This is a genomic window from Streptomyces sp. NPDC056222, assembly GCF_042264065.1.
In the GTDB taxonomy this organism is placed as follows: Bacteria; Actinomycetota; Actinomycetes; order Streptomycetales; family Streptomycetaceae; genus Streptomyces.
Genome location: NZ_JBHJTL010000015.1, coordinates 1 through 55,492 on the forward strand (window position 1 = coordinate 1; position 55,492 = coordinate 55,492).

51 protein-coding genes and 1 pseudogene (1 of these 52 cut by a window edge) are annotated in these 55,492 nt (G+C 71.4%); 32 read left to right on the top strand and 20 right to left on the bottom strand.

All coding sequences use genetic code 11. The features are described 5' to 3' along the window. Nucleotides 1-40: 40 nt before the first annotated feature. Complete coding sequence (locus ACFC0D_RS10085; protein ID WP_376433120.1) at nucleotides 41-1,027, bottom strand: glycosyltransferase; 987 nt, start codon at nucleotides 1,025-1,027, stop codon at nucleotides 41-43. A gap of 113 nt (nucleotides 1,028-1,140) precedes the next feature. Between ACFC0D_RS10085 and ACFC0D_RS10090 the strand changes: the two genes are divergently transcribed. The 3 genes from ACFC0D_RS10090 (at nucleotide 1,141) to ACFC0D_RS10100 (ending at nucleotide 3,485) form a co-directional block, all read left to right on the top strand. Beyond that, entirely contained in the window at nucleotides 1,141-1,605 is a 465-nt protein-coding gene (locus tag ACFC0D_RS10090) for a GtrA family protein (RefSeq protein WP_376433122.1), read from the top strand. 143 nt (nucleotides 1,606-1,748) lie between these two features. Next, nucleotides 1,749-3,209 carry a hypothetical protein gene (locus ACFC0D_RS10095; protein WP_376433124.1) on the top strand — a complete coding sequence of 487 codons (1,461 nt, stop codon included), beginning with the start codon at nucleotides 1,749-1,751 and terminating at the stop codon, nucleotides 3,207-3,209. Nucleotides 3,210-3,218: 9 nt separating this feature from the next. Further along, a complete protein-coding gene (locus ACFC0D_RS10100) occupies nucleotides 3,219-3,485 on the top strand; it encodes a DUF3099 domain-containing protein (RefSeq protein WP_376433126.1) in 267 nt (88 codons plus the stop codon). 40 nt (nucleotides 3,486-3,525) lie between these two features. Here ACFC0D_RS10100 and ACFC0D_RS10105 read toward each other — a convergent pair whose 3' ends face one another. Continuing rightward, entirely contained in the window at nucleotides 3,526-3,888 is a 363-nt protein-coding gene (locus ACFC0D_RS10105; RefSeq protein WP_137994334.1) for a DsrE family protein, read from the bottom strand. A 107-nt stretch (nucleotides 3,889-3,995) separates the two neighbouring features. Between ACFC0D_RS10105 and ACFC0D_RS10110 the strand changes: the two genes are divergently transcribed. The 7 genes from ACFC0D_RS10110 to ACFC0D_RS10140 all read left to right on the top strand — a co-directional run bounded on the left by ACFC0D_RS10110 (nucleotide 3,996) and on the right by ACFC0D_RS10140 (nucleotide 10,762). Then, a complete protein-coding gene (locus ACFC0D_RS10110) occupies nucleotides 3,996-4,937 on the top strand; it encodes a hypothetical protein (RefSeq protein WP_376433128.1) in 942 nt (313 codons plus the stop codon). Further along, a complete protein-coding gene (locus ACFC0D_RS10115) occupies nucleotides 4,934-5,785 on the top strand; it encodes a hypothetical protein (protein ID WP_376433130.1) in 852 nt (283 codons plus the stop codon). Before ACFC0D_RS10110 ends, ACFC0D_RS10115 begins: the two co-directional genes overlap by 4 nt. Beyond that, complete coding sequence (locus tag ACFC0D_RS10120) at nucleotides 5,782-6,876, top strand: hypothetical protein (protein WP_376433132.1); 1,095 nt, start codon at nucleotides 5,782-5,784, stop codon at nucleotides 6,874-6,876. The genes ACFC0D_RS10115 and ACFC0D_RS10120 overlap by 4 nt, the downstream gene beginning before the upstream one ends. A 222-nt stretch (nucleotides 6,877-7,098) precedes the next feature. After that, nucleotides 7,099-7,671 (top strand): FABP family protein, encoded by a 573-nt coding sequence (locus ACFC0D_RS10125; RefSeq protein ID WP_329117972.1) that lies wholly within the window; start codon nucleotides 7,099-7,101, stop codon nucleotides 7,669-7,671. A 420-nt stretch (nucleotides 7,672-8,091) separates the two neighbouring features. After that, complete coding sequence (locus ACFC0D_RS10130; RefSeq protein ID WP_376433134.1) at nucleotides 8,092-9,300, top strand: RNA-guided endonuclease InsQ/TnpB family protein; 1,209 nt, start codon at nucleotides 8,092-8,094, stop codon at nucleotides 9,298-9,300. Nucleotides 9,301-9,348: 48 nt separating this feature from the next. Continuing rightward, a complete protein-coding gene (locus ACFC0D_RS10135) occupies nucleotides 9,349-9,786 on the top strand; it encodes a Fur family transcriptional regulator (protein ID WP_376433136.1) in 438 nt (145 codons plus the stop codon). A gap of 10 nt (nucleotides 9,787-9,796) precedes the next feature. Beyond that, nucleotides 9,797-10,762, top strand: coding sequence for a YgfZ/GcvT domain-containing protein (locus tag ACFC0D_RS10140; RefSeq protein WP_376433138.1), 966 nt, complete (start codon nucleotides 9,797-9,799; stop codon nucleotides 10,760-10,762). 3 nt (nucleotides 10,763-10,765) lie between these two features. On the opposite strand, the gene dtd is transcribed toward ACFC0D_RS10140, so the two are convergent. Continuing rightward, nucleotides 10,766-11,191, bottom strand: coding sequence for a D-aminoacyl-tRNA deacylase (gene dtd, locus ACFC0D_RS10145; protein ID WP_376433140.1), 426 nt, complete (start codon nucleotides 11,189-11,191; stop codon nucleotides 10,766-10,768). A gap of 127 nt (nucleotides 11,192-11,318) precedes the next feature. Here dtd and ACFC0D_RS10150 point away from each other — a divergent pair, with 127 nt between their 5' ends. Next, complete coding sequence (locus tag ACFC0D_RS10150; protein ID WP_376433142.1) at nucleotides 11,319-11,912, top strand: ABC transporter substrate-binding protein; 594 nt, start codon at nucleotides 11,319-11,321, stop codon at nucleotides 11,910-11,912. 306 nt (nucleotides 11,913-12,218) lie between these two features. Then, the gene (locus tag ACFC0D_RS10155; protein ID WP_376433144.1) at nucleotides 12,219-13,463 is read left to right on the top strand and encodes a GNAT family N-acetyltransferase; all 1,245 of its coding nucleotides are present in this window, start codon (nucleotides 12,219-12,221) and stop codon (nucleotides 13,461-13,463) included. A 25-nt stretch (nucleotides 13,464-13,488) separates the two neighbouring features. Here ACFC0D_RS10155 and ACFC0D_RS10160 read toward each other — a convergent pair whose 3' ends face one another. Together ACFC0D_RS10160 and ACFC0D_RS10165 are read right to left on the bottom strand one after the other, a co-directional pair. Then, a complete protein-coding gene (locus tag ACFC0D_RS10160; protein WP_376433146.1) occupies nucleotides 13,489-14,244 on the bottom strand; it encodes an ABC transporter permease in 756 nt (251 codons plus the stop codon). Continuing rightward, nucleotides 14,237-15,202 (bottom strand): ATP-binding cassette domain-containing protein, encoded by a 966-nt coding sequence (locus tag ACFC0D_RS10165; RefSeq protein ID WP_376433148.1) that lies wholly within the window; start codon nucleotides 15,200-15,202, stop codon nucleotides 14,237-14,239. Before ACFC0D_RS10165 ends, ACFC0D_RS10160 begins: the two co-directional genes overlap by 8 nt. Nucleotides 15,203-15,324: 122 nt before the next feature. Here ACFC0D_RS10165 and ACFC0D_RS10170 point away from each other — a divergent pair, with 122 nt between their 5' ends. The 3 genes from ACFC0D_RS10170 to ACFC0D_RS10180 all read left to right on the top strand — a co-directional run bounded on the left by ACFC0D_RS10170 (nucleotide 15,325) and on the right by ACFC0D_RS10180 (nucleotide 18,757). Next, the gene (locus ACFC0D_RS10170) at nucleotides 15,325-16,092 is read left to right on the top strand and encodes a TetR/AcrR family transcriptional regulator (RefSeq protein WP_376433150.1); all 768 of its coding nucleotides are present in this window, start codon (nucleotides 15,325-15,327) and stop codon (nucleotides 16,090-16,092) included. Further along, nucleotides 16,089-16,703 carry a TetR/AcrR family transcriptional regulator gene (locus tag ACFC0D_RS10175; protein ID WP_376433152.1) on the top strand — a complete coding sequence of 205 codons (615 nt, stop codon included), beginning with the start codon at nucleotides 16,089-16,091 and terminating at the stop codon, nucleotides 16,701-16,703. Before ACFC0D_RS10170 ends, ACFC0D_RS10175 begins: the two co-directional genes overlap by 4 nt. A gap of 62 nt (nucleotides 16,704-16,765) precedes the next feature. Then, nucleotides 16,766-18,757: a HelD family protein gene (locus tag ACFC0D_RS10180; RefSeq protein ID WP_376433154.1), complete on the top strand. Its 1,992-nt coding sequence runs from the start codon at nucleotides 16,766-16,768 to the stop codon at nucleotides 18,755-18,757. 197 nt (nucleotides 18,758-18,954) lie between these two features. Here ACFC0D_RS10180 and ACFC0D_RS10185 read toward each other — a convergent pair whose 3' ends face one another. After that, nucleotides 18,955-19,839 carry a LysR family transcriptional regulator gene (locus ACFC0D_RS10185; protein WP_376433156.1) on the bottom strand — a complete coding sequence of 295 codons (885 nt, stop codon included), beginning with the start codon at nucleotides 19,837-19,839 and terminating at the stop codon, nucleotides 18,955-18,957. A gap of 90 nt (nucleotides 19,840-19,929) precedes the next feature. Here ACFC0D_RS10185 and ACFC0D_RS10190 point away from each other — a divergent pair. After that, nucleotides 19,930-20,697: pseudogene (locus ACFC0D_RS10190) on the top strand (DMT family transporter); the annotation flags it as partial. A 55-nt stretch (nucleotides 20,698-20,752) separates the two neighbouring features. Here the strand turns inward: ACFC0D_RS10190 and ACFC0D_RS10195 are convergent. The 4 genes from ACFC0D_RS10195 to ACFC0D_RS10210 all read right to left on the bottom strand — a co-directional run bounded on the left by ACFC0D_RS10195 (nucleotide 20,753) and on the right by ACFC0D_RS10210 (nucleotide 24,785). Next, nucleotides 20,753-22,288 (bottom strand): MFS transporter, encoded by a 1,536-nt coding sequence (locus ACFC0D_RS10195; RefSeq protein WP_376433158.1) that lies wholly within the window; start codon nucleotides 22,286-22,288, stop codon nucleotides 20,753-20,755. A 113-nt stretch (nucleotides 22,289-22,401) separates the two neighbouring features. Beyond that, nucleotides 22,402-22,887, bottom strand: coding sequence for a MarR family winged helix-turn-helix transcriptional regulator (locus tag ACFC0D_RS10200; RefSeq protein ID WP_376433160.1), 486 nt, complete (start codon nucleotides 22,885-22,887; stop codon nucleotides 22,402-22,404). 109 nt (nucleotides 22,888-22,996) lie between these two features. Next, on the bottom strand, nucleotides 22,997-23,605 hold the full coding sequence (locus ACFC0D_RS10205) for an isochorismatase family protein (protein ID WP_376433162.1): 609 nt from the start codon (nucleotides 23,603-23,605) through the stop codon (nucleotides 22,997-22,999). Nucleotides 23,606-23,792: 187 nt separating this feature from the next. Next, on the bottom strand, nucleotides 23,793-24,785 hold the full coding sequence (locus ACFC0D_RS10210) for a GlxA family transcriptional regulator (protein ID WP_376433164.1): 993 nt from the start codon (nucleotides 24,783-24,785) through the stop codon (nucleotides 23,793-23,795). Between the two features lie 406 nt (nucleotides 24,786-25,191). Here ACFC0D_RS10210 and ACFC0D_RS10215 point away from each other — a divergent pair, with 406 nt between their 5' ends. The 4 genes from ACFC0D_RS10215 to ACFC0D_RS10230 all read left to right on the top strand — a co-directional run bounded on the left by ACFC0D_RS10215 (nucleotide 25,192) and on the right by ACFC0D_RS10230 (nucleotide 27,678). Beyond that, the gene (locus ACFC0D_RS10215) at nucleotides 25,192-25,986 is read left to right on the top strand and encodes an SDR family NAD(P)-dependent oxidoreductase (protein WP_376433166.1); all 795 of its coding nucleotides are present in this window, start codon (nucleotides 25,192-25,194) and stop codon (nucleotides 25,984-25,986) included. Nucleotides 25,987-26,217: 231 nt separating this feature from the next. Then, on the top strand, nucleotides 26,218-26,640 hold the full coding sequence (locus ACFC0D_RS10220) for a helix-turn-helix domain-containing protein (protein ID WP_376433168.1): 423 nt from the start codon (nucleotides 26,218-26,220) through the stop codon (nucleotides 26,638-26,640). A 28-nt stretch (nucleotides 26,641-26,668) separates the two neighbouring features. Then, nucleotides 26,669-27,238 carry a hypothetical protein gene (locus ACFC0D_RS10225; protein ID WP_376433170.1) on the top strand — a complete coding sequence of 190 codons (570 nt, stop codon included), beginning with the start codon at nucleotides 26,669-26,671 and terminating at the stop codon, nucleotides 27,236-27,238. A gap of 95 nt (nucleotides 27,239-27,333) precedes the next feature. Further along, nucleotides 27,334-27,678, top strand: coding sequence for a DUF2516 family protein (locus tag ACFC0D_RS10230; RefSeq protein ID WP_376433172.1), 345 nt, complete (start codon nucleotides 27,334-27,336; stop codon nucleotides 27,676-27,678). Between the two features lie 190 nt (nucleotides 27,679-27,868). Here the strand turns inward: ACFC0D_RS10230 and ACFC0D_RS10235 are convergent, their stop codons facing one another. The 3 genes from ACFC0D_RS10235 to ACFC0D_RS10245 all read right to left on the bottom strand — a co-directional run bounded on the left by ACFC0D_RS10235 (nucleotide 27,869) and on the right by ACFC0D_RS10245 (nucleotide 31,736). After that, nucleotides 27,869-29,137, bottom strand: coding sequence for a PP2C family protein-serine/threonine phosphatase (locus ACFC0D_RS10235; RefSeq protein WP_376433174.1), 1,269 nt, complete (start codon nucleotides 29,135-29,137; stop codon nucleotides 27,869-27,871). Nucleotides 29,138-29,589: 452 nt separating this feature from the next. Beyond that, the gene (locus tag ACFC0D_RS10240; protein ID WP_376433176.1) at nucleotides 29,590-30,666 is read right to left on the bottom strand and encodes a C40 family peptidase; all 1,077 of its coding nucleotides are present in this window, start codon (nucleotides 30,664-30,666) and stop codon (nucleotides 29,590-29,592) included. A 350-nt stretch (nucleotides 30,667-31,016) separates the two neighbouring features. Further along, nucleotides 31,017-31,736, bottom strand: a complete 720-nt coding sequence (locus tag ACFC0D_RS10245) for a class I SAM-dependent methyltransferase (protein WP_376433320.1) — start codon at nucleotides 31,734-31,736, stop codon at nucleotides 31,017-31,019. A 380-nt stretch (nucleotides 31,737-32,116) separates the two neighbouring features. Between ACFC0D_RS10245 and mshA the strand changes: the two genes are divergently transcribed. From mshA to ACFC0D_RS10260, 3 genes are all read left to right on the top strand, one after another. Next, a complete protein-coding gene (mshA, locus tag ACFC0D_RS10250) occupies nucleotides 32,117-33,460 on the top strand; it encodes a D-inositol-3-phosphate glycosyltransferase (RefSeq protein ID WP_376433178.1) in 1,344 nt (447 codons plus the stop codon). Beyond that, nucleotides 33,453-33,947: a YbjN domain-containing protein gene (locus ACFC0D_RS10255; RefSeq protein WP_376433180.1), complete on the top strand. Its 495-nt coding sequence runs from the start codon at nucleotides 33,453-33,455 to the stop codon at nucleotides 33,945-33,947. Before mshA ends, ACFC0D_RS10255 begins: the two co-directional genes overlap by 8 nt. A gap of 132 nt (nucleotides 33,948-34,079) precedes the next feature. Continuing rightward, nucleotides 34,080-35,708: a glycosyl hydrolase family 28-related protein gene (locus ACFC0D_RS10260; protein WP_376433182.1), complete on the top strand. Its 1,629-nt coding sequence runs from the start codon at nucleotides 34,080-34,082 to the stop codon at nucleotides 35,706-35,708. Here ACFC0D_RS10260 and ACFC0D_RS10265 read toward each other — a convergent pair. After that, on the bottom strand, nucleotides 35,698-37,068 hold the full coding sequence (locus ACFC0D_RS10265; RefSeq protein ID WP_376433184.1) for an MDR family MFS transporter: 1,371 nt from the start codon (nucleotides 37,066-37,068) through the stop codon (nucleotides 35,698-35,700). The genes ACFC0D_RS10260 and ACFC0D_RS10265 overlap by 11 nt on opposite strands. 124 nt (nucleotides 37,069-37,192) lie before the next feature. On the opposite strand from ACFC0D_RS10265, the gene ACFC0D_RS10270 reads away from it, so the two are divergent. Then, nucleotides 37,193-37,954 carry a phosphoglyceromutase gene (locus tag ACFC0D_RS10270; protein WP_376433186.1) on the top strand — a complete coding sequence of 254 codons (762 nt, stop codon included), beginning with the start codon at nucleotides 37,193-37,195 and terminating at the stop codon, nucleotides 37,952-37,954. Between the two features lie 499 nt (nucleotides 37,955-38,453). Here ACFC0D_RS10270 and ACFC0D_RS10275 read toward each other — a convergent pair whose 3' ends face one another. Next, nucleotides 38,454-43,730, bottom strand: a complete 5,277-nt coding sequence (locus tag ACFC0D_RS10275) for a hypothetical protein (RefSeq protein WP_376433188.1) — start codon at nucleotides 43,728-43,730, stop codon at nucleotides 38,454-38,456. Between the two features lie 31 nt (nucleotides 43,731-43,761). Continuing rightward, nucleotides 43,762-44,061, bottom strand: a complete 300-nt coding sequence (locus ACFC0D_RS10280) for a trypco2 family protein (protein WP_376433190.1) — start codon at nucleotides 44,059-44,061, stop codon at nucleotides 43,762-43,764. A gap of 275 nt (nucleotides 44,062-44,336) precedes the next feature. Here ACFC0D_RS10280 and ACFC0D_RS10285 point away from each other — a divergent pair, with 275 nt between their 5' ends. Beyond that, entirely contained in the window at nucleotides 44,337-44,804 is a 468-nt protein-coding gene (locus tag ACFC0D_RS10285; RefSeq protein WP_376433192.1) for a GNAT family N-acetyltransferase, read from the top strand. A gap of 67 nt (nucleotides 44,805-44,871) precedes the next feature. Here the strand turns inward: ACFC0D_RS10285 and ACFC0D_RS10290 are convergent, their stop codons facing one another. Further along, complete coding sequence (locus ACFC0D_RS10290; protein ID WP_376433194.1) at nucleotides 44,872-45,021, bottom strand: hypothetical protein; 150 nt, start codon at nucleotides 45,019-45,021, stop codon at nucleotides 44,872-44,874. 665 nt (nucleotides 45,022-45,686) lie between these two features. After that, nucleotides 45,687-46,367 carry a phosphate signaling complex protein PhoU gene (phoU, locus tag ACFC0D_RS10295; RefSeq protein WP_361436928.1) on the bottom strand — a complete coding sequence of 227 codons (681 nt, stop codon included), beginning with the start codon at nucleotides 46,365-46,367 and terminating at the stop codon, nucleotides 45,687-45,689. A 264-nt stretch (nucleotides 46,368-46,631) separates the two neighbouring features. Between phoU and ACFC0D_RS10300 the strand changes: the two genes are divergently transcribed. Both ACFC0D_RS10300 and ACFC0D_RS10305 read left to right on the top strand, forming a co-directional pair. Beyond that, nucleotides 46,632-47,861: a sensor histidine kinase gene (locus ACFC0D_RS10300; protein WP_376433197.1), complete on the top strand. Its 1,230-nt coding sequence runs from the start codon at nucleotides 46,632-46,634 to the stop codon at nucleotides 47,859-47,861. Further along, complete coding sequence (locus ACFC0D_RS10305; RefSeq protein WP_017242433.1) at nucleotides 47,858-48,538, top strand: response regulator transcription factor; 681 nt, start codon at nucleotides 47,858-47,860, stop codon at nucleotides 48,536-48,538. Before ACFC0D_RS10300 ends, ACFC0D_RS10305 begins: the two co-directional genes overlap by 4 nt. Before the next feature lie 202 nt (nucleotides 48,539-48,740). Here ACFC0D_RS10305 and ACFC0D_RS10310 read toward each other — a convergent pair whose 3' ends face one another. Beyond that, nucleotides 48,741-49,382, bottom strand: a complete 642-nt coding sequence (locus ACFC0D_RS10310) for a DUF461 domain-containing protein (RefSeq protein WP_376433199.1) — start codon at nucleotides 49,380-49,382, stop codon at nucleotides 48,741-48,743. Between the two features lie 636 nt (nucleotides 49,383-50,018). On the opposite strand from ACFC0D_RS10310, the gene ACFC0D_RS10315 reads away from it, so the two are divergent. The 5 genes from ACFC0D_RS10315 (at nucleotide 50,019) to rlmB (ending at nucleotide 54,966) form a co-directional block, all read left to right on the top strand. Then, entirely contained in the window at nucleotides 50,019-50,501 is a 483-nt protein-coding gene (locus ACFC0D_RS10315) for a CarD family transcriptional regulator (RefSeq protein WP_003953493.1), read from the top strand. A gap of 405 nt (nucleotides 50,502-50,906) precedes the next feature. Then, nucleotides 50,907-51,656, top strand: a complete 750-nt coding sequence (gene ispD, locus ACFC0D_RS10320) for a 2-C-methyl-D-erythritol 4-phosphate cytidylyltransferase (RefSeq protein ID WP_376433201.1) — start codon at nucleotides 50,907-50,909, stop codon at nucleotides 51,654-51,656. Further along, nucleotides 51,646-52,140, top strand: coding sequence for a 2-C-methyl-D-erythritol 2,4-cyclodiphosphate synthase (gene ispF, locus ACFC0D_RS10325; protein WP_376433203.1), 495 nt, complete (start codon nucleotides 51,646-51,648; stop codon nucleotides 52,138-52,140). The genes ispD and ispF overlap by 11 nt, the downstream gene beginning before the upstream one ends. Nucleotides 52,141-52,529: 389 nt before the next feature. After that, a complete protein-coding gene (cysS, locus tag ACFC0D_RS10330; RefSeq protein ID WP_376433205.1) occupies nucleotides 52,530-53,930 on the top strand; it encodes a cysteine--tRNA ligase in 1,401 nt (466 codons plus the stop codon). 76 nt (nucleotides 53,931-54,006) lie between these two features. After that, nucleotides 54,007-54,966: a 23S rRNA (guanosine(2251)-2'-O)-methyltransferase RlmB gene (gene rlmB / locus ACFC0D_RS10335; protein ID WP_362366517.1), complete on the top strand. Its 960-nt coding sequence runs from the start codon at nucleotides 54,007-54,009 to the stop codon at nucleotides 54,964-54,966. A gap of 34 nt (nucleotides 54,967-55,000) precedes the next feature. Here rlmB and ACFC0D_RS10340 read toward each other — a convergent pair whose 3' ends face one another. Beyond that, nucleotides 55,001-55,492, bottom strand: the 3' portion of a protein-coding gene (locus ACFC0D_RS10340) for an NUDIX hydrolase (protein WP_376433208.1). It continues 141 nt past the right edge of the window; 492 of the gene's 633 nt are visible here — the last part of the coding sequence; the start codon falls outside the window, past its right edge; it ends in the stop codon at nucleotides 55,001-55,003.

Here is a 55,492-nt window from a genome sequence, read left to right on the forward strand (position 1 = left end):
GGGCGTACCCGGCGGGGGCTGTTCCGTACGTCACGGAGAACTACGAGCGGGCCAGCGTGTCCGCCTGCTCACGTGGCGTCTTGTCCAGGTCGAGACCCTTGGGGGAGCGGCTCGGCGCCGGGTACGCGAGGTGGGCGAGGCGGGACTGCTCCTGGCGCAGGTGCATGAACGACTCGAGGATGTAGCCCACCAGCAGCACGAGTACCGCGATGGTCATGATCGCCGCGGCGAGGATGGCCGTGGGGAAGCGCGGCACCTCGCCCGTGTTGATGTAGTCCACGATGACCGGCGTGCCGAGGCCCAGGGAGACCAGGGCGAGCAGACCGGCGAGCACGCTGTGGAAGAGCGAGGGACGCTGACGGCGGGCCAGGCCGAGGATCATCTTGAGGATGCGCCAGCCGTCCCGGTAGGTGCGCAGCTTGCTCTCGCTGCCGGCCGGGCGGTCCTTGAAGTCGACGGGCAGTTCCGCCGTGGGGAGCCGCAGGTTCAGCGCGTGGACCGTCATCTCGGTCTCGGTCTCGAACTCGTGCGACAGGGCCGGGAACGACTTGATGTAGCGGCGCGAGAAGACGCGGTAACCGCTCAGCATGTCGGTGACGTCGTTGCCGAAGAGCGTACGGACGGCGCCCGTCAGCATCTTGTTGCCGACCGCGTGACCCGGACGGTACGCACCCTCGACCGTCTCGCGACGGGCGCCGACGACGTGGTCGTAGGGGCCCTCGAAGAGCAGGTCGACCAGATCGCCGGCGCGCGACGCGTCGTAGGTGTCGTCGCCGTCGATGATGAGCAGCGCGTCCGCGTCGACGTCGGCGAAGGCGCGACGGATGACGTTGCCCTTGCCCTTGCGCTTCTCGTGCCGGACGATCGCGCCGGCCTCGAGGGCGACTTCCACCGTGCGGTCGGTCGAGGCGTTGTCGTAGACGTATATCTCGGCCTCGGGCAGCGCTGCCCGGAGATCACGGACCACCTTGCCGATGGCCGCCTCCTCGTTGTAGCAGGGGACGACGCAGGCGATCGTGGGTCTCATCTGTTGATCCTTTAGACTTGTGGAATCCCCACGAGGCGTTGGGGGGCATCCAGAGACCACGAGTGGTCATGGGTGGAGTCACGTGAGAATACCCTGCGGCTAGTCTCTTTTTCATGTCCGATCAACTGTCCCTCCGCCTCCGCCTGCGTGACGTCATCCGCGGTCTGTGGCGGGAAGTCGCCAAGTTCGGGGTCGTCGGGGCCGTCGCCTTCGTCGTGGACGCCGGCGGCTTCAACCTGCTCGTCTTCGGCCTTCCCGGGGTGGGCGACGGGCCCATGGCGTCCATGCCGGTCCTCGCATCGGTGGTCGCCACGGCCGCGGCGATGGTGGTCGGCTGGATAGGCAACCGCCACTGGACCTACCGCGACCAGCGTTCGGAGACGTCGTCGCGCGAGGTCGTCGTCTTCGTCCTCGTGAACCTCGCCGGCATCGTGATCACGGCCGCCCCGGTCTATCTGTCGCGGGCGCTGGGATTCGACTCGGCGCTGACCGACAACATCACCCGGCTCTTCGGCTGGGCCGTGGCCACACTGGTCCGGTTCGTCGTCTACCGGCGCTATGTGTTCCAGGCGGCGTAAGCCTCGAAGGGCCTGGTGGAGCCGGGTCGCGGCGCCTCTTCTGTGTTCACCCGATGGGTGTTCGGTGCGTGCGGCGTGTTGACGTTGTGCTGTTAGGCTCCGGCCTCATGACACCTGAGCGACCCGTGCGACCGATCTCACGGATGTGGTCAAATCTGTCGGATCGTCCGCTCTGGCCCTGGGGTCTCGCCGCCATCGCCGCGTTCTGCGGCTGGGGCACGGCCATGCTGTTCTCCCCCGGCTACCTGAGTCTCGACAGTGTCGACCAGCTCCAGCAGGCGCTGGGCAAGGCACCCGTGACGGACTGGCACCCGCCCGTGATGGCCCTGCTGTGGCGGGCGCTCATCGACGTGACCGGCAGCCCCGGCGCCATGGCCGCCCTCCAGTCCGCCGTCCTGTGGGCGGCGCTGTGGGTCATCGCCTGGCGGGTCTGGGCGCGCACCGGCAGTCGTGTCGGCTCCCTCGCGATCCTCGCCATCGGACTGGCCCCGCACATCATCACCTTCACCGGTGTGGTGTGGAAGGACGTCCAGATGGCGTTCGCCCTCCTCGCCGCCTGCGCGATCGCCTTCGTCGCCCGTGATCTGCCGGCCGAACGCACCGTCACGCGCTGGGTGCTGCTGGCCCTCGGTGCGATCCTCATCGCCTACGCGATCCTGGCCCGCAAGAACGCCCTGCTGGCCGGTATCCCGGTCTTCTACCTGCTCGTACGCTCCCTGTGGCCCACGCCCGGCCGGCGCAAGTGGCTGATCTCGGCCGGAGCCCTCATCGCCGCCGCCGCCGTGTCGAGCGGAGTCGTCTCGGCCGTCGCGAAGCCGCTGGAGACCCGCCAGTTCTCGCAGATCCTGCTCGACGACCTGGTGCACGTCCTGACCGTCGAGGAGGTGCGGGCGGCGGCCGGAAAGGCGGCGACGACGCCGGACTTCCAGGAGGCGATGGTCACCACGACCAAGCGGTGCACGCCCGAGAAGAACCTGTCCGACGCCTACTGGCGCTGCTACCCGCGTGACACGTCCCTGGGTCTGACCGAGCTGGGCCGGCACGCGGACGAGCTGACCGACATGTGGATCAGCGAGATCCCGGGCCATCTGCCCGAGTACGCCGAGTACCGCCTCCAGGTCTTCTCGAAGGTGCTGTTCCAGGGCCGGTACACGTACCAGGACGGAACCATCGCGAACGCGCCCGGGATCGGTGAGCCGGACGAGCGGCGCACGAAGATCCTCAAGTACTACGTCCTCGGCATGGGCAAGGACCTCCCGATGCTCTTCGCGGGCTGGTTCTGGCTGGTCGTCGCCCTCACGCTGACCTTCCGGCCGGGCCGCGGGCAGTACGCGATGCCGGTCCGTGTCCTCGGGATCAGCTCGGCGGTGTACATCGCCGGCTACCTGCCGACGGTGCCCGCCGGTGACTTCCGGTACTTCTACTGGCCCGCGCTCGCCGGCACGCTCGCCCTGCTGCTGGTCTGGCTGGGGCGGAAGGCGGCGAAGGGCTCCGGCCCGAAGGACGCCGCCGCGGCCGCGGAGGCGGCTCCCGCCCCCGTGCGCGAGCGGGACGGCGGCGGTGCGGCTCCGGCCGAGCTGTCAGGGGCCGACGTCCGGTCGTAATCTGAAGGTATGTACGCGCGGCGGCGCCACACCTACTTCTGGATGATGGGCATCTGTGTGGTGCTCTTCGTCGGGGCGTGGGCCGTCGTGCGGCTTTTCTCGATGCCGGTCGCCATCGGGATGTGCGTGGTCGCCATGATCATCCCGCCGATCGCCGCGATGGTCGCGAATCGGCGGGGTCCCGAGGACCGCTGGTGGGACGACCCGTCCGGGGACCCGCAGTCCGACGAGTGGTGGGACGAGCTCGACGGCAAGAAGCGCCACGACGACCGGTGAGCGCGTGGCGCCTGCCAGGCCGTGATTCCGGGGCCCCGACTCAGTAGACGAGCGCCTGCGTGCCGTCCGTCATGGCCTCCTGGACGAAGACCTGCGCGCCGGCGATCCGTACGCCCTCCAGGACGTCCTTCTCCGTGATCTCGCGGCGAGCCGCGCACTGCGTGCAGAGCGTGATCCGCCCGGCCGCCAGGATCGAGTCGATCAGGTCCGGCAGCGGCGCGGCGTGCGGCAGCTCGAACTCGGCCGCGCGCCCCGGGAGCGCGAACCACGACGACTCGCCCGTCAGCCAGAGCGAGACCTCGACACCGCTCGCCACGGCCACCGCGGCCACGGTGAAGGCCTGCGAGCAGCGTTCGGGGGCGTCGGCCCCGGCGGTCACCTTGATCACGAGCTTCTTCGCCATATACCGAACTGTAATGCGGACCACTGCAACCCCATGCACCAGTCGCGGGTCAGCTGGGTGCGCGGGTTACGGAATCTGCGCTTCAGGTCTCGTGGGGGGACCCCCTTTTGGAAGCCACAGAATCAACGGAAAACGCCGGAACAGCCCCGGAGCCGGCACAGACGCCGGCCCCGGTCGCGCCTCCGGCCCCGGTCGCGCCTCCGGCCCCGGCACCGACGCCGGCCCCGGTCGCGTCCCCGGCCGAGGCGCCGGTCGCGTCCCCGGCCGAGGCGCCGGTCGCGCCCCCGGCCCTGGACGCGCCGTCGGACTCGGACCCCGAGTCGCCTCGTCCTCGCCGGGTCGGCCGGACCATCGCGCTCATCGCCGTCGCCGCCGTCCTCGGCATCGTCGGCGGTACGGCGGTGGGGTACGGCATCCAGGCCGAGCGGGAGCCGACGCCGCTGCCCGCGCTCAACCAGCCGGACCTCGCCTACCCGAAGCCGCTCCCGAAGGGCCAGAGGCCGGCTCCGCTCACGGCCGCCGAGGACCGCAGCGTCAAGACGGGCGGCGATCTGCGCAAGCTGCTGCTGCCCAGGCCGGCGGGTTCGAAGAAGACGGACTTCCACGACGAGGACGGCTGGATGACGCCGGCCGAGTTCGCGTCGGGGTTCGAGGAGCCCGGCTACGCGCTGGGCTACCAGCTGGACATCAGGGTCCGGCGCATCGCGACCACGTCGTGGCGGACGGGCGAGCACAGGACCACCGAGATCCGGCTCATCCAGTACCGCTCCACCGATGTCCTCGGCGCGCAGGACTATGTCGAGGACCAGATGGGCTACATGCCCGAAGAGGAGTACGCCGAGTACGGGGGCGATCCGATCAAGGGCTCGGCCAACGGCCACTACTACGTGTTCCCGGTGGAGAAGGAGCCCGGCTACCTGGACTACTACCAGGCCCGGGCCTATCTGTACCGCGGTGACATCGCGGTCGAGATCTTCATCTTCGACACCAAGAAGATCTCGCAGAAGGAGATCGCCTCGGTGGCCGAGCGACAGTTGGGGCGCCTGTGAGCGAGGAACAGAACACCGTGATCGACCCGGACGACGTGTTCGCCGCGACCGTTCCCGCCGACGAGCCGAAGGAGCCGGGCAAGCCCGGTCGGGCGCGCAGGCTGCTGACGATCGTGCTGCCCGCCGTGCTCGTCCTCGGAGCGGTCGGTGGTGGCGTCGCGTACACGAGCGTCACCGTCCGCGACGCGGACCGCGCCGCGCCGACGGTCGTGTGGGAGCAACCGGACCTGTCGAAGGTGCCGAAGGACCCGGCGCTCGACGTCGCCCGCGGCAAGGCGTCGACGCCGCTCAGCAAGCTGCTGCTGCCGGTCCCGTCCGCGTACGAACTCGGCCCCGACATCGAGGGGTACGGCAACGACGGCGAGCTGAGCGGGAAGGAGGCCGCCGCGCTCCTGAAGGAGGACGGCAAGGGGCTCTCCGGCAAGAAGCGCCGCGACTACGAGAAGGACATCGACCGCCTGGGCGTGCAGGGGATCGCCTTCCGCTCCTACGCCTGGCCGGAGCAGGGCACCGTGGTCACCGTGCACATCACGCGGATGAAGGACAAGAAGGCGATCCGCGGGATGTACGAGCTCCGGAAGGGGCTGTCGGCCGACCTCCTGAAGTTCCCGAAGGGGCCGAAGATCGGCGGGCACAAGAACTCCGCCTGCTTCATGTATCCGCAGGAGAAGGGACTGGACAAGGAGGAGCAGGCCGAGCAGCTGGACGGGATGGTCTGCACGGCGTACGACTCCGAGGTCCTCGTCACGGTCACCGCCGCGGGTCCCAAGCCGTTCGACAAGTCCGCGGTGGCGGAGCTGGTGCGGAAGCAGCTCGACCACCTCAAGTCCCCGGGGGAGTACGTATGACCGAGCAGACGGAGACGGAGACGAAGCCGGAGACGGACGTGAAGTCCGAGCCGGACGCGTCCGCGGTCGAGCCCGAGGCGCAGGTCGAACCCGCGGCCGAGCCCGAGGCGCCCGCCGCCGCGGATACCCCGGTCGAGCCCGAGGCGTCCGTCGCCCCGGAGGCCCCCGTCGAGCCCGCGGTCGAGCCCGAGGTGTCCGTCGCCCCGGAGGCCCCGTCGGTACCGCCCGTTCCGGTCGCTGGGCCCGAGGTCCAGCCGGTCGGGCAGGTCCAGCAGGACCAGCAGGACCAGCAGGACCAGCAGGACCAGCAGGACCAGCCGGTCCCGCGTGTCCGTAAGCCCTCGCGTCGCGTTCTGTGGGCCGTCGCCCGTTGGACCGCCGCCGTGCTCGTGTGCGGTGGGCTCGGGACCGGGACCGCGTTCGCGATCGCCTCCATGGAGCGCCATGAGGTGCCGGGGCTCGAGACCGAGAACGACGGCCGCTGGGAGTACCCGAAGCTCAGCCTTCCGGCCCTCCCGGCCGACGCCCCGCGCCCCTACAGCGACGGCAACCCGGGCGAGATCCACCACGCCGACCTGCGCAAACTGCTCCTCCCGGCCCCGGTCGGCGCCACGCCCGACCCGAAGCTCAACGGCGGCTGGGCCACCGTGGACCAGTACCTGTCCCAGTACCGGCAGGACGACCGCGCCGAGCTGAAGGACGCGCTGAAGGAGTCCGCGCTGCGGCACATCGCGGCCCGAGGCTGGACCACGCCCGACGGCACGACGACCCGGGTGCACCTGCTCCGGTTCAACTCGGTCGCCTTCGCCGAGGCGTTCAAGGACGACGCCGTACGGGCCGGCTCGGTCGACGGCCCGCTGCTCGACGGGGCCGAGGGCGTCACGATGGACAGCGAGGTCGCGAGCGACGTACGGGTGTCGTACACCGCCCTCTACACCTTCGTCGAGCTGCCGCAGAACGCCGATCAGACCCGTTGGGCCTACATCCAGGCGGGCGACACCCTCGCGTTGGTCACGCAGACCCGCAAGGGGGAGACGCTGAAGGTCCCGTTCCAGCAGACCGTCACCCTCCAGAACCAGCTCCTGGGCTGATCGCGCTAGACCCACCTCACAGAGAGGGCCGGGCCCCCGCAGACTAAGCTGGGGTCCGGCCCGTTCTGCCTTCACCGCTCATTCGAGGAGCACCTGTGATCATCTTCTTCGAAGTCCTCCTGGCCCTGGTCTGTGTCGCCGTGCTCGCGTTCACCGGTCTGGCCGTGAAGAAGCTGTACCAGGGCCAGCGGTAATCACCTCTACAGATCGACAGAGCTGCTCATGATCGAGATCCCGTCCGACCTCAACCCGGACCTCGTCCCGCTCGCGTTCCTGCTCGGAACGTGGGAAGGCGCGGGCGTGGCCGACTTCCCCGGCGCCGAGAAGTGCAACTTCGGCCAGTCCGTGACGTTCAGCCACGACGGCCGTGACTTCCTCGAGTACCACTCGCACTCCTGGGTCCTGGACAACGACGGCAACCAGGTCCGCCCGCTGGAGAGCGAGAGCGGCTACTGGCGGATCGACAAGGACCGCAAGGTCGAGACCGTCATGGTCCGCGACCAGGGCATCGTGGAGATCTGGTACGGCGAGCTCGCCGACAAGAAGCCGCAGATCGACCTGGTGACGGACGCCGTGGCCCGCACCGCGGCCTCCGGCCCGTACAGTGGCGGCAAGCGGCTCTACGGCTACGTCAAGGGCGACCTGATGTGGGTGGGCGAGAAGGCCACCCCCGAGGTGCCGCTCCGCCCGTACATGTCGGCGCACCTGAAGAAGGTCGTCACGCCGGAAGAGGTCGCCGAGATGGCACGCAACCTCCCCGACATGCCGGACGACGGCATCGCGTTCTTCAAGTGAGGTACTTTCCTGGCCTCGGCCGGGAGGTGCCTGAGGTCCACACTGTCGGGCCCTGCTACCGATGATTCTGGCCAGTGCCCCCGCCTGAAGGCGGGGGCACTGGCCATCTCAAGACCTGCACCATTGTCTCGGGCTCGATTTCCTCATCGAGGACTTACGACGGGCCGGGGAGTAGTGGTGATCACTCCACGTCGGAACCGACGACGGAAATCCGCATGGATGTGCGAATTATGGCCAGTATGCGAGGGATCCTGTCATTTGGGCCGGGTGTCCGACGTGACCGTATAGCTTCGACGTTGTCGGTGATCGGGGTGTCGGCTGTTTCCTCATCGACATGGGTGAGCGGGCGGGACTTCGGGAGGGGTGTTGAAGCGTCAGCGTGGTCACAAGGCCAGACTCTCTCTCACTCCCGCCTAGGCAGTGGCGGCTGAGGAGCAGGGCCATGCGGCCCGCGCTTTGTGGAATCTTGTTCATGACTGGTGGACGATGCTTCCCCGGGAACGCCGGACCCTTGCCGCCGCTGACGAGGCGATCCGACAGGGTCGCAAGGATCTTCCCTGGCTCGGCGTCCTGCCCGCGCAGGCGGCGCAGGCCGTGCTGAAGACGTACTTCCAGGCATGGAAGAACTGCTGGAGCGGCCGCGCCCAGGCCCCGAATTTCAAGGGCCGCTTCCGCTCCCGCATGGCCATCGACATCCCGCAGGGCCGTGACCTCCGAATCGTCAGGACGAACCGGCGGTGGGGGTGCATGTGGGTGCCCAAGATCGGGCACGTTCGCTTCCGATGGACCAAGGATCTCCCGGTGGGCAAGCATGCCGATGGCGACAACCGGGTCACCGGGGCCCGGCTGGTGAAGGAGGCCGACGGCTGGCACGTCGTCTTTCGCGTCCAGAGCGAAGCACCCGAACCTGAGCCGCATGCCGGGCCGACGGTGGGCATCGACCGGGGCGTCATCCGCCCCCTCGCTCTGTCCGACGGCACGTTCCGTGACCACGGTCCCTGGCTCACCAAGGGTGAAGTCGAACGACTGCGCCGGCTGGAGAAGACCAAGCACCGCAGCCGCCGCGCCGGTAACCCCGGTGAGAAGAGGTCGCGTCGCCTCACCCGTACGTACGACCAGATCGCCAGGCTCCGCGCGACAGCCAAGCGCCGAGTGGTCGACTGGCAGCACAAGACCACCACCGACATCGCCGAGACGTTCTCGCGCGTCGGTGTGGAGGACCTGGCCATCACCAGCATGGTCAAGTCCGCCAGAGGAACTGCGGAAGCCCCCGGGCGGAATGTCCGACAGAAGGCCGCGCTGAACCGGGCGATCACCGAGGAAGCTTGGGGTAGGACCGTGACTATGCTGGAGTACAAGACCGCCGACCGTGGCGGCCTCGTGGTCAGGGTCCCGGCCGCGAACACCTCCCGACGCTGCTCCGCCTGCGGCGTCATCACCCCGGGAAACCGGGAGAACCAGGCCCGCTTCGTCTGCAAGAACCCTGACTGCGGGTTCGAGGCCAACGCGGACACCAACGCGGGGTGCAACATCGATCACGCCGCCGGGCAGGCGGTGTCAGGACGTGGAGACCTCGGGGGCACCCGGTCTGTGAAGCGTCAACCACCGACCAGGCCGCACGCGGCCTGAGAAGGATCCCGCCCCCGTTCAGGGGCGGAGGATGCCAAACTGGGGGGCGTGGTGAGCACCGACTGGAAAAGCGACCTGCGACAGCGCGGCTATCGGCTGACGCCCCAGCGCCAGCTTGTCCTGGAGGCCGTGGACACGCTGGAGCACGCGACCCCCGACGACATCCTCGGTGAGGTCCGCAGGACCGCGTCCGGTGTGAACATCTCCACCGTGTACCGGACCCTTGAGCTCCTGGAGGAGCTCGGGCTCGTCTCCCACGCCCATCTCGGGCACGGGGCGCCGACCTACCACCTCGCCGATCGCCACCACCATCTGCACCTGGTCTGCCGGGACTGTACGAACGTCATCGAGGCGGACGTCGACGTGGCGGCGGAGTTCACCGGGAAGCTGCGCGAGACCTTCGGCTTCGAGACGGACATGAAGCATTTCGCGATCTTCGGCCGGTGTCAGGACTGCGCCGAGAAGGACGCCTCCGCCGAGTCGTAGGCTTTTCCCCATGAAGAGCCCTCTGCTGTCCCTGCCCGGCGCCGTCCCCGCCGAAGGCCGTGACGAAGGCGTCGCCGCCCACTACGGCGATCTGTTCCGTGAGCAGCGCGCCCTCGCCGCGGGCGACGGCTTCGTCGATCTCTCGCACCGCGGTGTCGTCACGGTCACCGGTGACGACCGCCTGAGCTGGCTCCACCTGCTGCTCACCCAGCACGTCAGCGAGCTGCCGGCGGGCCGGGCCACCGAGGCGCTGATCCTCTCCGCCAACGGCCACATCGAGCACGCCCTCTACCTCGTCGACGACGGCGAGACAGTCTGGGCGCATGTCGAGCCCGGCACCCAGGACGAGCTCATCGCCTATCTGGAGTCGATGAAGTTCTTCTACCGCGTCGAGGTCGCCGACCGTACGGACGAGTTCGCCGTCGTCCACCTGCCGGCCGGCTTCATCGCCGAGGTGCCGGACGGCGCGGTCGTACAGGAGACCGCGCACGGCCGCGATCTGTTCCTGCCCCGCGCCGACCTGGAGTCCTTCGCGGCCTCCCACGGCCCGGCCGCCGGCATCCTCGCGTACGAGGCGTTGCGGATCGAGGCGCACCGGCCGCGGCTCGGCTTCGAGACCGACCACCGGACCATTCCGCACGAGCTGGGCTGGATCGGCAGCGCGGTGCATCTGCAGAAGGGCTGCTACCGCGGGCAGGAGACCGTCGCCCGTGTCCACAACCTGGGGAAGCCGCCGCGTCGGCTGGTCTTCCTGCACCTGGACGGCAGCGAGGTCCATCTGCCGGGCCACGGCACCCCGATCCGCCTCGCGGCGGACGGCGGCGAGGGCCGGCAGCTCGGCTTCATCACCACCTCCGCCCGCCACCACGAGCTGGGGCCGATCGCGCTGGCGATGGTGAAGCGGAACGTGCCGGTGGACGCGGAGCTGATGGCGGGCGACACGGCCGCCGCGCAGGAGACCGTCGTCGAGCCGTAGCCCCTACACCTCCACGAGCACCGTGAACGGGCCGTGATTCGTGAGCGAGACGCGCATCGCCGCTCCGAACCGGCCCGTTTCGACGTGCGCGCCCAGCGCGCGCAGCTGCGCCACCACCTCGTCGACGAGGGGCTCGGCGACGGGCCCGGGGGCAGCGGCGTTCCAGGTGGGCCGGCGGCCCTTGCGGGCGTCCCCGTAGAGGGTGAACTGAGAAATCACCAACAAGGGCGCATTCACGTCCGAACAGGATTTCTCTCCCTCCAGCATCCGGACGGACCACAGCTTTCTGGCGAGCTGGGCCGCCTTCTCCGGGGTGTCCTCATGGGTGACTCCCACCAGCACACACAGTCCTTCGCCGACGATCTCGCCGACGGTCTCCCCTGCGACGACGACGCTCGCGCCGTCGACCCTCTGTACCACTGCTCGCATACGGACCAACCTACAGACCGACGCATCTGGGGCTGAACGGGTGCAGAGCGCCTGCACACACACGTGCGGGAGTGGCACCATGCGTGTCAGGCGGTGCGGCTCCGCACCGGTCGAGGGGACGATTCACATGAGTGCACCTGGCGCCGGGCAGACGCCTTCCGGTCCCGTACAGCTGACCCGGGTCGGCGCGGCCGTACGACCACCCGTGCAGCGGAGAGCCGAGCCCGCCCTGCCGGAACGGCCGACACCCGATCTCACCGCCCTACGGCTGCCGGAGCTGCGCACCCTGCGGCGTGACGCCCAGGGGGACGAGGCCGACCTCAGTTATGTGCGGCGGATGCTGCAGGGTCGGATCGACATCCTGCGGGCCGAACTGGCCCGGCGCACGGATCCGGAGGCGCCGATCCTGGACCGGCTCTCGGAGATCCTGGCGGACGCGCCGTCGCGGCTGCGGACCTCGGCGCGGCATGTGACGCTGTCGACGCCCCGCAGCGAGGAGTACCGGCGGCTCGCGACGGAGATGCTCTCGGAGGTCGAGCTGTCGGACCTCGGCGCACGGACGGACGACGAGCTGCACACGGCGATGGGACGGCTCGCGGGGTACGAGCAGCAGGTCTCGCGGCAGCGGCAGCAGCTGCAGCGGACGGCCGACGACTGCAGCGCGGAGATCGCCCGCCGCTACCGCGAGGGCGAGGCGCAGGTGGACGACCTGCTCATCTGAGGCGGTTGCGGTCGGTCGGTGGTTGCGGTCGGTCGGTGGTTGCGGTGCGGGCGGGCCCGCCGCGAACCCCGGGTGTGTGCGGCGGTCGCCGGGAACTCCCGGGTGTGTGCGGCGGTCGCAGGGAATCCCGAGTGAGGGCGTGCGGTGGCGTCGCCGGGAACTCCGGGTGCGGGCGTCCGATGGTGATCGTCGGGAACCCTGGGCGGCGGGTGCGGTGGCGGTCGTCGGGGAACCCCAAGGCGTGCCCGCGGTGTCCGCCGGAAAACCCGGGTGCGGGTGACGGTGGGACCGGCATAGCCTCGGAGGATGACCCTTGAGGTGCGTCCTGTCGTCGAGTCCGAGTACCCCGACTGGCTCCGGGCCGTCAACACCGGATTTCTCCGGCCGCCGATGGTGACGGACGAGGAGGTCGCCGACCGGCTGCCGCACTCCGATCTCTCCCGGGTCCTCGGCGTCTTCGACGGCGGCCGTGTGGTCGCCACCTTCCGTTCGTTCACGCAGGAGTTGAGCGCCGTCGGCGGCGGCGCGCTCGTCGCCGACGCCGTCAGCGGTGTCACCGTCTCCGCGACGCATCGCCGGCAGGGGCTGCTCAGCCGGATGATGGCGGACGATCTCGCCGCCGCGAAGGAGCGGGGCGACGCCGTCGCCACACTCATCGCCGCCGAGTACCCGATCTACGGGCGGTACGGCTTCGGTCCGGCGACCTGGACGGCCGAGTGGACCGTGGACGTCCGCCGCGCCGGTCTCGACCCGCGCCGCACCGGGCGGCCCGAGGACGGTGGACGGATCGAGTTCGCCGACGGCGAGGAGATCCGCAAGATCGGCCCCGGGCTGCACCGCCGGCTCGCCGGCGTCCGGGCCGGAATGGTCGAGCGCGACAGCCGCCGCTGGGACGTCGAGACGGGTCTCGCCTTCCACAACTCCCCGTGGACCGAGCCGTTCTACGTCGTCTTCCGTGACGAGGACGGTGAGCCCCAGGGCTTCGCCGCCTACACCTGCGACGACACCTGGGGCGATGCCAAGCAGCCCCTCAACACGGCCAAGGTCAAGGACCTGATCGCCGTCACCCCGGCGGCCGAGCGGGCGCTGTGGCGCTATCTCTGCTCGATCGACTGGGTCACCACGGTCAAGTCCGGCAACCGCGCCCCCGACGACCTCCTCCCGCTGCTGCTGCCCGACCCGCGGGCCGCCCACATCACCACGCAGGCCGACATGCTCTGGGTCCGGGTGCTGGATGTGGCGAAGGTCCTGGAGGGCCGTACGTACGGAGCGTCCGGCAGTCTGGTCCTCGAGCTGCGGGACGCGGCCGGTCTGGCGGGCGGCCGCTACCGTCTGGACGCCTCCCCGGAGGGCGCCGCATGTGCGCCGTCCACCGCCTCGGCCGATCTCGCCCTCGACATCGCCGAGTTGGGCACGCTCTCGCTCGGTGACGAGTCGGTGGTACGGCTCGCCGCTCTCGGCCGGGTCGAGGAGGTCGCGCCGGGGGCGGCCGACCGCGCGGACGCCTTGTTGCGGACCTCCCGCCGGCCCTGGTGCCCGGACATCTTCTGACCGTCGGTCTCCGGCCGGGCGGTGGTCATGCCGTCCGGCGGCGGAAGAGCGCTCCGGACGCGGCGACCGCGAAGGCGAGCAGGGCGGCGCACCAACCGAGCGCGATCCACGGGGTGTTGCCGACCGGCTGGTCGAGGAGGAGTCCGCGCAGCGACTCGATGACCGGGGTCACCGGCTGGTGTTCGGCGAAGCCGTGCAGCCAGCCGGGCATGGTCTCGATCGGGACGAACGCGCTGCTCGGATAGGGCAGGAACATCATGAAGAAGGTGACTCCGCCCGCCGCCTCGGGGGTGCGGGTGAGCAGCCCGACGGCCGCGGACAGCCAGGAGATCGCCGTGATGAAGGCGACGAGCAGGCCGATCGCGGCGAGCCAGCCGAGTGGTGTGGCCGAGGGGCGGAAGCCGATGACGAAGGCGGCGCCGAGGACGAGCGCGGTGGCGATGAGGTTGCGGGCCACGCTGGCGCCGACATGGCCGGCGAGGATCGGAGTACCGCCGATGTCGAGCGAGCGGAACCGATCGATGATGCCGCCCTTCATGTCCTCGCTGACGGCCACGGCGGTGCCGGCGGAACCGAAGCCGGAGCAGAGGATGAGGACGCCGGGCACGACGTACGTCACGTACTGGGTTCCGGTGTCGATGGCTCCGCCGAAGAAGTAGACGAAGATCAGCATCAGCATGATCGGCAGCATCATCGAGGTGATGACGGCGTCGACGTTGCGGCGGCTGATGCGGATGCCCCGGCCGGTCAGGGTGCCGGTCACCGTGAGGACGTCAGACATGGGCGGGCTCCTTGTCGGTCAGGGCGAGGAAGACGTCGTCGAGGGTCGCGGTGTGGAGCGAGAAGCGGACGATGTCCGTGCGGTCCGGGTCGAGCGCGTCGAGGAGGGCCCGTACCTGGGCGGCGCTGCCGTCGGTCGGCAGGCCCAGGGTGAGGGTGTCGGGGGAGTGGTGGCTCGGGGCGGGCGCGTCGGGGGAGTGGCGGCTCGCCAGGTCCGCGAGCCGGAGGTAGGTGTCGTGGTCGCGCAGGACGAGGTCGAGGCGGTGGCCGGCGACGCGTGACTTGAGTGCGTCGGCGCTGCCCTCGGCGACGATCCGGCCGGAGTCCATGACGGCGATGCGGTCGGCGAGCCGGTCGGCCTCCTCCAGGTACTGGGTGGTGAGGAAGACGGTGGTCCCGCTGTAGGAGAGCTCCCGGACCACCTGCCAGAGCTCCTTGCGGCTGCGTGGGTCGAGGCCGGTGGTCGGTTCGTCGAGGAAGATCACCGCGGTGTCCTCGGAGTCGCGGACGAGCCCGGCCGCGAGGTCGAGGCGGCGCCGCATGCCTCCCGAGTACGTCCGGGCGAGGCGCCCGCCGGCGGCGGTGAGGCCGAAGCGCTCCAGGAGCTCGGCGGCGCGCCGGTCGGCGGCCGCGCGGGAGAGGCCCGAGAGGCGGGCCATCATGCGCAGGTTCTCGGCACCGGTCTGTGTCTCGTCGACAGCGGCGAACTGGCCGGTGAGGCTGATGGCGCGGCGGACCCGGGAGCGTCCGGTGACGATGTCGTGCCCCGCCACGCGCGCGTGCCCGGCGTCGGGTGCGGTGAGGGTGGCGAGGATGCGCACGGTGGTGGTCTTCCCGGCGCCGTTGGGGCCGAGCAGGGCGAAGACGGTGCCCTGTTCGACGTCGAGGTCGAGGGAGTCGAGGACCGTGAGGTCTCCGTAGGCCTTGCGCAGGCCGGTGGCTTCGATGGCGGATGGCATGACGGTTCCCCCTGGGATCGGTGGGGCGCAGGCCCCGATCAGTACTGCGTATGCCCTACGCGTTACTGTGTAAGGGTTACGCATTACTAGGATGGTCGTCAAGCGGATGAAGGGCGGCTGTGGTGGCGGACGACAAGGCTGAGGGCGGCGGGGGCTTCCTGCCCGCGAGCATCGAGGCCGCCTGGGGGCTGCGTGAGCGCCCCTCCAAGGGCCCCAAGCCCGGGCTCACCCTCGACCGGATCGTGACGACGGCCACCGGCATCGCCGCGGCGGAAGGGCTCGACGCGGTCTCCATGGGGCGGATCGCCAAGGAGCTCGGCGTCTCGACCATGTCCCTCTACCGGTACGTCGGCGCCAAGAGCGAGCTGTACGTCCTGATGCAGGACGTGGCCACGGGTGCCCCGCCCGCGCCCCTTCCGGCAGGCACCGGATGGCGTGAGGGGATCGAGCGCTGGTCCTGGGCGATCCGCGAGGTCTACCACCGCAACCTCTGGATGCTCCGCGTCCCGCTCTCCGGCCCGCCCGCCACGCCGAACACGGTCGCCTGGTGGGAACGGGCGATGGAGGCCCTGGAGGACACCGGCCTCGACGAGGGCGCCAAGATCTCGGTGATCATGCTGGTCGGCGGATTCGTGCGCAACGAGGCGCTGATGATGGCCGACCTCGCCGCCGTCATCAGCGCGAGCGGGCAGGGTCCCGAGGAGGTGCTCGCCCGTTACGGCCACACCCTGCGGCGCCTCGCCGATCCGGCCCGCTATCCGGCGGTGGCGCGGATGCTCGACTCGGGCGTGATGGACGAGCCGGACGAGCCGGACTACGAGTTCCGCTTCGGTCTGGAGCGGATCCTCGACGGGGTCGCGCTGCTGGTGGAGCGGGAGGGCGGGAAGTGACCGGGCTTCGGGAGCGGAAGAAGGAGCGGACCCGGCAGGCCATCTCGGAGGCCGCCATCACCCTCTTCCTGGAGAAGGGGTTCGACGCCGTCTCGGTCGCCGAGGTGGCGGCCACGGCCGAGGTCTCCAAGCCGACGCTCTTCCGGTACTTCCCGAGCAAGGAGGACCTCGCGCTCTACCGGTTCGCGGACCACGAGGACGAGGCGGCCCGGGTGGTCACCGGGCGTGGAGAGGGGGTCGCGCCGCTCGACGCCCTGCGGGCGCACGTCCTCGCCGGTCTGGATCGGCACGAGCCGGTGACCGGGCTCTGCGACCACCCGGCCGTCCTCGCCTTCCAGCGCCTGCTGTACGGCACTCCGGCGCTGGTCGCGCGGCTCCACGCGTACCAGAGCCGGTCGGAGGCGGCCCTCGCGGAAGCGCTCGACGGCGGTGGGCCCGGCCTGGAGGCGCGGCTCGCGGCCGGTCAGATCGTGGCCGTCCTGCGGATCCTGGCGGAGGACAACGTGCGCCGGATCGCGGCGGGGGAGAGCGCGGACGCCGTGCATCCGGATGCGGTGGCGGCTGCCGAAGGGGCCTTCCGCGCGCTGCGGGACGGTCTCGCGTACGGGTGACCCAGCATCTGTGACTCGATAAGAAATTTAACTCGGTAACGTTATTCGCCTAGGCTGGGCGCATGACGTCTCTCGACCATGAACTCCTCCAGGAGCGGACCCACCACGACGCCTGCCACGCAGCCCTGGCCCGGATGGCCGAGGACGTGGCCGAACAGGTCGTCATCGGCGAGAACGCCGCCGCCTCCGGCGCCGACGCCGAGGCGCTCGGCTACCACCTGCGCACCCAGGCCAAGGAGTTCGGCGAGCAGCCGCCCGGCCCCCTCTTCTTCGGCCGCCTCGACCGCGAGGACGGCCAGACCCACCACATCGGCCGCCGCCGGATCGCCGAGCACCCGGCCGCCCCGCCGCTCGTCGTCGACTGGCGCGCCCCCGTCTCCCGCGCCTACTACCAGGCCGGCTCCCGCGACCCACAGGGCCTGGTCCGGAGGCGCCGGTTCGGCTGGGCCCCGTACAGCCTGGGCGACTCGGCCGATCTGACCGGCCTGGAGGACGAGTACCTCACCGCCGGCGAGGATCCGGGACTCAGCCCCCTGGTGTCCGGGGAGATCGAGCGGCCCCGCGTCGGTCCGATGCGGGACATCGCCGCCACCATCCAGCCCGAACAGGACGATCTCGTACGGTCCGAGCCCACCGCCTCCGTGTGCGTGCAGGGCGCGCCCGGCACCGGCAAGACCGCCGTCGGCCTGCACCGGGCCGCGTACCTCCTCTACACCCACCCGCAGCGCGTCCGCCGCTCCGGCCTCCTCGTCCTCGGCCCCAACCGCACGTTCCTCTCCTACATCTCCGAGGTGCTGCCCGCCCTCGGCGAGACCGGGATCCGGCAGTCGACCGTCGACGAGGAGATCGCCCTCCACGAAGTGCGCGCGACGGACGGCGGGACGGCGGCGCGGGTCAAGCACGACCTGCGCATGGCCGGGGTACTGCGCCGGGCCCTGTACGCGCGCGTGGCCGTCCCCGAGGGGGAGCTGACCCTCGCCGACGGCCCGCTCCGGCTGCGTATCGGGCCGGAGAGGCTCGCGGCGATCGTCACGGCGGTACGGGAGGAGGCCCCGCCCTACGCCACCGGCCGCGAACGCGTCCGCGCCCGGGTCGTGCGCGTCCTCCAGCTCGCGGCGGAACGGCGCGCCGGGCCCCTGGGCAATGCCTGGGTGAGGAGGATCGAACGGGCGCGGCCGGTCTCGGCGTTCGTGGACGCCTGCTGGCCGAGGACGACACCCCAGGAGGTGCTCACCGAGGTCCTGACCGATCCGCGCGACGAGGCGCTGTCCGAGCCCGAACGGGACGCGATCCGCTGGACGAAACCGCCCCGCTCCCCACGCTCGGCGAAGTGGAGCGCCGCCGACCTCGTCCTGCTCGACGAAGTGGCCGGGCTGATCGCCCGCCCCGAGGGCTACGGCCATGTCGTCGTCGACGAGGCCCAGGACCTGTCCCCCATGCAGTGCCGGGCGGTCGCCCGCCGCGCCGTCTTCGGTTCGCTGACCGTGCTCGGCGACCTGGCTCAGGGGACCACCCCGTGGGCGGCGCGCGACTGGCGCGAGCAACTGGCCCATCTGGGCAAGCCGGAGGCCGAGATCGTGCCGCTGACCACCGGCTACCGGGTCCCGGCCGCGATCGTCGAGCTCGCCAACCGGCTGCTGCCGGAGCTGGGGACGGACGTGCCGGCCGGGCGGTCGCTGCGCGCGGACGGGGAGGTGACGGTCGCCCGGGTCGCGGACGTGGCCGCGGGCGTCGCCGGCGCGGTCCGCGCGGCACTGGCGAAGGAGGGCTCGGTGGGCGTGATCGCGGCGGAGGACCAGGTCGGGCCGCTGGCGCGGGCGTTGGAGGGGGTGCTGGAGGGGGCCGGGGGCCCGCGGCTGACCGTGCTGCCGGCGACGACGGCGAAGGGGCTCGAGTACGACCACGTCGTCGTCGCCGAGCCCGCCGCGATCGTCGCGGCCGAGGAGCGGGGCCTGCACCGGCTCTACGTCGTGCTCACCCGGGCCGTCTCCCGGCTGGACATCGTCCACAGCGAGCCGCTGCCCGCCTGCCTGGCGGGGGCTCAGGCCCTCTGAGGCGCGGTGACCGCGGGCGGTCGCGTCTCCTGAAGGGCCGTCATCGGGACGATCGGTCGCTCCGGAGGCCCGTCATCGGGTCATTGGGCCGGTGAGGCGTTCTGGGAGTGCCGTCATCGGCCCGATCGGGCGCTACGGAGCACGGTCACTGGGCCGATCGGGCACTACGGAGCACGGTCAGACGCTTTGGAGCACCGTCACCGACCCGGTCGGTCGCTCCGGAGTGCTGCCAGGAGATCGCGTACCGCGGGCAGAGCCAGGGAGGACTCCCGTACCGCCGCGTGGATCGAGCGGACCGGTTCCGGGCCGCGCACCCGGCGGACGACCACCTGCGGATGGCGGCTGCCGAGGCCCAGCAGGGGCACCAGGCTGATGCCGAGACCGGCCGCGACGAAGCCCTGCGCGGTGGCGTACTCCTCGCACTCCACCGCGATGTCCGGGGTGAACCCGGCCGCCGCGCACGCCGCCAGGACGGCGTCGAGGCACGGGCCCGGCCGCTCGCTGCCGACCCAGGGCTCGTCGGCGAGCTCCGCCAGGTCGACGGTCCGGCGGTCGGCGAGCGGATGGCCCTTGGGCAGCACGACGCGGTAGGGGTCGTCGAGCAGATGGACGAGCCCGACCCCCTCGCCGGCCGTACCCCGGGGCCGTACGACGAGGGTGAGGTCCGCCTGCTCCTCCTCTCCCGTCGCGGACTCGCCCACCAGCCGCAGGTCGACCCGCACGCCCGGGTGTTCGTCCCGGAACCGGGCCAGGGCGGGGGCGACGAGATCGGCGCCCGCCGTGGCGAAGTAGCGCACCACGATCTGCCCCGTGCGGCCCGCCCGCAGATCGGCGAGGGCCGTCTCCGCCTCCGCGACCTGCCGGCCGATCACGGCCGCGTGCTCGGTGAGCAGCCGCCCCGCCGCCGTCGGGCGGACGCCCCGGCCGAAGCGTTCGAGCAGGGCGATGCCTGCCTCCTTCTCCAGGACCGCGATCTGCTGGCTCACGGCGGAGGGGGTGTAGCCGAGGTTCGCCGCGGCGGCGGTGACGGAACCGCTGGACACCACCGCCCGCAGCACCTGCATACGTCTCACATCCAGCATGTAGCACAGCTTAACGCTGGATGCATGATTCTTCGCTTGTCCTGTCGAGTCGTGGCGAGGACCGTGGAGGCCATGACATCGGCGATACGGATGGCAGTCCTGGCCCTGCTCTGGGGCTCCGGCTTCCTGTGGATCAAACTGGCCCTCGACCACGGCCTCACCCCGGGGTGGATCACCTTCGTACGGTGTCTGCTCGGCGCGGGCGTGCTCCTCGCCCTCGCGTACGCGGCGCGGCAGCGGCTGCCCCGGGACCGGGTGACCTGGGGGCGGCTCGTCGTCGCGGCCTTCTTCTGCAACGCCCTGCCGTTCTTCCTGTTCGGCGTGGGCGAGCAGACCGTGGACAGCGGTACCGCGGGCGTCCTCAACGCCACCACCCCGCTGTGGTCCCTGCTCATCGGCCTGGCTCTCGGCACGGAGCGTCCGCTGTCCGCGGCGCGGGTCTGCGGTCTGGTCCTCGGCTTCGGCGGCGTCCTGCTGATCTTCGCCCCGTGGAGCGGCGACGGCGGTCTGATGAGCCTCGGCGCGCTCGCCCTGCTCGCGGCCTCGGCGAGTTACGCGGTGGCCTTCGCGTACATGGCCCGCAGGCTCACCGACCGGGGCACCGCGCCGCTGGCGCTCTCCGCCGCGCAGCTGCTGACGGCGACGGCCCTGAGCGTGCCCGCCCTGGCCTCCGGCGGCGAGGCCCGGTTGACGTGGACGGGGCTGCTCGCGGTCGTCGTCCTGGGGATCTTCGCCACCGGTCTCACCTTCCACCTCAACTACCGGATGATCGCGGACGAGGGCCCGACGAGCGCCGCGACCGTCGGCTATCTGCTGCCGGTGGTGTCGGTGATGCTCGGGGCCCTCGTGCTCGACGAACCGCTGACGGTACGGGTGGTGGCCGGGATGGCGGTCGTGCTGGCGGGGGTTGGCCTCACGCGGCGGGGTCTGCGACCCGCTCCCGCGTCTCCGGCTTCCGCGTCTCCGGCTCCTGCGTCTCCGGCTGCTGGTCCCGTGTCTCCCGGCTCTTCGTCTCTCCCCGGTTCGGCTGCCGCAGGACGGTGAGCGCGACCGCGAAGGCGGCGAGGACGAGGGCGGCACCGACCCCGAAGGCCAGGTGGTAGCCGCTGGTCAGGGCCTCGGCTGAGGGGCGGCCCGCCGCGGTGAGGGACTCGGTGCGGGAGGCGGCCAGGGTGGAGAGCACCGCGATGCCGAGCGCCATGCCGATCTGCTGGGTGGTGTTGAACAGGCCTGAGGCGAGGCCCGCGTCCTCCTCCTTCGCGCCGGACATGCCGAGCGAGGTGAGGGCGGGGAACGCGAGGCCGAAGCCGGCGGCCAGCAGCATCACGGGCAGCAGGTCGGTGACGTACGAGGCGTTCACGGGCACCCGGGTCAGGAGTCCGAGGACGCCGACGAGGAGGGTGAGGCCGGTGAGCAGGATGGTGCGCTCGCCGAAGCGGGCGATCAGCCGGGCGGAGACGCCGAGGGACACCGCGCCGATGACGGCCGCGGCCGGCAGCATCGCGAGACCGGTCTTGGCCGCGCCGTAACCGAGGACCTTCTGCATGTAGAGCGCGACGAGGATCTGGAAGGAGAAGAGCGCGGCGACCATCAGCATCTGGACGAGGTTGGCGCCCGAGACGCTGCGTGAGCGGAAGATCCGCAGGGGCATCAGGGGGTTCGCGGTCCTGGCCTGGCGGACGAGGAAGCCGCCGAGGAGGGCGAGGGAGAGGGCACCCAGGCCGAGGGTGTGGGCCGAAGCGGCGCCGTACTCCTCGATCTTGACGACCGCGTAGATCCCGAGCATCAGGCCGGTGGTGACGAGCAGCGCGCCGAGGACGTCCGCGCCGCCTCCGGCCTTCAGGCCGGGGCCGCGGTCGCCCGGCAGCGCGGGGAGGGCGACGAGAAGCGTCGCGATGCCGATGGGGAGGTTGATGAAGAAGATCCAGTTCCAGGCGAGCGCCTCGGTGAGGATGCCGCCGAGGACCTGGCCGATCGAGGCTCCCGCCGCCCCGGTGAAGCTGAACACGGCGATGGCCTTGGCTCGTTCGCGCGGTGCGGTGAAGAGCGTGACGAGGATGCCGAGGCTGACGGCGGAGGCCATCGCGCTGCCGACGCCCTGGAGGAAACGGGCCGCGATCAGGACGCCGGGGGAGGTGGCGACGCCGGCGAGGAGTGAGGCGGCGGTGAACACTCCCGTACCCGCGAGGAACATCCGCTTGCGGCCGATCAGGTCGCCGAGGCGGCCGGCGAGCAGGAGCAGCGAGCCGAAGGCGATGAGGTAGGCGTTGACGACCCAGCTGAGTCCGACCGGGGTGAAGCCGAGGTCGCTCTGGATGGCCGGCATGGCGACGGTGACGATGCTGCCGTCGAGGATCGTCATCAGCATCCCCGTGGCCAGGACGCCGAGGGCGAGCCAGCGGGAGCGCGAGCGGACGGCTGTCGCCGCGGGGGTGGAGGTGGCAGGCATGACGGTCTCTCCTGTCGTTGGGAGCCAACAGGAGAGACCGTAGCAGATAGTTTTGTTGCAGACTATCTTCTACGGATCGAGAGTCGGGCGGTCGCCGTTCGGGCTGGTGTCCGCTATCCCTTCTGGCGTGCCCGACGGGCCGGCCTGGAGCTCTCCGTGGGCGTCGCCAAATGCCCTGTGACCAGGCGGTTCAGTGCCCGCAACAGCACCTCGCGCTCGTCGTCGGGCAGGGAGGTCAGGGCGCTCTCGTGTACCCCGTCGACGATCTTCTGGCTCTTCGCGGCGACCTTCGCCCCCTCCTCGGTCACCGCGATGATCCGTGCCCGCCGGTCGGTGCTGGACGGCCTGCGCTCAGCCAGCCCGGCCTTCTCCAGCGCGTCGACGGTCACCACCATCGTGGTCTTGTCCATGTCCCCGATCTCGGCGAGCTGCGCCTGTGTCCGCTCCTCCTCGAGGGCGTGGACGAGGACGCAGTGCATCCGGGGGGTGAGCCCGATCTCCCCGAGCTCCGCGCTCATCTGCGTACGCAGGACGTGGCTGGTGTGGTCAAGGAGGAAGGAGAGGTCGGGCTCGGTGCGGGTGGGCGCCATGGCGGTCATGTCCGCCAGGGTAGCGAAGGTCGATCCGTAGCGGATTATCGGAAAGGGGACGACCCTCGCGTCGAGGCGGGTGCACGCCCCGTGGACGTGCTCGCCGCTGCGCTCCGCGTCACACGGCGCCCGTGAGGTGTTCGACGGTGGGCGCCACGAGGCCGAAGAGGTCGGCGATCGTGGTCAGGCTGCTCGTCTGGAGCGTGGCGGCGGGCACCGTGCCGCCGTCGGGCGCGGGCAGGGCGCGGGTGGCGGTCGCCTCGGCGACGACGGTGGGCCGGTAGCCGAGGTTGAAGGAGCCCTGGGCGGTGAAGGTGACGCACATGTGGGTCATGAACCCGGCGAGGACCAGATCGGGTCCGGCGCCCAGGTCACGCAGCGTCTTCTCCAGGTCGGTGGCGTGGAAGGCGTTGGGGACCTGCTTGACGACGACGGCCTCGCCCTCGGCCGGCGCCACCTCGGGGCTGATCGCGCCGATCTCGGCACGGATGTCGTACGGGGTGCCCTCGCCGCCGTCGTTGACGACGTGGACCACGGGCGTGCCCGCCGAACGGGCGGCGGCGAGCAGGCGGGCCCCTGCGGCCAGGGCGGGCTCGGCGCCTTCGAGGGCCATGACGCCGGAGCGGTAGGTGTTCTGGAAGTCGATCATGATCAGGGTGGTGTCGCCGAGGCGGGGCAGCGTGCTGTCGAGGCCGATCACGCTGCGGAGGGTCGCGGAGGCGTTCATGGAGGAGAGGTTCCTTTCGGGAGCGAATCAGGCGTGGAGGCATGGCGAGGCCGCGGTCGCGGCGGCTCGCCGGGGTGTGAGAGGTATGGGTCAGCGGCGCGGAAGCGGCTGCTGTGCAGGTCGGGAAGTGGTGCGGTCAGCAAGCGGTGCGGGTCGGGAAGTGGTGCGGAAGCGGCGGCGGTGCAGGTCAGGCAGTGGTGCGGAAGCGGCGGCGGTAGGCGGCCGGGGTGGTGCTGATCTGCTTGCGGAACGCGCGATGCAGCGTCTCCACCGAGCCCATCCCGACCGCCGACGCGATCTGTTCCAGCTGCTGGTCGGTGGTCTCCAGCAGGCGCCGGGCCGCCTCGACCCGGGCCGCTTCCACGTAGGAGGCGGGGCTGGTGCCCGTCTCCTGGCGGAAGACGCGGGCGAAGTGACGCTCGCTCAGGCACATGCGCTCGGCCAGCGCGGGCGCCGACAGATCGCCGTCGAGGTGCTCCGTGATGAACACGCGCAGCTCGTCGATGTCCCTGCGGGCCGCCACCGGCCGGCTCAGCGGCACGCTGAACTGGCTCTGGCCGCCCTGCCGCCTGAGGTACATCACCAGCTGTCGGGCCACGGCCAGCGCCAACTCCTCGCCGTGGTCCTCGGCGACCAGGGCGAGCGCCAGGTCCATGCAGGTGCTGATGCCCGCCCCGGTCCACACCCGGCCGGAGCGGACGAAGATCGGGTCGGCGTCGACCCTCACCCGCGGGTGCTCGGCGGCGAGTTGCGCCGCGGTCGACCAGTGCGTGGTCGCCCGCCGCCCGTCGAGCAGCCCGGCGGCCGCGAGCAGATGCGCGCCCACGCACACCGAGGCGATGCGCCGCGCGTGCGGAGCGGTGGCCTTCACCCACTCCACGACGGTGTCGTCGACCCGGGCCACCGGACCGTCCGGGCCCAGGTCCACCGCGCCGGGCACCAGCAGCGTGTCCACCGCGGCCCCCACCTCGGCGAACGACAGGTCCGGCACCAGGCGCACCCCGGCCGAGGTGACGACCGGTTCGGCGCCGGGACCCGCCAGCCGGACCGCGTAACCCGCCCGGCCGCCGGTCTCCCGGTTGGCCAGGGCGAAGACCTCGGCCGGGCCGGTGACGTCGAGCAGGTCGACGTCGGGGAAGACCGCGATGACGACACGGTGCGCGGGGGAAGCGGGGGACATGCGTCCATCGTGGCGAGGCCGCCCGATGACCGCAATGACGGCTCTCTGTCACATCCGGTCATCGGCTTGGCCGTGGCTGTCGCCGTCGCTGTCGCCGTCGCCGTCGCCCGTCGTGGCGGCAGAGCTTCGAGGAGGAGCAGGCGTAGCCGAGTGGGCCCATGTCTCCGCGAAGGACCGTCAGCCGGCCGGAGGCGTGGGCGGCGGAGGCGGCGGAAAGGGTGGCGGGGGTGGAATCCGCGGTCCGGGCGGAGCCGCGACGGGCGGTGGCGGCTTCCGAAGGTGCCCGTTTTCCGGGGCCGTCCGAAGGGCGGGAGGAGGAACTCCCGTTGCACCGGGCACGGACCGGGTAGGGGAACTGATCACGCCCCTGCACACCCGCACGAGAGCTGTAAGGACAGGTCCGCTCATGCGCATCGATCTGACAGGACGTACCGCGCTGGTCACCGGCTCCACCCAGGGCATCGGCGCCGCCATCGCCACCGGCCTGGCCCGGGCCGGGGCGCGGGTCGGAGTCAACGGCCGGACGGAGGAACGGGTGGAGAGGACCGTCGCCGACATCCGTCGTGACGCGCCCAGCGCGGAGCCCGTCGCGGTCGTCGCCGACATCACCACCGAGGAGGGCGCGCGCCAGGCGGCCGAGGCGTTGCCCCAGGTGGACATCCTGGTGAACAGCCTCGGCATCTTCGGCAGCGCCGACCCGCTGGAGATCAGCGACGACGAATGGCGCCGCTATTTCGAGGTGAACGTGCTGGCCGCGGTGCGGCTGATCCGCCAGTACCTGCCCGGTATGAGCGAGCGCGGGTGGGGCCGGATCCAGAACATCGCCAGCGACTCGGCGGTGGTCGTCCCGGCCGAGATGATCCACTACGGCATGTCCAAGACGGCGCTGCTGTCCGTCACGCGCGGCTTCGCCAAGCAGGCGGCCGGCACCGGGGTCACGGTCAACTCGGTGATCGCCGGGCCCACCCACACCGGCGGTGTGGAGGAGTTCGTGTACGAGCTGGTCGACCGCGAACTGCCGTGGGACGCGGCGCAGCGCGCGTTCATGCGCGAGTACCGCCCGCAGTCGCTGATCCAGCGTCTGATCGAACCCGAGGAGATCGCCAACATGGTGGTCTACCTCGCCTCCGACCAGGCTTCCGCCACCACCGGTGGTGCGTTGCGGGTGGACGGCGGGTACGTGGACTCCATCCTTCCGTAGGCGGCCCATCTGCGGCCGAAAGCCCGTGAGCGGTGGATCGGGACGGCGGGGCTCCCCGTCCGCCTCGCGCCGTCCGCCTCGCGCCGTCCGCCTCGCGCCGGAACGCGTCGACCCGTACGTCGAAACGCACCCCGGGGCTCCTGGGACGGCTGTGTCCGTGGCATCGGTGAGGCGCGACACTCTTGCAAGCAGGTGCTTGCAATAGTTAGCAGGCGATGGCATCGTCGGGGCATGGCATCACTCAACGTCGGCAATCTTGGCGAGTACCTCCGCGAGCAGCGGCGCACCGCGCAGCTCTCGTTGCGGCAGCTCGCGGAGGCCGCCGGGGTGTCCAATCCGTATCTGAGTCAGATCGAGCGGGGACTGCGCAAGCCCAGTGCCGAGGTGCTCCAGCAGGTCGCCAAGGCGCTGCGGATCTCCGCCGAGACTCTCTACGTGCGGGCCGGGATTCTCGACGAGAAGGAAAGGGACGAGCTGGAGACGCGCGCCGTCATCCTCGCGGATCCCTCGATCAACGAGCGGCAGAAGCAGGTACTGCTCCAGATCTACGACTCCTTCCGCAAGGAGAACGCCGCCGAGAACGCTGCTGAGAGCGCCGCCGAGACCGTCGACGGTGACGACGCCGCTCCCGATGCCGAACGAACCGTGAGCTAGTACGTACACATCCGGGAGGACCACACCCATGGCCATCATCGAAGAACTGCGTACCCCCCTCTACTTCGCCGCCGGCACCGCCGACCTCGCCGTCCAGCAGGCCAAGAAGGTCCCGGGGCTGATCGAGCAGATCGCCGCCGAGGCGCCCGCGCGGATCGACGCCGTGCGCAAGACCGACCCCAAGGCCGTGCAGGACAAGGTGGCCGACCGTGCCAAGGAGGCCCAGGCCACCGTGCAGTCGAAGCTGGCCGAGGTCGTCGGCAGCCTCGACACCGACCTGAAGAAGCTCGGCGAGACCGCCCAGGACCTGGCCCTTCGGGGCGTCGGCGTCGCCGCCGAGTACGCGGTCAAGGCGCGCGAGAAGTACGAGGAGGTCGCCGCGCACGGCGAGGAGGCCGTGAAGGCGTGGCGCGGTGAGATGGCCGAGGAGATCACCGAGATCGCCGTCGTCGTCGAGCCCGAGCCGGAGGCCAAGCCGGCGGCCGAGGCCGAGACCAAGGCGGAGGAGCCGGCGGCCAAGGCCGAGGCGCCCAAGCCCACCCGCAAGACCACCGCCCGCAAGCCGGTCGCCAAGAAGACCGTCGCCGCCGAGAAGTAAGGCGGGGCGGGGCGGGGCACCAATCAGGGTGCCCGGTGCGTTGTACCGGGTACCTTGGCCGCGAGGCGCTCACTTCACCGACTAGGCGGTTAGACATGTTGCGCGACGGATTCGACCTCGGTCTCTCACTGGTGACCGACCTGGTCTTCCTCGGCTTCGCCCTCGTCTCGTTCGTCTTCGCCGCCATGGCACGCGAGGACGCGTATCGCGCGGCCGACAAGCAGACCAAGAAGTTCTGGCTGATCATCCTCAGCATCAACCTCGTCCTGAACCTGGTTCTGGGCATGCTCTTCCTGCAGATCGCAGGCCTCATCGCCGCCATCGTCTTCATGGTCGACGTCCGGCCCGCGATCAAGCAGATCTCCGGCGGAGGTGGAGGCGGTCGGCGCGGCGGCTCCAGCAGCGACGGGCCGTACGGGCCCTACAACGGTGGCCGGTAGGGACGCAGGCCGGTAGGAGCCACGGGCCGGTGGAGACACGGGCCCGGTGGAGCCGCAGGCCGGTGGAGACACGGGCCGGGTGGAGCCGCAGGCTGGTGGAGACACCGGCCCGGTGGAGCCGTAGGCCGGCCCGTGGCGGCACAGGCCGGTAGAGCTGGAGGACGCGCGAGCGGACCCCAGGGCCCGGGGGTCATCCCCGGGCCCTCTCCAGTGCCAGGACCGCGACGTCGTCCGTCAGCTCCCCGCCGTTCAGCGCGCGCACCTCGGTCATCGCCGCCTCCAGGAGCTCCTCGCCCCGCAGGCCCTCCGCCAGCTGCCGGTTGATCATCTCGACCATCCCGTCCTGGCCGAGCCGCGGCGAACCCGGGCCCGCCGAGCGGCCCTCGATCAGGCCGTCCGTGTACATCAGCAGGCTCCACGCCCCGCCCAGCTCCACCTGCCGCCGCGGCCAGCGGGCGCGCGGCAGCAGTCCGAGGGCCGGGCCGCCGTCCTCGTACGGCAGCAGCCGTGCCGCCTTGCCCTGCCGGGCGATCAGCGGGGAGGGGTGTCCGGCCAGGCACAGGCCCGCGCGGCGCCCGTCCGGGGCGATGTCGACCGTGCAGAGCGTCGCGAAGATCTCCTCGCTCTCCCGCTCGTGCTCCAGGACCTGCTGCATCGTCGAGAGCAGCTCGTCCCCGCACAGGCCGGCGAAGGTCAGCGCCCGCCACGCGATACGCAGCTCCACTCCGAGCGCGGCCTCGTCCGGGCCGTGCCCGCAGACGTCGCCGATCATGGCGTGGACCGTGCCGTCGGGGGTCCGGACGGTGTCGTAGAAGTCCCCGCCGAGCAGGGCGCGCGAGCGGCCGGGCCGGTAGCGGGCCGCGAAGCGCAGCTCGGAGCCCTCCAGGAGAGGCGTGGGGAGCAGCCCGCGCTCAAGGCGTGCGTTCTCCTGGGCCCGCAGGCGCGACTCGGTCAGCTTCACCTGCACCGCGTCGGCCCGCTTGCGCTCGACCGCGTACCGGATCGCCCGGCTCAGCAGCCGGCCGTCGAGCTCCTCGCGGAAGAGGTGGTCCTGGGCCCCGACACGTACGGCCTCCGCCGCCAGCGCCGCGTCGGCCGAGGCCGCGAGGGCCAGGACGGCGTGGCGCGGCGCGAGCCGCAGGACGTGCCGCAGGGGCGCCAGGGGGTCGTCACCGGCCGCGCGGGGACCGGGCAGGGCCAGGTCGACCAGGACGCAGTGCACGTCGTCGGTGAGCAGCCGCTCGGCCTCGGTGAGGTTGCGGGCGGTGCGGATACGGACGCGGGTCCCGTCGGCATCGAGCAGTTCGGGTACGGCAAGGGCACCCGCCGGGTCGTCCTCGACGACCAGGAGGGTGAGATCGGTGCCGGTCGCGGCCGTGGCGGCCGGGGCGGCCGCGGCGGCGGTGACAGCGCCTGCCGCAGCAGAGTCGTTTCTCTGGCGCGGTACGGGTACGGGCATCGGTCTTTGAATCCTTCCCTCCCCCCGAGGGCGGCAGGTCGACGAACGACGTCCCGCCTGACCGGGACCATAGCGGTACCCCGGCGGGCAGCGGAATGGCGATCACGCCACGAGGACCGACAAGCCCTTGGCATATGCCGCGCATGGGGAGGTTGTTGCCTTCGAGGCCATGATGAACATCACGCCCGGGGAGGTTGGGACCGCGCCCGTCGAGGGTGCGGAACGTCTCACTCCGGGCGGTCCCGCTTCGGAACACCGCATTACGGGTGGTCTCGCTCCGGAACGTCTCACAACGGGCGGGGGACTTCCTCCGGATCGGCTCACTCCGGGCGGGGGACTTCCTCCGGATCGGCTCACTCCGGGCGGGGGACTTCCTCGGGAACGTCTCGCTCCGGGTGGCGGATCCGCTCGGGAACGTCTCGCTCCGGGCGGCGGATCCCCTCCGGAACAGCTCACTCCGGGCGGACGACTCCCAGGATCTCCATCGAGCCCGCCCCCGCGAGCGTCACGTTCCGCCCCGGCCTCGGCGCGTGCACGATCGCGCCGTTGCCGACGTACATCCCGATGTGGCTCGCGTCCTTGTAGTAGACGATCAGGTCGCCGGGCCGCATGTCCTTGATGTCCACGCGCGGCAGCAACCGCCACTGCTCCTGCGAGGTGCGCGGGATGGACCGGCCGGCCACCACCCAGGCCCTCTGGGTCAGCCCCGAGCAGTCGAACGACCCCGGGCCCTCCGCACCCCAGACGTACGGCTTGCCGATCTGCGCCGTCGCGTACTCCACCGCCTGCTTGCCCTGCGGAGTCGCCTTGGCGCTCAGGCCCTTGAGGACGCCGGTGCTCAACCAGGCGGTCTGCGCCTTGTACTGCTCCTGCTCCTCGAGCCGCAGCAGCCGCGCCCGCTCCTCGGCCGCCAGCTCGGACTCCAGCTTCTTGGCCGCGGCGATCTTCTCGTCGATGTCCTTCTTCGCCTCGGCCTGCTTGACGCGGTTGGCCTCGAGCTTGGTCCAGTTGATGCCCGCCTCCTTGGCGTAGACGTCCAACTGGGCCTGTGTCCTGGTCATTTCGGCGAGCAGGTCCTTGGTGGCCTTCTGTCCCTGCTGGAGCCGGCCCGCGTTGTCGAGGAAGAGCTGCGGATCGTCGGTGAGGACGAACTGGGCGCCCTCAGGCAGCCCGCCGTTGCGGTACTGGGCGCGGGCCGCCGCGCCCGCCTGCGCCTTGAGCGCGTCGATCTTCTCGCGGCCGGCCACGATCATCTTGGCCAGTTCCACGATCTCGGCGGACTGCTCCTTGGCCTTCTCCTCGGCGAGGTTGTACGCGTCGGTGGCGGCGGCGGCCTGCCGGTACAGGCCGTCGATCTCCTTGCGTACCTCTTCGAGGGTCTTCTTCGGCGGCGCGGGTGGCAGCGGCGCCGAGGGTGCCGCGGGCGGTCGCGGGGCGGCGGAGGCCTGAAGGGTCAGCGCGGGTGAGGCCAGCACCGTCAGGGCGCAGACCACGGTGATCGCGGCGGTGGCGCAGCGGCGTCGGTTCACAAGCTCCCCCTCGGACGGCCCTGATGAGTCCCGGATCTGATTTACCGTCAGTAACTTCGCAGTGACCTTGGCGATGGTGCCATGCGAAACGTGAAAGCAACAGGGGATACCGGTCCCTGTCGGGTCACTGTCCCCCACAGGGGACGAGTGATGTGGGAGTTGCGTTCCCGACGTTCCGTGAATTCACCGGCAGTTGGTGTGCGGGTGGTCCGGGGGGGGCGGGGGCGGTCCCTGGGGTGGTGCGCGGGGACGGTCCTCGGCACGCGCCGGGCGGTCCGGGGCTGTGATGCGCGGGCCGTCCCGGGCCGCGATGGGCGGGTGGTCCCGGGGTGCAGTGCGAAGGCGGTCCCTCAGCGAGGCGCCAGCGCCTCCCAGCGCACGGTCGCCTCGCCCTGCCGCCAGCGCCGATGTCCGTCCGTCAGCGGCCAGTCCGCCGCCAGATCGCGTACGGCCCGGATCCAGCGCTGCCGCGCGCCGAGCGAGGCGTACGGAGCGGCCGCAGCCCATGCCCGGTCGAAGTCCTGGAGGAAAGCGTGGACCGGCTCGCCCGGCACATTGCGGTGGATGAGCGCTTTCGGCAGCCGCTCCGCGAGGTCGGAGGGCCGCTCCAGCGAGCCGAGCCGGGTCGCGAAGGTCACCGTCAGCGGCCCGCTCCGGTCGAGCGCCACCCACACATGGCGCCGCCCGATCTCGTCGCAGGTCCCCTCCACCAGCAGCCCCCCGGGGGCGAGCCGGGCGCACAGCCGTGCCCACACCGCGGCGACCTCGCCCTCGTCGTACTGGCGCAGCACGTTCGCGGCCCGGATCAGCGCGACGTCGCCCGGCACCGGGACCTCGAAGCCGCCGTGCACGAAGGTGAGGCCCTCGCGCTCGTACGGCTCGGCGGCGGCGACCCTGGCCGGCTCGATCTCGATCCCGACGACCTCGGTGCGCGGGTCGGCGGTGCGCAGGCGGGTGAGCAGCTCGACGGCGGTCCAGGGGGCGGCCCCGTAGCCCAGGTCGACGGCGACGGGCGGCTCGGCGGACCGGCGCAGGGCGGGTCCGTGGACGGCGGCGATCCAGCGGTCCATGCGGCGCAGCCGGTTGGGGTTGGTGGTCCCGCGGGTCGCCGTACCGACGGGACGGGTCGGGGCGGGCGAAGCGACATGGGGGTGTCCCCAGGCGGAGCTCTGGGGGCGGGTCGTGCGCGGGGGCATGGAACGAGCGTAAGCGGTGCGCCACGCCGTGCCGTCACGGCAATGAATTGGCAAAACGGAAATGGATGGTGCCATTCCGGTGTTGTGCCGCTTGGAGGGCGCTGTGCGCCGTCCGTTTCGCCGTGCCCGCAGTGCCTCGCAGTGCCCGTAGTACCTCGCAGTCCCCGTAGTCCCCGCAGTCCCCGTAGTACCCCGCAGTCCCGCAATCCCCCGCAGTGCCCGCTACGCCCCCACTCAGCGGAAGGACCGTCGACGTGAGCCAGTACGTGTCCCGGCTCGCCGGCTCCCTGGCGACGCCGCCCCGGCTCCGGCTCCCCGGACGCCCCCGGACCCCGCGCCGGGTGGCCATGCTCAGCGTCCACACCTCGCCCCTCCACCAGCCGGGCACCGGCGACGCCGGCGGCATGAACGTCTACATCGTGGAGCTGGCCAAGCGGCTGGCTGCGATCAACATCGAGGTCGAGATCTTCACCCGGGCCACGACCGGCGGTCTCGCCCCGGTCGTCGAGCTCGCGCCGGGCGTCCTGGTCCGGCACGTGGACGCCGGTCCGTACGAGGGGCTGGCCAAGGAGGAGCTGCCGGCCCAGCTCTGCGCCTTCACGCACGGTGTGATGCAGGCGTGGGCGGGGCATCGACCCGGCCATTACGACCTGGTCCACTCCCACTACTGGCTCTCCGGCCACGTCGGTTGGCTCGCCGCCGAGCGGTGGGGCGTCCCGCTCGTGCACGCGATGCACACCATGGCCAAGGTCAAGAACGCGGCGCTCGCTGCGGGCGACACCCCCGAGCCCGCGGCCCGGGTGATCGGCGAGACCCAGATCGTCCGCGCCGCCGACCGGCTGATCGCCAACACCGCCGAGGAGGCCGACGAGCTCGTCCGCTTCTACGAGGCGGAGCCGGGGAAGGTCGCGGTCGTCCACCCGGGGGTCAACCTCGACCACTTCCGCCCGGCCGACGGCCGGGCGGCCGCGCGGGCCCGCCTCGGGCTGCCCGCCGACGCCTTCATCCCCGTCTTCGCGGGCCGTATCCAGCCGCTGAAGGCGCCCGACATCCTGCTGCGGGCCGCGGCCCGGCTCCTGGAGGAGGACCCGTCGCTGCGTTCGCGGATGCTCGTGCCGGTTGTCGGCGGGCCGAGCGGCAGCGGTCTCGCCAAGCCGGAGGGGCTGCAGAAGCTCGCCGCGCGTCTGGGCATCGCGGACGTCGTCCGCTTCCACCCGCCGGTCGGCCAGGACCGCCTCGCGGACTGGTTCCGGGCGGCGTCGGTGCTGGTCATGCCCTCGTACAGCGAGTCCTTCGGGCTCGTCGCCATAGAGGCGCAGGCGGCCGGCACTCCGGTCGTCGCGGCCGCGGTCGGCGGGCTTCCGGTGGCGGTACGGGACGGCGTCACCGGCTTCCTCGTCCCGGGTCACGACCCGGCCGACTACGCCCGGGCGCTCGGGCGGTTCGTGGCCGATCCGGCACTGTCCGCCCGGATGGGCGCGGCGGCGGCCCGGCACGCGGAGTCCTTCGGCTGGGACACGGCGGCCTCCGGCACGGCGGACGTGTACACGGCGGCGATGCACGATCATCGCCGTCGCGTACGCTCGCACCATGGCTGAGGACGTGCGGCGGGTCATCGAGGACACCTTCAAGGACGCCGAACTGGAGTGGGAGTCACCCGAGCCGGGCTCGTACGTGGTGAAGCTCCCCGGCACGCGCAAGTTGTTCACGACGCTCTCGCTGCGTGTCGGCCGCCACTCCCTCTCGCTGAACGCCTTCGTCATCCGTCACCCCGACGAGAACGAGGCGGGCGTCCACCGCTGGCTCCTGGAGCGCAATCTCAAGCTGTACGGCGTGAGTTACGCGGTCGACGGCCTCGGCGACATCTACCTGGCCGGCAAGCTCCCGCTCGCCGCCGTCACGCCGGAGGAGCTGGACCGGCTCCTCGGCTCCGTCCTCGAAGCGGCGGACGGCTCCTTCAACACCCTTCTGGAGCTGGGCTTCGCGAGCGCGATCCGGCGCGAGTACGAGTGGCGGGTCTCGCGCGGCGAGTCGACCCGCAACCTCGACGCGTTCACGAATCTAACCCAGAAGCCCTCGAACTGACGGCTGTTCCGCCGGTGCGCCCCTAGGTACACGCCCGTAGGCGCACGACCCCTTCCGCACCCTGCCCTGGCCGTGCCATGCTCGCCGCCGTCGCACATCTGAATGTCGTTCACATCCATGAAAGGCGGGCTCATGGGAATCAGCAGAAGGCAGTTCGTGGGCGGTGCGGTGGCGGTGGGAGTGGCCGCCACGACCGGCTTCCGGCCGGCGGGAACCTCCCCCCTCTGGGAGGAGTACGCGCGCTCCCCGTACACCCACCCCCAGATCCCCTACGTCGGCCGCGCCGGCGCCCGCCGCGGTGCCACCCGGCCGCCGGTCGTCGCCGACGTCCTCTCCTACGGCGCCACCCCCGACGGCTCCACCGATTCCGCGGCCGCCATCAACCGGGCCCTTGCCGAGGCGGGGGAGCGCGGCGGTGGCACGGTGCTCGTCCCGCCCGGTACGTACCGCATCGACGACTTCATCCGCGTGGCCCACAGCGGTGTGGTGCTGCGCGGCGCCGGATCCGCCCGTACGAAACTCCTCGCGACGAAGCACCTCACCGAACTCGTCGGTCCCTACGGCTCGCGCTACGGCGGCGACAAGTCCTCCTGGTCCTGGGCCGGCGGCCTCATCTGGCTCGCCCCGCACGCCCGGCACGCCTCCCTGGTCGCCGCGATCCGCGCCCGGGCCTGGCCCTTCGAGGGCTGGACCGGCAACGGGCGCGACGAGTGGCGGACCCTGACCACCGTCCGCCCCGCCCGGCGCGGCGACTGGTCCGTGACCGTCGACGATCCGTCAGCCCTCCGGCGGGGACAGCTGGTTCTGCTCCGCCTCGCCGACGACGCCGGCCACACGCTCCTGGAGCACATGGCGGGCGGGGGCGCGGGCCCTGAGGCGTACCACTGGGACGACAAGACCAAGCTGACCTCGTACGTGCCGTACGAGTGGCCGGTCCGGGTGACGTCCGTACAGGGCCGGAAGGTGACGCTGGAACGCCCCCTCCCGCTCGACGTCCGCCCGGAGTGGGACCCGCGGCTGACGACCCTCGCCGAGCCGCTCACCGACGCGGGCGTCGAGGGGCTGACCCTGGAAGCGGTCGAGACCCCGCAGTCCCCGCACCTCCTCGACAAGGGCTACAACGGCGTCACCTTCCAGTGCGCGTACGACTGCTGGGCCGAGGACGTCGTCGTACGCCATGTCGACAACGGCTTCGGACTGGTCGCCGCCTCCGCCTGCACCCTGCGGCGCACCCGGGTCGAGGGGCGGGGCTCCCACCACCCGTACTTCTGCCGGGAAGGGGCGCACGACAACCTGGTCGAGGACTTCCGTATCGCGGCCCGTACGGTCCCCGCCCCGGCGGGCACCCAGCTCCACGGCATCAACGTGGAGGGGCTGTCCAGCTACAACGTCTGGTCGCGCGGGGTGATGGAGATGGGCACCTTCGACACCCACCGGGGGATGCCGTTCGCCAACGTACGGACGGAGATCACGGTCGAGAACAACGGCCGGCACGGCGGGGACGCCTCGGCCGGGCCGCTGTACGGCGCCCGCTTCACCCACTGGAACGTGACCGTGACGAACGGCCGGGCGGGCCTCGTCAAGATCGACACGATCGCCCCGTACAGCGCGACGGTCGGTATCAGCGAAGTGCGCGAGTTCGACCAGATCGACGTACCGGACTTCGCGGGCGAGCTCCACGGGCGCGTGGAGGCGTACGGGGCTCCGGGGGTGGTCCGCCCCCGGAACCTGTACGAGGCGCAGCGGATGCTCAGGCGTTGAGGGCGCCGCTGTCGGTCTTCTCCGCGAGGGCGAGGGACTCGGACCCGTCGGCCTTGTTGAGGGCGGCGGGCGCGTCGGTCTTGGTGAGGGCGAGGGGCGCGTCGGTCCTCGTCGGCGGCTCGGCCTTCACCGGGGCGGGTGCGGGCTCCTCGTCCAGGGCCTTGCGGAGCCGCGTGGCGTAGCCGATGGCGGCGATGCAGCCGATCACGCCGCAGGCCACCCACAGGGTGTCGGTGCCCGGGCCGTCCACGACCCAGCCCGCGAGGATCGGGGCGAGGAAGCCGGACAGGGCCCAGGACATGCCCATGACGCCCTGGTAGCGGCCCCGCGCGTGCTCGGGGGCGAGCTTGGCGGTGGCGGCGGCGTTGGTGGGGACGTGGACCATCTCGCCGATGGTCCACACGACCACGGTGGCGGCGAACACCAGCGGGGTGCCGGCCAGCGCGGTCGCCCCAGTGCCGAGCGCGAAGAGCAGCGAGGAGACGGTGAGCAGCATCGCCGGCGAGCGCTTGTCGGTGACCTTGTTGACCAGCAGCTGGAAGCCGACGATCACGACGCCGTTGGTGGCGATGACCAGGCCGTACGCGCCGGGGTTCAGGCCGGCTTCCGCCACCGTGAGGGGCAGCCCGACCCAGGGGGCGGTGAAGACGAGGCAGACGAGGAGGTTGAGGAGGACGAGGGTCCGGAAGGGTGCGTCGCGGAGGACGTCGAGGACACTGACGCGGTCCTTCTCCACGACCTCGCCGGCGGGGTCGCGGCGGGCTTCGGGGCGGGTCTCGGGCAGCCGCAGGAAGACGATCAGGGCGCAGAGGATGGTGGCCACGGCCTCGACGAGGAAGAGAGTGCGGTAGCCGAGGAAGATCGCGGCGCCACCGCCGAAGGCGGCGACGGCGAAGCCGAGGTTGAGGGCCCAGTAGTTGAGGGCGAAGGCTCGGCGGCGGTCGTGCTCGGGGACCATGTCGGCGATGGTGGCCTGGATGGAGGGGCGCACGGCCTGCATCGAGACGCCCATCAGCAGCACGACGGCGGCGACGCCCCAGGCGGTGGTGACCAGGGAGAGGGCGGCGGCGCAGGAGGCCGTCACCAGGTGCATGGTGACCATGGTCGGACGCCGGCCCCACTTGTCGGCGAGCGTCCCGCCGAGCGGGGAACCGGCGACACCGCCGAGACCGTGGAGGGCGATGACGAGGCCGGCGAACCAGGCCGAGTGCCCCAGCTCCTGGGTCAGGTACAGCGACAGGAAGGTGAGGACGAAGGCGCCGGTGCGGTTGACCAGTGTGGAGAGCCAGAGCCACCAGAAGCCGCCGGGAAGACCGGAGACGGTCGCGCGAGCTGATCGTCTGAGCGAGTCGATGGACATGTGTGGCCGGCCCCCGTGTGTGTAAGTCCCTCTAGCGGCCCTCGTAACTTACGCATCTCATGTGCCGGACGCCAGCGAATTGACGGTGCACGTCAATCGTCAGGCGTCGATTAGGCTCGGGCGCATGGCCGACGCACCGTACAAGCTGATCCTCCTCCGCCACGGCGAGAGCGAGTGGAACGCGAAGAATCTGTTCACCGGCTGGGTGGACGTCAACCTCACCGAGAAGGGCGAGAAGGAGGCGGTCCGCGGCGGTGAGCTGCTGAAGGACGCCGGCCTGCTGCCCGACGTACTGCACACCTCCCTCCAGAAGCGCGCGATCCGCACGGCCCAGCTGGCGCTGGAGTCCGCCGACCGCCACTGGATCCCGGTCCACCGCTCCTGGCGTCTGAACGAGCGCCACTACGGTGCGCTCCAGGGCAAGGACAAGGCGCAGACGCTCGCGGAGTTCGGCGAGGAGCAGTTCATGCTCTGGCGCCGCTCGTACGACACCCCGCCGCCGCCGCTCGAGGACGGCACGGAGTTCTCGCAGTCCGACGACCCGCGCTACGCGACGATCCCCCCGGAGCTGCGCCCGCAGACGGAGTGCCTGAAGGACGTCGTCGACCGGATGCTGCCGTACTGGTACGACGGCATCGTCCCGGACCTCCTGGACGGCAAGACGGTCCTCATCGCGGCCCACGGCAACAGCCTGCGCGCGCTGGTCAAGCACCTGGACGGCATCTCGGACGAGGCCATCGCGGGCCTGAACATCCCGACGGGCATCCCGCTGGCGTACGAGCTCGACGAGAACTTCAAGCCCCTGAAGCCGGGCGGCACGTACCTGGACCCGGACGCGGCGGCGGCGGCGATCGAGGCCGTGAAGAACCAGGGCAAGAAGAAGTAGCTCCGACGAACGTAAAGCCCCCTATCCGCTGGTTCTCAGCGGGCAGGGGGCTTGTCGTTGCCCCGGGGCCGAGCGTGGGGCGCTGTCGGGTACGGCCGTTGCCTCACGTGCCGCCCGCGCACCGGTGTCCCGGAGTGAGCCGCACCGGTGTCCCGGAGTGAGCGCTCGACCGACACCTCGGCGTCGGCGTGCGCCCCGACGCATCCACGGGAAGCCGCGGTGCACCCGTTCGCAAGCGCGCGCGCCTTCCGTTCGGGGAGGGCGCATGGCGACGCTGGGCTCGTCCGCACGTTCGTCGAGACCAGGGGTGGGAATCGTGGCGCGTACGCAGTCCAAGTGTGGAGCGACAACGCAGAAGGGCACCCGATGCCGGCGACTCGCCATGATCGGCGCGTCGAGGTGTGATCGGCATCGGGGCGACTGGTCCTCCTACACCGTCCAGAGGCGCAAGGAATCCGAGCGCGACAGGAAGGCGGGCAAGCGCCGCAGCTGACGTGCCTCAGGTGCCGCCCCTGCCTGCCGTCTCGCGGCAGGTGGGGGCAGTGGCCATCCGGCGGGCCTCGTCGGGGGTGAGGTCGGTGCGCGAGCGCAGCGCGGTCAGCACGAGGTCGGCCTTTTCCGTGGCGACGTGGTCGCCGAGCCAGGTGAGGGCCTGGGAGACGGCCAGCCGGGCATCCGCCGGGGTGAGGTCGGCGCGGGAGAGCAGAGGGGCGATGACGTACCGGGCCCGTGCGGTCGGGGCATGGCTGCCGAGCCAGGCGAAGGAGACCGAGACCGTCCTCGTCGCGTCGGCGGCGGTGAGATCGGTGCGGGAGAGAAGCGGCCTGAGGAGCAGCGGCGCGCCAGGGGTGGTGGCGTGGTCGTCCAGCCAGGTGAGCGCCATCGAGAGCGCTCGCCCGGCCAGGTCGGACGGAACGTCGGTGCGGGTGAGAAACGGGCTGAGGACGAACCGGGCCCGCGCCGTCGAGGCGTAGTGATCGAGCCAGGTGAAGCCGGCGGCGAAAGCACGCCGGGCCTCCACCGTCGTGAGGTCGGTGCGGTTGAGCAAGGGGCTGAGGACGTGCCCTGCGCCGGAAGCGGTGGCGTGGTGGTCCAGCCACGCGAGGGCGTTGGAAGACGCCAGCCGGGCGTCGCCGGATGTGAGGTCGGTACGGGCGAGCAGCGGGTCGAGGACGTGCCCCGCGTGGGGAATGGTGGCGTGGTGGTCGAGCCAGACGAGGGCGGGGGAGAACGCCTGCCGGGCGTCGCCGGGTGTGAGGTCGGTACGGGCGAGCAGCGCCTTGAGGGCGAACCGGGCTTCCGCGGTGGACGCATGTCCGTCGAGCCAGGCCAGGGCCGCGGAGATCGAACGTCGCGCGTAGTCCGGGTCGAGACCGCCACGGGTCAGCAGTCGGCCGAGAAGGTATCCGGCGTCGAGGGTCGTGACGTGGTGGTCGAGCCAGGCAAGGGCGTGGCCGGCTGAGCAGTGTGCTGCCTCGGGGGTGAGGCCGGTACGCGCCAGCAGCGGTTTGAGGACGAATTGGGCTTCCGCCGTGGTGGCGTGGTGGTCGAGCCAGGCGAGGGCCGCCGAGATCGAGCGTTGCGCGTCGTCCGGGTCGAGGCCGGCAGGGGCCAGCAGCGGTTTGAGGACGTACTGGGCCTCTGCCGTGGTGGCGTGGTGGTCGAGCCAGGCGAGGGCCGCCGAGATCGAGCGTTGCGCCTCGCCGAGGGCGAGACCGCCACGGGTCAGCAACCGGCCGAGAAGGTATCCGGCGTCGACGGTGGTGGCCGCGTGCAGCTCGAGCCACGCGAGCGCCGTCGCGATCGCGCGCCGTGAGTCCTCCGGGCCGAGGCCGCCTCTGGCCAGCAGCGGGGTGAGGACGAATCGTGCTTCCGCCGTGGCCGCGTGGTGGTCGAACCAGGCGAAGGAGGCAGCGACGCCCCGCCGAAGGTGGTCGTCGGTGAGATCGCCACGGGAGAGCAGTGAATTCAGGACGAACTGGGCCTTCGGGGTGGTGTCGTGGTGGTCGAGCCAGGCGAGGGCCGCGGCGGCCGACCGCCGGGCGTCCCCGACGTCGAGGTCGGTGCGGTTGAGCAGCGGGGCGAGGAGGTATCCGGCGTTGGGGTTGCCGGCCTGGCCATCGAGCCAGCCGAGCTGCACGGAGGCGCACTGCCGAGCCTCGTCGGTGCTGAAGCCGTTGCGTGTCCCCAGGGCTTCGAGGACGGAGCGTGCTTCCACGGTGGTGGCGTGGTCACCGAGCCAGTCCAGTGCGGCGGGCAGCACCCGCAGAGCGTCACCGGGCGGGAGGTCGGGGCGCGCGAGCAGCCGACCGAAGACGTATCCCGCGTCGGCGGTGGGCGCGTGGTGGCCGAGCCAGGCGAAGGCGTCGGAGAGCGACTGCCGAACCTGATCAGGCATCAGGTCGGTCCGGGAGAGCAGGCCGTTGAGGACGTACCCCGCACCGGGCGTGGTCGCGTGCCGGCAGAGCCAGGCGAACGTGACGTGGAGCGCGCTCCGGGCGTCGGCGGCCGGCAGATCCGTACGGAGGAGCAGGGGCTTGAGAACGAATCCGGCGTCACCGGTGGCGTGGTGGTCGAGCCAGGCGAACGTGGCGCGGAGCGCCTGCCTGAGTTCCTCGGCACCCAGGTCGGTGCGGTTGAGCAGCGGGGCGACGATGTATCCGGCGTTGGGGTTGGTGACGTGGTGGTCGAGCCAGGAGAGGGCCGCGGCCACCACTCGCCGGGCGTCGCCCTGCGCGAGGTCGGCCAGGAAGAGCAGGCGGCGGAGGATGAACGAGGCCTTCTCGTGGTCGGCGTGGTGGTCGAGCCAGGCGAGGGCGGCCCGACGCGAGCGCTGGACGTCGTCGCCCGTCAGCTCGGCATGCTGAACCAGTCGGCCGAGGACGAACTCGGCGTCCACGGTGGTGGCGTGGCGGTCGAGCCAGCGTAGGGCGGCGGCGATCGCCCGTCGGGTGTCCTGGGGGCCGAGGTCGTCGGCGTGGGCGAACAGCGGATCCAGGGCGAAGCGGGCCTCCAATGTGGACCCGTGAAGGTCGAGCCAGGCGAGGCTGGCATTCCGTACCCACTGGATCTCGTCCGCCGTCAGTTCGGTGTGCGCGAGGAGAGGACCGAGGACGAACTGGGCCTTGTCGCTGGTGGCGTAGTGGTCGAGCCAGGTGAGCGCGGTACGCAGGACCCGCCGAACGACGGCGGGGCTCAGATCGGTGCGCGAGACGAGCGGCCTGAGGATGTGCCCGCAGCCGACGGCGGCGGTGTGGTGGTCGAGCCAGGCGAGGGCGGGGGTCGAAATCCGCTCGGCGTCCTCCGGGCTCAGATCGGGGCGGGCGAGGAGGGTGCTGAGGACGAATCCGGCGCCGTGGGCGGCGGAATGGCGGTCGAGCCAGATGCGTGCCGCTGAGATGACCCGCCGCGCGTCGTACGGGTTCAGGTCGGGACGGGCGAGCAGCGGCCTGAGGACGTACCCGGCACCGGGGCTGACCGTGTGGCGGTTGAGCCAGGCGAGCGTCGTGGTGATGGCCTGCTGGACGGCCTCGGCCGGCACGTCCGTACGCGAGAGCAGCGGACCCGCGACGTAGTTGGCCTCCTTCGTCCTCCCGTGGACCTCGAGCCACGCGAGGGCGGCGGGTACGAGGAGTAGCGCGCCGTCGCTGGGGAGGTGGCGCAGGCCCCGGTGCAGGAGATGGCGGGCGTCGAAACCGACACCGAACTCCGTGAGCCACGGGCTCACGACCTCGTCCCAGCACCGCACGGCCGAGGCGGACCAGGGCGGCCCCGAACAGATGGCGCCGAGCGCGTAGCTGCCCACGTCGGATTCGTGGCGCATGAGGCCGCCTATGGTGGCGGCCTGCCGGGTGAACCAGTCGTGGAGCACGGAGGTGATCGCCTCCGCTCGGTCGGCGAGCGCGAGGTCGTTGACGAGGCGGCCGAGGTTGAGGGCAAAGCGGCCGACGGTGCGCGCGCCGGTAAGACTGCCGGCGAGCATGGCGTGCGTCCTGGCGACATCGGGCGTGGCGACCGGATCGGGCAGCATGACCGATTCCATGAGCTGGTCGGCGACGATGTCGTGGGCGACCGACAGCACCCCGTCCCTGGTCTCCAGCCAGCCCAGTGACACCAGGGTCGCCACGACGTCCTCCGCCTCCGGCACCTCACCGGTCGCCCCGGCCAGCGCTGCGTGGGTGGCCGCCACGACCTCGGACCGGTCCTGCGGGCAGGCCGCCGCGGCGGCTCCGGCGGCCACCAGCCCGTGCGAAGCCCGGCCGCGGGTGAGGCTGTCCTCGCGGCCGGGAACGGTGAGACCGTCCTCGCTGAGACGCCTGAGCAGCCACGCGGGCAGCTCGCCGCCGGATCGCAGTCCGGCGTCCTTGGGCATGGAAAGGCCCGCCTTGACCCGACGCTCGATCTCCCGGGCGACCAGCAGCGCGACGATGGGGCGGTGGCCGCTGACCGCGAGCATGTGGTCCATGCCCCGTTGACGGATCGCGGTGGGGGCCAGGGCCTCCAGTGCGTTACGGGTGATCAGCTGCTGGAACTCGTCGTCCTGCCGCAGCTTCACCTCGTCGAAGAGCTCGTACACCAGCGCCCGTTCGGCCTTCAGCAGCCACCCGGGGCGCGCGGACGCGAGCACGAACAGGGACACGCCCTGACGGCGCGCCTCGGGAAGGAGCAGATGCCGCAGTTCCTGGAGGTCGACGTTCGTCTCGTTGAGGTCGATCACCACCAGGACGTAACCGGTCTCCGTGAACGCCTGCTTCGCGATCTGCTCGACGACCGACTCGTCGCGGGTACGGGAGAGATCTCCTCGGGCCTGGGGCAGGACGTGCAGCACCCGCCACCCTTCCGCCAGGGCGAGCCGTCCCACTTCCAGGCCCGTGCGGGTCTTTCCCGTACCCGCCGTGCCCACGAGCAGCACGCCACGGTCCCCGGACATCACGAGCTTGGTGAGCAACTGCTCCGGGTCCGCCTCGTGTTCGCTGCCGGGCGATACGAAGGGCAGGCGCTCGGGGGTGAAATTCCTCTCGAAGTCGCCGAAACCCTCGATGAGTTCCTGCTGGGAGACCACCGTCCGCAGCCGGGGGCCCGAGTCGCGGCCGGGCGGATCCAGCTCGACCGCCTGGGGCCGCACTCGGTGGTCGCCCAGCAGTTTGGCGAATACCGGATCATCCAAGGCCTTGGCCACGGGTTCGGCCTCCGCGCTGCCCGTTCCGGCGGCGGGCAGCCGGTGGGCCTGCACCCCGACGAGGAAGCGGCCGTGCGCGAACAGAGCCGTTCCCGAGATGCCGTGCCACGGATCCTTGCCGTTGGGCCCCCGTTCTGCCGGAGGGGTGGTCTCGATGGAAAGATCGAGCAGCCCCGACTTCATGTTGGAGCCGAGCTGGATGAACCCGTGGATCTCCCGGCTCTCCCGCCGGTCCAGCCCCTGGAACCGCTCCGAGGCCGCCCGTTGCGCGAATGCCGGGTAGCCGATTCCCTCGAACGGCACCCTGCCGACCCCGTCCGGCAGGCTGCCGAGGACGACCCCCGGCACCGTATCCAGCTCCGATGCCGGAGCGTCGAGACATAGCAGCGCCATGTCGTCGTGCCCGCTCGCCTGCCACACGACCGTGGCGGGAAACGCCTCCGTGCGGCGGCCGAGCATCACCGTGCATGCGTGTTCCCCGGAGGTGAACAGATGATTCACCGTCAGGATCAGCCTGGTACTGATCCGGTAACCCGATCCGAATTCGCGCCCGTTCGCATGCCTGACGATGATCTGGGCGACCCGGTTCTTGTCCATCGCGCTTGTCCAGCGGCCGGTCCGATCGCTGCTAGGAGAAGAGGTCCGACACGTCATCGCCGGTGAGCACCGGCGCGCCGGTGTCCGTCTCGGCGGCCAGGCTGATCTTCACCGTATGGGTCTCCGCCGACTTGGCCGCGCCCTTGGCACCGAGCGAGACCACCCAGAAGCGCATGCCGGCGTTGGCCTCGGCCGACTTCTCGACCGCGACCTGAAGCTCCAGGTCGATGGAGTCGATGCGGAACCGCACGTCCTTGCCGGCCGCGTCGAGGCGCGCACGGCTGATCTCCGAGCGGAGCGACGTGAGCAGGTCGGCGAGTTGGATTTCCATGGAGTCCCCCGATGACATGGTGTAACCGGCTGCGGTGGCGCAGGTGTTGAGGGGGTGAAGTGTCTCAGATGAGCATGCTCCTGGAAGGGGATCCGGGGCATATGCGATCACGCACGGACGAGATCCGGCCATCAAGGTCGCGCGCCATCGACGGACAGCGTTCCGGCGGCCGGCAGGGCGGCCGGTCGGCGGCGTCGCCGGGGCGGTGGTCGGAGCTCGGGAGCTCGGCAGAAATGCGCGGGCGGGACTCACGGTCGGTCGGTAGCCTCCGGGCCATGCCTTCATCGCTCCACCTCGAGAAGATCACCCCCGAGAACATCGACGCCGCTCTCTTGCTGCGCGTCCATCCGCATCAGGAGAAGAACGTCGCGCCGGTCGCGACCTCGCTGGCGGAGGCGTACGCCTTCGGTGAGCCCGCCTGGCCGCGGCTGATCTTCGACGGGGACGAGCTCGTCGGATTTCTGATGGCCTTCCTCGACATCCAGTGGGCACCCAAGAAGGACCCCGACGACTACCGCAGCGGACTCTGGCGGCTCAACATTTCCGCCGACCACCAGGGCAAGGGGTACGGCCGCTTCGCCGTCGAGGCCGTCCGCGAGGAGATACGGCGGCGCGGCGGCAGCCTGATGTACGTGTCGTGGGAGCCGGGCGAGGACGGGCCCGGGGACTTCTACCTCAAGCAGGGCTTCCGTACGACCGGCGAGACCTCCGGGGGCCAGACCGTGGGCGTCCTCGACGTCTGACGCCCGGGCCCGTACGACGAAGTCCCGCCCGGAGAACCGGGCGGGACCGTCCCGTCGTACGCGTGCCCTAGCCGGAGCAGCCTCCGCACTGGCACGGCCCACCGGACTGGCAGCCGCAGCCGCAGCCCGAGCCGCACCCGCAGGCGCCGAGGACGGGCAGGAAGACCGCGTCGCGCGGCGTCTCCTGCTGGGGGTCGGTGGTGGCGGATTCAGGCATGGCGTCCCTCCTCGAAGGCGTACGTCGCCTCCCCTCATTCCATGCCCACGTCACCGGGCGCATCAACGGCGCACAGAAGTGCGAGCCCCACCCAGCGCGGACCACGCGCCCCGCCCGCCCACACATCGCACCCCCAGCGGCCCAGGGTCGAGCCGCGAGCAGCGCCGAGCGGTGCTCGCCTACAGCGGCGAGCCGTGCCCGCCGTCAGCAGCGCCCGCCCCCAGCGGCCCGCCGAAGCCGTGCCTCCGCCGCCCCACCCGCCGAGCGGTCCCCACCGTCAGCAGCGGGCCGTGCCTGCCGTTGAGCAGCGCCCGCCCCCAGCGGCCCTCCGCAACCGCGCCCCCGCCGGCCCGCCAAGCCGCGAGCAGCGCCGAGCAGCGCTCTCGCCGATCGGGGCCCCCGTCCGCCGAGCCGCGAGCCGCCCCTCCAAGCCGCGGACGCCGCCGAACCTGCGTCCCAGCGGCGCAGCCGCCGAGCTGCGGACGCCGCCGAAGCAGAGCCCCCGTCCGCCCGTCCGCCGGGCCGCGGCCGCCGCCGAATCAGGGCCCCGTCCGCCGAGCCGCGAGCAGCGCCCAGCCCCGGCCGTCGGCCGAGCAGGGCCCCCCGCCGCTCGCGGCGAACACGCCCCGCCGCCCCCGCAGCGAACCCTGCCGCCCGCCCAAGGGCTACGCGCCCTCGACCGGGGCGTCCGACTGCTGGAGTTCGTCCGCGTGCTCGCCCGTCACCAGGTACACCACGCGCTTCGCCACCGACACCGCGTGGTCCGCGAACCGCTCGTAGTAGCGGCCCAGCAGCGTCACGTCGACCGCCGTCTCGATGCCGTGCTTCCAGCGGTCGTCCATCAGGTGCTGGAACAGCGTCCGGTGCAGCAGGTCCATCTCGTCGTCGTCCTGCTCCAGCTGGAGCGCCAGGTCGACGTCCTTCGTGATGATGACCTCCGCCGCCTTCGCCATCAGGCGCTGCGCCAGCTGACCCATCTCCAGGATCGTCGCGTGCAGGTCACGCGGCACCGCCGTGGCGGGGAAGCGCAGCCGCGCCAGCTTCGCCACGTGCTGCGCCAGGTCGCCCGACCGCTCCAGGTCCGCGCTCATCCGCAGCGAGGTCACCACGATCCGCAGGTCCGTCGCCACCGGCTGCTGCCGCGCGAGCAGCGCTATCGCCCGGGCCTCCAGGTCGTGCTGAAGGTCGTCGACCTTCTGGTCCGCCGCGATCACGCTCTCCGCGAGCTTCAGATCCGCGTCGAGCATCGCCGTCGTGGCGCGCCCGATCGCCGACCCGACAAGGCGGGCCATCTCGACCAGGCCCTCGCCGATCGAGTCAAGTTCCTCGTGGTACGCGTCACGCATCGATGTCCCTCTCTCACAAGCGTCCGGGGTCCGGGTGGGGCTTCGGACCCCCACGCTCCCACGTTCGGCCCCCGACAAGTCAGGAGCGTCCACCTCAAGTGAATGACCTCTTTCCCCCCGGTGAACTCTGGGCGACGCAGGCCACCGTCCTCAACGGTTCAAATGAACCGGCACCGTCCCCTCGGTGAACTCTGGGCGACGACTGTTCGAGCAGCCACTCGGACGGCTGGGAGAGTGTCCGCGACCCCGCATAACCTGGATGCCATGGACGTGAACGCGGCGGTCGCCGCATTGGCTGCGATCGCCGGGGTGTGCACCGGCGTGATCGCCATGCTGGCGTTCCGCTGGAGCGAGCGCGACCAGGCGCGACCCACCCGGACCTCCCTGCACACGGACGCCGTGCTCCCGCCCGGTGTCGACACCGTGCTGTCGGTGCTGCGCTCCTCCGCGGTCGTTCTCGACGAGAGCGACTCCGTGGTGAAGGCCAGCTCGGCGGCGTACGCCCTCGGCCTGGTCCGCGGCGGAAAGCTGGCCGTCGAGCCCATGCTCAACATGGCCCGCGACACCCGCCGTGACGGAGAGATACGGCAGGTCGAGCTCGACCTGCCCCGGCGCGGCACCGGACGCGGCGAGGCCCTCGCCGTCTCCGCCCGCGTGGCACCGCTCGGCTCCCGCCTGGTGCTGCTCCTGGTCGAGGACCTGACGGAGGCCCGCCGTATCGAAGCGGTACGGCGCGACTTCGTCGCCAACGTGAGTCATGAGCTCAAGACTCCGACAGGTGCGCTCTCACTGCTCTCCGAGGCCGTCATGGACGCCTCGGACGACCCCGAGGCGGTCACCCGCTTCGCCGGCCGTATGCAGATAGAGGCGACCCGGCTCACCAACCTCGTACAGGAACTCATCGACCTCTCGCGGGTGCAGAACGACGACCCGCTGGAGGACTCCGAGCCCGTACGGGTGGACGAACTGGTCGCCGAGGCCATCGACCGCTCCCGGCACACCGCCTCCACCAAGCAGATCACCATGGTCTCCGGAGGCACCGCCGACCTGCACGTCTGGGGCAGCCGCGGCCAGCTCGCCGCGGCCCTCGGCAACCTCGTCGAGAACGCGGTCAACTACTCCCCGGCCCGTACGCGGGTGGGCATCGCCGCCCGCCGCGTGGCGGCCCCCGGCGGCGACCTCATCGAGATAGCGGTGACCGACCAGGGCATCGGCATCTCCGAGAAGGACCGCGAGCGGGTCTTCGAACGCTTCTACCGCGTCGACCCGGCCCGCTCCCGCGCCACCGGAGGTACGGGGCTCGGTCTGGCCATCGTCAAGCACGTGGCCGCCTCGCACGGCGGGGAGGTCACCGTCTGGAGCACCGAAGGCCAGGGCTCCACCTTCACCCTGCGGCTGCCCGAGGCGGGCGCCGTTCGGGACCGCCGCCCGCCCGCCTCCACCACCCCCGATCTCATGACCGAACCGCTCCCTGCCCCGGAGGTCCTTCCGTGACCCGAGTGCTCGTCGTCGAGGATGAGGAATCCTTCAGCGACGCCCTGTCGTACATGCTCCGCAAGGAAGGCTTCGAGGTCGCGGTCGCCGCGACCGGGCCCGACGGTCTCGACGAGTTCGAGCGCAACGGAGCGGATCTCGTCCTCCTCGACCTGATGCTGCCCGGGCTGCCCGGCACCGAGGTGTGTCGCCAGCTGCGCGGCCGCTCGAACGTCCCGGTCATCATGGTGACCGCCAAGGACAGCGAGATCGACAAGGTCGTCGGCCTGGAAATAGGAGCCGACGACTACGTGACGAAGCCCTTCTCCTCGCGGGAGCTGGTCGCCCGCATCCGCGCGGTCCTCCGCCGCCGCGGCGAGCCGGAGGAGGTCACCCCCGCGGCCCTGGAGGCCGGCCCGGTCCGCATGGACGTGGACCGCCACGTCGTCACGGTCTCCGGCGGCAAGGTCGACCTCCCGCTGAAGGAGTTCGACCTCCTGGAGATGCTGCTGCGCAACGCGGGCCGTGTCCTGACCCGTATGCAGCTGATCGACCGGGTCTGGGGCGCGGACTACGTCGGCGACACCAAGACCCTCGACGTCCACGTCAAGCGACTCCGGGCGAAGATCGAACCCGACCCGGGCGCGCCGCGCTACCTGGTGACGGTCCGGGGCCTCGGCTACAAGTTCGAGCCGTAGGCCGTCAGCCGCGGGTCGTAAGCCGTAAGCCGTGCGCACAGGGCCCGTCAGCCGCGGGCCGTAAGCCGTGCGCACAGAACCCGGCAGGCGCAGGCCGCGAACCGTGCGCGCAGAGCCCGTACGCAGACGAAAGGGCGCCCCGCCGGAGTGATCCGGTGGGGCGCCCCTTTCGTGCGCCGAGCTGTGCGCTGTGCGCCGTACGTCAGTGGCCGGCGGACGAGTGGCTCGCCTCGCCCGACGGGGTGGCCGTGGAGCCGTCCTCGGCGCCGTGGCCCGCCGTCGAGGTCGCGGTCGGGGTCGCCGTCGGCGAGGCGGCCGGCGGCTTCGGGATCTCGGTCGGGCCGAAGTCCTTGAAGTAGCTGGTCGCCGGGACGACGAACGCCTCCAGGCCCACGTCGCCGGTCTTGCTGAGCTTGAAGACGACCTCCTGCGCGTCGCCGTTCTTCGCGGCCAGTCGGCCGTCCTCGATCGTGGCGGTGGCGTTGCCCTTGCCGCCGATGACGACCGAGCCGCCCGCGGGGACGGTGATCGGGCCGGAGCCCTCGGCGGGCTTCAGGACCACCGTGGCGCGCGTGCCCGGCAGGGTGATCGCGTCGAGGGTCTGCTGGGTGCTGCCGTTGTTGAAGACCGTGGCCGAGACGACGGCGGGGCCCTGCACGGTGGCGTCGGGCTGGGTGATGACGAGCGCGTTCTGGATCTTGACGTCGTCCACGGTGACGGCGGCGTTGTCCGGCTTGACTCCGAGCGTCTGTGCGTTGTTGCCGGCGCCACAGGCGGACAGCGAGGCGATCGAGATCACGATGGCGGTGGCGGCGAGGGCGCCGCGTCGAAGGCTGCGGCTCACGGCGGCGGCATCTCCTAGGACGTACGGACGGGCTAAGGGCGGCCGGCTGGGGTCGAGCAGGATCAACCGGCTAAGGAAGAGCTAAAGGTGCGTCAGCGCGCTTAGGTTACCGAGCCGCACTCTCCGTCCCGCACCCGACCCGCCCCTTCGCGCCCCCGGGCCCTCCGGGTGCGCTCCGTGTGCCATGCACGAGCCCTCCGTGATGGCCGGATCGCGACCCATTGGCGCGCCGTTCACATAACCGCCTTGATCAATTCGACGGGAGTCCGCGCATTCCTCCGCCCGCCCCGCGGAAAAACCCCGCAGCGGTGCTCGGGTGATCAATTCGGGATTCGAAGCCGGAAGCATCCGTACGGGTGACCGATCCTCGAACGGAGTACATGGAGAGGGGCGACGCGAACCGGTCAAAACAGGACATCGTTCCCCCTTCGGAGCCCTCCGGGCGGGTGTAACGTGCGCGTTTCTCTCCGTCCGTGCAGCTGCTCCGACCTGCGAATACCGCCTTCCGCAAGCCCTCCGCAGCACGTTCGCGTCGCTGTTGTCAAGCCCCGAGATATGCCCTGACCTGCGAAAACGCCATTCAGAAGAAGCCGTATCCGTGTTACCCTGGATAGCCACGGAAGGGGTACCTGTCACATGACGTTCAAGGTTGGCGACACCGTGGTCTATCCCCATCACGGGGCCGCGCTGATCGAGGCCATCGAAACTCGCCAGATCAAAGGCGTGGACAAGACCTACTTGGTGCTCAAGGTCGCCCAGGGCGACCTGACGGTTCGTGTGCCGGCGGACAATGCGGAGTTCGTCGGTGTTCGCGATGTGGTCGGTCAGGACGGGCTGGACCGGGTCTTCGAGGTGCTGCGTGCGCCGTACGCCGAAGAGCCGACCAACTGGTCGCGCCGCTACAAGGCAAATCTCGAGAAGCTCGCCTCCGGCGATGTCATCAAGGTCGCCGAAGTAGTTCGCGACCTGTGGCGCCGGGAGCGCGAGCGCGGGCTGTCCGCAGGTGAGAAGCGCATGCTCGCCAAGGCTCGGCAGATCCTGGTGAGCGAGCTGGCCCTCGCGGAGAACACGAACGAGGACAAGGCCGAGGCTCTCCTCGACGAGGTCCTCGCGTCCTGAATGAAGCGATGCCGCGGTGCCCGTTGACGTGCTGTGAACCTCACAGCACTGTCGCCGGGCGCTGCGGCATGTTCGCGTCCTTGCGAACCGTTCACCGCGTCCATGACCGCCGTACCGACGATCGCCGCCGCACCGACATCCGGTCGCCCGATGATCACCGCCGTACCGACATTCCATCGCTCGACGTCCGTCGCCTCGCGATCCGGCCGTCCACGGCGCTGCTACAACCGCCCCCCTCGCGTCCTCCAGTGCCACATCCCCTGTGCCGCGCGGTACGCCCCGACCGTCGTCACGGAAAGGGCCCGGTCAAGGCGTCGCGTCCAGCACTCCCCCAGACTTCGTCCGGGGGACCCCCAAGGCCATACCCATGTCGGCCGAGGAAACAAACCTGCCGGAGTGCAACCGATGACAGACGAAACGCGTCCCGCGCGCACCGCCGCTGTGATCCCCGCGGCGGGCCGGGGCGTACGGCTCGGCCCGGGCGCCCCCAAGGCGCTCCGCGCGCTGAACGGCACGCCCATGCTCATCCACGCCGTCCGGGCGATGGCCGCCTCACGCGCCGTCTCCCTCGTCGTCGTGGTCGCCCCCTCCGACGGCGCGGCCGAGGTCAAGAACCTCCTCGACGCGCACGCCCTGCCCGAGCGGACCGACTACCTCGTCGTCCCCGGCGGCGACACCCGCCAGGAATCCGTACGCCTCGGCCTCGAAGCGCTGCCCGAGGGCATCTCCACGGTCCTCGTCCACGACGCGGCCCGCCCGCTCGTCCCCGTCGACACCGTCGACGCCGTCATCGAGGCCGTACGGGACGGGGCCGTCGCCGTCGTCCCCGCGCTCCCGGTCGCCGACACGGTCAAGGAGGTCGAACCCGCGGAGACGAAGGGCGACCCCGAGAGCGTCGTCGCCACCCCCGAACGCTCCCGGCTCCGCGCTGTCCAGACCCCGCAGGGCTTCGACTACGAGACCCTCGTCAACGCGCACGCGACCGTCGCCCTCACCGGTGACGGTGCCACCGACGACGCCGGCATGGTCGAGCGGCTCGGCGCGCCCGTCGTGGTCGTCCCCGGCCACGAGGAGGCGTTCAAGGTGACCCGTCCGCTCGATCTCGTACTGGCCGAGGCCGTACTCGCCCGCAGGAGGGCCAACGATGGCTTCTGACCGCCCCCTCATCCCCCGGACCGGTATCGGCACCGACGTCCATGCCTTCGAGAAGGGCCGCGAGCTGTGGTGCGCGGGCCTCCTCTGGGAGGACGAGGAGTACGGGCTCGCCGGGCACTCCGACGGGGACGTCGCCGCCCACGCCGCCTGCGACGCGCTCTTCTCCGCCGCCGGCATCGGCGACCTCGGCGCCCACTTCGGCACCTCCCGCCCCGAGTGGTCCGGCGCCGCCGGCGTGACCCTCCTCGCCGAGGCCGCCCGCATCGTCCGCGCCGAGGGGTACGAGATCGGCAACGTCGCCGTCCAGGTCATCGGCGTCCGCCCCAAGGTCGGCAAGCGGCGCGACGAGGCGCAGAAGGCGCTGAGCGAGGCGGTGGGCGCCCCCGTCTCCGTCTCCGGCACGACGACGGACGGCCTCGGCCTCACCGGCCGCGCCGAAGGCCTGGCGGCACTCGCGACCGCACTGGTCTACCGACCGGCCTGACGCACCGGCGGGCGACGCGGTGCCGTACGGCCTGACGTACGGGCCGGGCGCCGCGCCTCATGGCGCACCGGACGGCGCTGCTATGCCGCTTGCCCGGCGGGCGCGCTGCCGGGCGGCCCGCGCCGCCGGGCGCACCGGCCCGCCGTACCGCGCTGCCCGGCGCACTGGACCGCGCCGTCCGTCGCCCCGCACCAACCCGCCGTACCGCCCCCACCCGGCGCACCGCACCGGCCCGCCGGACCGCGCCGCTCCGGCGCACCGCACCGCCCCGCCCGACCCACTGGACCGGCCCGCCGTGCCGCCCCGGCCTGACGCACCGCCGGAAAAATCCCGCTCCGCGACCCGCGATCGGTCGCGGGGCACTACCACACGCCCACTACCCTGGAGTGGTGACTATTCGCCTGTACGACACCAGCGCCCGGCAGATCCGTGACTTCACCCCGCTCACACCGGGCTGTGTCTCGATCTACCTCTGTGGCGCCACCGTCCAGGCCGCCCCGCACATCGGCCACATCCGTTCGGGGCTGAACTTCGACATCATGCGCCGCTGGTTCGAGTACCGCGGCTACGACGTCACGTTCATCCGCAACGTCACCGACATCGACGACAAGATCATTGCCAAGGCCACCGACCAGGGCCGCCCCTGGTGGTCCATCGGCTACGAGAACGAGCGCGCCTTCAACTCCGGTTACGACGCGCTCGGTTGCCTCCCGCCCACGTACGAGCCCCGCGCCACCGGCCATGTCACCGAGATGGTCGAGATGATGCGCGGACTCATCGAGCGAGGTCACGCCTACGAGGCCGACGGCAGCGTCTACTTCGACGTCCGGTCGTTCCCCGGCTACCTCGCCCTGTCCAACCAGGACATCGACGACCTGCGCCAGCCCACCGAGGAAGGCATCACCGGCAAGCGCGACCCGCGCGACTTCGCCATGTGGAAGGCCACCAAGCCCGGCGAGCCGGACTGGGAGACCCCGTGGGGCCGCGGCCGGCCCGGCTGGCACCTGGAGTGCTCGGCCATGGCCCACAAGTACCTCGGCTCCGCCTTCGACATCCACGGCGGCGGGCTCGACCTGATCTTCCCCCACCACGAGAACGAGATCGCCCAGGCCAAGGCCTTCGGCGACGACTTCGCCTCGTACTGGGTGCACAACGCCTGGGTCACCATGAGCGGCGAGAAGATGTCCAAGTCGCTCGGCAACTCGGTGCTCGTCTCCGAGATGGTCAAGAACTGGCGCCCGATCGTCCTGCGCTACTACCTGGGCACCCCGCACTACCGCTCGATGATCGAGTACAGCGAGGAGTCCCTGCGCGAGGCCGAGTCCGCGTTCGCGCGGATCGAGGGCTTCGTCCAGCGCGTCACCGAGAAGGCGGGCAAGACCGTCCCGCCCGCCCCCGAGGTGCCGCTCGCCTTCGCCGAGGCCATGGACGACGACCTGGGCGTCCCGCAGGCGCTCGCGATCATCCACACCACCGTCCGCCAGGGCAACAGCGCCCTCGCGGCCGATGACAAGGACGAGGCCATCGCCCGCCTGGCCGAGGTCCGGGCCATGCTCGGCGTCCTCGGTCTGGACCCCCTCGACCCGCACTGGGCCGAGGAGACCGACCGCGGCGAGGAGCTCCATGGCGTCGTCGACACCCTCGTACGGCTCGTTCTCCAGCAGCGCGAGTCGGCCCGCGAGCGCAAGGACTGGGCGACCGCGGACGCGATCCGCGACCAGCTCGGTCAGTCCGGCCTCGCCATCGAGGACAGCCCCGACGGCCCCCGCTGGACGCTGGGCAACCGCTGATGATGTGCCGCTCGGGGAGTCGGGCGGCACACTTCACCTACAGACCTATGTACGCAACACCGAGGATTAGGTAGTCATGGCCGGGAACAGCCAGCGCAGAAACCGCCGCACGTCCAACAAGAAGGGCGCGACGGTCGGCAGCGGTGGCCAGCGGCGCAAGGGCCTCGAGGGCAAGGGCCCCACGCCGCCCGCCTCCGCCCGCAAGGGTCACAAGAAGAACCGCATCGCCAACGCCCAGGCCAAGCACGCCGCCGCCCGCCGGCCCGCCCCGCGCCGCGGCGGCCCCAAGGGCACCTCGGAGATGGTCGTCGGCCGTAACCCGGTCTTCGAGGCGCTGCGCGACGGCGTCCCCGCGACCACGCTCTACGTCCAGCAGTTCATCGACAACGACGAGCGCGTCCGCGACGTCCTCAAGCTCGCCGGCGACCGCGGCAACATCAATCTGATGGAGGCCCCGCGCCAGGAGCTCGACCGGATGACGAACGGCCTGAACCACCAGGGCCTCGTCCTCCAGGTCCCGCCCTACGAGTACGCGCACCCCGAGGACCTCACCGCGGCCGCCTACGACGCCCACGAGGACCCGCTCATCGTCGCCCTCGACGGCGTCACCGACCCCCGCAACCTCGGCGCGATCGTCCGCTCCGTCTCCGCCTTCGGGGGCCACGGCGTCGTCGTCCCCGAGCGCCGCGCGGCCGGCATGACCGCCGGCGCCTGGAAGTCCTCGGCCGGCACCGCCGCCCGTACCCCGGTCTCCCGCGTCACCAACCTGACCCGGGCGCTGGAGGGCTTCCAGAAGGAGGGCCTCACGGTCGTCGGCCTCGCCGCCGACGGCGAGCACACGGTCGAGGACCTGGAGGCGCTCGACGGCCCGGTCGTCATCGTCATCGGCAGCGAGGGCAAGGGCCTCGGCCGCCTCGTCGGCGAGACCTGCGACTACCGCGTCCGCATCTCGATGCCGGGCGGCGCCGAATCCCTGAACGCCGGCGTCGCCGCGGGCATCGTCCTCTACGAGGTCGCCCGCCGCCGCCAGGGCTGAACCGCCGACACCGGCAACCGCACCCGCGCCCGCCTCAGGCCGTCAGGCCTGCCAGGCGGGCGCGCGTCATGGTGGCGATGGTGAAGCCGTCCGTGATCCGCCCGTCGGCGATCATGGACTCCGCCTCCGCGAACGGCAGCGTCAGCGAGCTGCGGATGCCCTCGCCCACGCCCAGCCGCCCCACCGCGCCGATCCGGGCCGCGAACAGCAGCACCCGGTCGCCCGTCACCCCCGAATCGGGATGCAGGGAACCGAGCGGGATCAGCTCCCGCACCCGCGCCCCGATCTCCTCGCCGAGCTCCTTCGCGGCGTTCGCCTCGCCCGTCAGACCTCGGGTGCCGAACCCGCGCGGAATCTCCCACTGCCAGGACCGCGTCGCGTGCCGGTAGTGCTCGATCAGCACCATCCCGTCGCCCAGGAGCGGCAGGATCACACACCCCGGCTCGGCGGCCCGGCTCAGCGAGCGGATGTACGTACCCGTACGGCCGTCGGGGAAGCGCACGGCGTCCCGTACGAGCATCACGTA

Coding starts and splice junctions, on each gene's coding strand:
- ACFC0D_RS10085 (WP_376433120.1), bottom strand. CDS start 1,027: ATGAGACCCACGATCGCCTGCGTCGTCCCCTGCTACAACGAGGAGGCG.
- ACFC0D_RS10090 (WP_376433122.1), top strand. CDS start 1,141: ATGTCCGATCAACTGTCCCTCCGCCTCCGCCTGCGTGACGTCATCCGC.
- ACFC0D_RS10095 (WP_376433124.1), top strand. CDS start 1,749: ATGTGGTCAAATCTGTCGGATCGTCCGCTCTGGCCCTGGGGTCTCGCC.
- ACFC0D_RS10100 (WP_376433126.1), top strand. CDS start 3,219: ATGTACGCGCGGCGGCGCCACACCTACTTCTGGATGATGGGCATCTGT.
- ACFC0D_RS10105 (WP_137994334.1), bottom strand. CDS start 3,888: ATGGCGAAGAAGCTCGTGATCAAGGTGACCGCCGGGGCCGACGCCCCC.
- ACFC0D_RS10120 (WP_376433132.1), top strand. CDS start 5,782: ATGACCGAGCAGACGGAGACGGAGACGAAGCCGGAGACGGACGTGAAG.
- ACFC0D_RS10125 (WP_329117972.1), top strand. CDS start 7,099: ATGATCGAGATCCCGTCCGACCTCAACCCGGACCTCGTCCCGCTCGCG.
- ACFC0D_RS10140 (WP_376433138.1), top strand. CDS start 9,797: ATGAAGAGCCCTCTGCTGTCCCTGCCCGGCGCCGTCCCCGCCGAAGGC.
- dtd (WP_376433140.1), bottom strand. CDS start 11,191: ATGCGAGCAGTGGTACAGAGGGTCGACGGCGCGAGCGTCGTCGTCGCA.
- ACFC0D_RS10150 (WP_376433142.1), top strand. CDS start 11,319: ATGAGTGCACCTGGCGCCGGGCAGACGCCTTCCGGTCCCGTACAGCTG.
- ACFC0D_RS10155 (WP_376433144.1), top strand. CDS start 12,219: ATGACCCTTGAGGTGCGTCCTGTCGTCGAGTCCGAGTACCCCGACTGG.
- ACFC0D_RS10160 (WP_376433146.1), bottom strand. CDS start 14,244: ATGTCTGACGTCCTCACGGTGACCGGCACCCTGACCGGCCGGGGCATC.
- ACFC0D_RS10165 (WP_376433148.1), bottom strand. CDS start 15,202: ATGCCATCCGCCATCGAAGCCACCGGCCTGCGCAAGGCCTACGGAGAC.
- ACFC0D_RS10180 (WP_376433154.1), top strand. CDS start 16,766: ATGACGTCTCTCGACCATGAACTCCTCCAGGAGCGGACCCACCACGAC.
- ACFC0D_RS10185 (WP_376433156.1), bottom strand. CDS start 19,839: ATGCTGGATGTGAGACGTATGCAGGTGCTGCGGGCGGTGGTGTCCAGC.
- ACFC0D_RS10195 (WP_376433158.1), bottom strand. CDS start 22,288: ATGCCTGCCACCTCCACCCCCGCGGCGACAGCCGTCCGCTCGCGCTCC.
- ACFC0D_RS10200 (WP_376433160.1), bottom strand. CDS start 22,887: ATGACCGCCATGGCGCCCACCCGCACCGAGCCCGACCTCTCCTTCCTC.
- ACFC0D_RS10205 (WP_376433162.1), bottom strand. CDS start 23,605: ATGAACGCCTCCGCGACCCTCCGCAGCGTGATCGGCCTCGACAGCACG.
- ACFC0D_RS10210 (WP_376433164.1), bottom strand. CDS start 24,785: ATGTCCCCCGCTTCCCCCGCGCACCGTGTCGTCATCGCGGTCTTCCCC.
- ACFC0D_RS10215 (WP_376433166.1), top strand. CDS start 25,192: ATGCGCATCGATCTGACAGGACGTACCGCGCTGGTCACCGGCTCCACC.
- ACFC0D_RS10220 (WP_376433168.1), top strand. CDS start 26,218: ATGGCATCACTCAACGTCGGCAATCTTGGCGAGTACCTCCGCGAGCAG.
- ACFC0D_RS10225 (WP_376433170.1), top strand. CDS start 26,669: ATGGCCATCATCGAAGAACTGCGTACCCCCCTCTACTTCGCCGCCGGC.
- ACFC0D_RS10230 (WP_376433172.1), top strand. CDS start 27,334: ATGTTGCGCGACGGATTCGACCTCGGTCTCTCACTGGTGACCGACCTG.
- ACFC0D_RS10235 (WP_376433174.1), bottom strand. CDS start 29,137: ATGCCCGTACCCGTACCGCGCCAGAGAAACGACTCTGCTGCGGCAGGC.
- ACFC0D_RS10245 (WP_376433320.1), bottom strand. CDS start 31,736: ATGGACCGCTGGATCGCCGCCGTCCACGGACCCGCCCTGCGCCGGTCC.
- ACFC0D_RS10255 (WP_376433180.1), top strand. CDS start 33,453: ATGGCTGAGGACGTGCGGCGGGTCATCGAGGACACCTTCAAGGACGCC.
- ACFC0D_RS10260 (WP_376433182.1), top strand. CDS start 34,080: ATGGGAATCAGCAGAAGGCAGTTCGTGGGCGGTGCGGTGGCGGTGGGA.
- ACFC0D_RS10265 (WP_376433184.1), bottom strand. CDS start 37,068: ATGTCCATCGACTCGCTCAGACGATCAGCTCGCGCGACCGTCTCCGGT.
- ACFC0D_RS10270 (WP_376433186.1), top strand. CDS start 37,193: ATGGCCGACGCACCGTACAAGCTGATCCTCCTCCGCCACGGCGAGAGC.
- ACFC0D_RS10275 (WP_376433188.1), bottom strand. CDS start 43,730: ATGGACAAGAACCGGGTCGCCCAGATCATCGTCAGGCATGCGAACGGG.
- ACFC0D_RS10280 (WP_376433190.1), bottom strand. CDS start 44,061: ATGGAAATCCAACTCGCCGACCTGCTCACGTCGCTCCGCTCGGAGATC.
- ACFC0D_RS10285 (WP_376433192.1), top strand. CDS start 44,337: ATGCCTTCATCGCTCCACCTCGAGAAGATCACCCCCGAGAACATCGAC.
- ACFC0D_RS10290 (WP_376433194.1), bottom strand. CDS start 45,021: ATGCCTGAATCCGCCACCACCGACCCCCAGCAGGAGACGCCGCGCGAC.
- phoU (WP_361436928.1), bottom strand. CDS start 46,367: ATGCGTGACGCGTACCACGAGGAACTTGACTCGATCGGCGAGGGCCTG.
- ACFC0D_RS10300 (WP_376433197.1), top strand. CDS start 46,632: ATGGACGTGAACGCGGCGGTCGCCGCATTGGCTGCGATCGCCGGGGTG.
- ACFC0D_RS10315 (WP_003953493.1), top strand. CDS start 50,019: ATGACGTTCAAGGTTGGCGACACCGTGGTCTATCCCCATCACGGGGCC.
- ispD (WP_376433201.1), top strand. CDS start 50,907: ATGACAGACGAAACGCGTCCCGCGCGCACCGCCGCTGTGATCCCCGCG.
- ispF (WP_376433203.1), top strand. CDS start 51,646: ATGGCTTCTGACCGCCCCCTCATCCCCCGGACCGGTATCGGCACCGAC.
- rlmB (WP_362366517.1), top strand. CDS start 54,007: ATGGCCGGGAACAGCCAGCGCAGAAACCGCCGCACGTCCAACAAGAAG.